The sequence below is a fragment of the Anabaena sp. CCY 9402-a genome (assembly GCF_963920945.1).
In the GTDB taxonomy this organism is placed as follows: Bacteria; Cyanobacteriota; Cyanobacteriia; order Cyanobacteriales; family Nostocaceae; genus Trichormus; species Trichormus minutissimus.
On the sequence record NZ_CAWUDL010000039.1, the window covers coordinates 1 to 57,671 of the forward strand.

A 57,671-nucleotide genomic window follows, 5' to 3' on the forward strand; every position below is an offset into this window, starting at 1 on the left:
TAGTCCTTATAATTCAGTTGATTTTAATAATCACCATAAAACTACCGGAAGAACCACTCTTGATAAATAATTGTTATCCAACCCAGCGAGAAACTGTTTATTTTTTATTCCCCGTTTGACACGCTTCTCTTTACCTAAAAGATTGACTGCAATATGTTTAATGAATCTGCCAAATATTCAACAAACTTTATGTCTCTATAGATGCCGATGGGGAATTGAACAATTCTTCAAGGATTGTAAAACTGGTGGTTATAATCTAGAAGATACTAAAGTAAATGAGACTCGTTTTTTAGCTTTAGTTTTATTGATTGTGATTGCTTATAGTTTAGCCACTATGCACGGTCAACGGATGAAACAATTAAGTATAGAAACTTATGCCGGACGTATTCAACAACATCAGGATAAGTACCCACGTCAGAGTAATTTTAGCTTTGCTCTCTACGGACAACTATGGATATATGCCAAGGAATTATGGGCTGATTTAGCTCTGAACTTAATCGCACTCAAGCCTCATAAACGCCTCTTTTTTCAACGCGGCTTTCAGGCTCTATCCCTTATGAAACAAGCTGTTTAGCCATCTTGTCACCCGTTAAGGACGATGACACTTGGCTTGTTTATCTAAGCTCATAATTTAACATCTATTGAGACTCTTCATTATAGGTTTAAAATTAGTAGCATTTTCTTAATAACTTCTTGAAATGAATATCATTAGATTTATCATAGTTATAACAGCTTAGATGATTGATATTAGAGAAGTATTTAAAAGTATAGGTTGCTACTTCATGAATAAGAAATGGGCTGTTAAACGATTGACAATCAATCTCACATCAGGTGAAGTAGAAAAATTGGAAAAATATTGCTCAACGACAGGACGACCATCAACAGATGTTATTCGAGAGTTGATTCGCTCTTTGACAACTGAACAAACACAAATGCAAATTGATTGAATAGCGAGATCATAACCACAAAAGCGTAGCCCATCAGCTACGCTTTTGCGGTGATGCCATCGCTCTTACCCGGACTGTTGTATTCCACCCAATTTTGCAGATTGAGATTGCTCTGATATTTCCTACCGCAGATTTAGGGTTAATCAACTTCGTTTTAAAGTGAGAAGCTGGGCTAAATACTCAGTAGTAAAAACGACAGGTTACTAAAATATGGATTTCATCAACCAAGCACAAAATTTAGCAGATACTCTTAGAGATAAAGCTACAGAAGCCACAATTAATACAGTAAAGGGAATAGAAGAGGTACTTGATGGAATCAAAAATACTACTGTAGAGATTACCACTTTAAGTATTAATGCAATTACTGATTTGCCTGCAACAGCACAGCAAGGGTTTCAATCTGTACAAAATGTGAGTAAAGGATTTGAAGGAACTGCTATTAGTGTGTCTACTACGAGTCTAGCCATAGCTGATGCTTTGCAAAACTTGCCCAGGACGGCTACGGAATTAGCATTAGAGATGCCAAAGATTGCGAATAGATTAAGGTATCGTGCTGGTCTGAGAGTAGACGATTTCCCCCGCTCTGATGCAGACGTAATTAAACTTTTTGAGAAAATCCCCGGCACATCAAAGCTGGGGGCTAACGAACGAACTATTCGTGAATTTCTTAGTGACAAACATGGTAGTCATATCATCCCACGCTCCCAAGGTGGGTCAAATGGTGCTGACAACATTGTATGGGAAGTAGGTATTGATAATCTTCGTCGCGGTGCCGAAGTTATGACGGTTGGGGAACAGTTTTATATTCGGGTTTACAATGCAGTAGATTCTATTATTAGCAACTCCGGCACAATTGCTAGATTGGGAATCACTGCCACAGGAACTGCTATTCTCACTCAAGTTACGGTAACAGCAATTTCATACTCCTTGGATCTTTATCGAGGCGATATTACTGTTGAAGAATATAAAAATTTAGTTTTAGAAGCTGTAAAGACAGCTGGCATTGCTACACCTATTGTTTTTCTGCTATTAGTGGCTGTGTTAGCTTTATTCCCAGAATTTACGGTTGTGTTGTCAGCACCAGTGGTTGTTGCAGGTTTCAATGCCTTATTCGGTATGAGTATTGCGATGCCAATCATTCAATCGCTACTCCGTCATGTCCAAGCAGGAGGTTTTGGGATGGAAACGGAAACTGCTGATGCCTACAGAAATCTATTCAGTGATTCTACGCCTGCTTGAGTAACAAATCAGTAGCAAAAATGGCAATTTGGAAAAGAGTTAAGTATACTACTTTCCTGAAAACAACCCTCGCGCGGCAAAATATCATTACTCACTTGCCTAAAAAGGAGTTTTTGCCAAATTGGCAACCATAATGTTGCAGATACTGGTAATATTTATTTAGTGCAAGGGGTGTAGCAAAAGTAGCCCCGACCGCGAGGTTGGGGTAGCTTCTGCAAACTCTTCAAAAATGGGGAATCACTACAATATTCCCACCTCAAGTAAGGCTTATCTCTCTTGGAGACCCTAAGCGAACCTGCTTCGTATCTTGAAATAAATGTTTTTCCCCTGAAAACCCCATGCAGGGAAAGCCAAAATTTTTCTCCTCTGCTCCCTTGCTCCTTTGGTTAGGCCTGACTATTTGCTAAACTCTGGATAAAAGGCAATCTAGTGACAATTGGATCTAGGATCGATTTAATAAAGCCAAAAAATAACATTTTGGAGCATGGGTTTGTAGTAGACTTTAGCACTACTACACATTAATTCCTTATCACCATTGTTAACTTACTAGGTATCACACGATGGAATTAACAGTTGAAAACGTTGAAACAGTCTTGGATGAAATGCGTCCTTATCTGATCTCCGATGGTGGCAACGTGGAACTTGTAGAGCTTGATGGGCCTATTGTCAAGCTGCGGCTGCAAGGTGCTTGTGGTTCTTGTCCTAGTTCCACCATGACCCTAAGAATGGGTATTGAACGTCGTCTGCGGGAAATGATTCCCGAAATTGCTGAAGTTGAGCAAATCATTTAGGCACTAGGGATGAGGGACTAGGGACTGGGGACTAGGGATTGGGGACAAGGAAGACAAGGAGGACAAGGAGAACAAGGAAGCGATTCTACCCTGTCTCCCCCCGCAACCTTGTCTATCTTGTCTCTTTCCAACGCCCAATATCCAATGCCCAATATCCAATACCCAATCCCTAATTAGATAATATGTCTCATCCACTCTATGTAGCCTTTGTTTGGCATCAACATCAGCCGTTGTACAAATCTCCTGGCAACGGCATTTCAACATCTTCAAGTCAACAATATCGTCTGCCTTGGGTACGGTTACACGGCACAAAAGATTATTTGGATTTGGTGTTAATTCTCGAAAAATACCCTAAATTACACCAAACAGTGAATTTAGTGCCATCTTTAATCTTGCAACTAGAAGATTATATTGCTGGGACTGCTTTTGACCCTTACCTGAAAGCCAGTTTGACACCCACGGAACAACTGACTCAGCAGCAAAAAGAATTTATCATTCAACACTTTTTTGATGCTAATCACCACACCTTAATTGATCCCCATCCCCGCTATGCCGAGTTGTATTATCAAAGGCAAGAACAAGGACAATCTTGGTGTTTAGCTAATTGGGGCTTGGCTGAGTATGGTGATTTGCTGGCATGGCATAATTTGGCATGGATAGATCCCCTGTTTTGGGATGACCCAGAAATTGCCGCTTGGTTAGAGCAAGGGCGTAATTTTAGATTAAGCGATCGCCAGCGCATTTACTCCAAACAGCGCGATATCCTCAGTCGCATCATCCCCCAACATCGTAAGATGCAAGCATCAGGGCAATTGGAAGTTACCACTACACCCTATACTCACCCAATTTTGCCCTTGCTAGCTGATACCAACTCTGGACGGGTTGCAGTGCCACATATGGCACTACCAGAGTCTCGCTTTCAGTGGGCTGAAGATATTCCTCGCCACTTGCGTAAAGCTTGGGAATTATATAAAGAAAGATTTGGACAAGAACCCAGGGGTTTATGGCCTTCAGAACAGTCAGTCAGCCCAGAAATCCTGCCGTATATTATTAAACAGGGATTTAACTGGATTTGTTCCGATGAAGCGGTTCTGGGGTGGACATTAAGACACTTTTTCCATCGGGATGGCGCGGGAAATGTCCTAGAACCCGAATTGATGTATAAGCCCTATCGCCTGACAACCCCAGCCGGCGATTTAGCCATTGTCTTTCGTGACCACAGATTATCAGATTTAATTGGTTTTACCTATGGGTCAATGCCAGCAAAACAAGCCGCAGCTGATCTTGTGGGACATCTAGAAGCGATCGCGAAAATGCAAAGAGAACGTCCCAGCGAACAACCTTGGTTAGTTACCATTGCTTTGGATGGAGAAAATTGTTGGGAGTTTTATCCCCAAGATGGCAAACCCTTCTTAGAAGCTTTATATCAACGATTAAGCAACGAACCCAACATCAAACTTGTTACCGTCTCCGAATTCCTCGAACAATTCCCCGCTACAGCCACCATCCCCGGAGAGCAGCTACATAGCGGTTCTTGGGTCGATGGCAGCTTTACTACATGGATTGGTGATCCTGCTAAAAACCGCGCTTGGGAATACCTCACCGAAGCTAGAGCGATGCTAGCCAGCCATCCCGAAGCGACAGAAGAAAACAACCCTGAAGCGTGGGAAGCTTTATATGCTGCCGAAGGTTCTGACTGGTTTTGGTGGTTTGGTGAAGGACATTCTTCTAATCAAGATGCCATTTTTGACCAATTATTTCGTGAACATCTGTGCGGTATCTACAAAGCATTAAATGAACCGATACCCCCATATCTCAGACACGCCGTTGAGGTTCACGAAGCCAGGACAGACCATTCGCCTGAAAGTTTTATTCATCCTGTGATTGACGGTAAAGGTGATGAACAAGACTGGGACAAAGCCGGACGCATAGAAATTGGCGGTGCGCGGGGAACAATGCACGTCAGTAGCACCATTCAGCGTCTTTGGTATGGAGTTGATCACCTCAATTTCTATTTACGGTTGGACTTTAAAAGTGGTGTTGCACCAGGCAAAGACTTACCAGCAGAGTTAAATTTGCTGTGGTTCTATCCCGATAGAACCATGCACAACAGCCCCATTCCTTTGGCAGATGTGCCGGATACAGCCCCCCTGAATTACCTTTATCACCACCATTTAGCAATTAATTTACTCACCCAATCAGTGCAATTTCGAGAAGCTGGAGATAATTATCAATGGCATTCCCGCAGCAGTCGCGCTCAAGTTGCTTTTGAAAACTGTTTAGAATTGGCAGTACCTTGGGCGGATTTACAAGTACCGCCAGATTATCCTTTACGCTTGGTTTTAGTGCTGGCGGATGAAGGATGTTACAAAAAATACTTACCAGAAAATGCTTTGATTACGATTGAAGTACCCTAAAAGGTGATTTTAAAGTAAATATTAAGTAGGGGAGGCAAAAAGCGGTGTGGATTTTCCTCCGGCTTTATTGCCGTTGTGTTACGGCTATGCAAGAACTTGAGGACTTGAGATAGGCTAAATTAGCCGTAACACACCTCTCTTTCATGCGTTACGCTCTGTTTTAACACACCCTACAATTTAATGTTTACTGTATAAATAATCTTTGGTAAGAATGAGGGCTTTAGCCCTCACTACAAACATTGGAATTAACCTTTTACACAAACAACTTGCTTGAGTGTGGCTACAACTTCCACTAAATCTGATTGATTTTCCATGACTTGCTCAATAGGTTTATAAGCACCAGGAATTTCATCTAAAACTTCAGTATCTTTGCGACATTCTACGCCTTTAGTTTGCTCAATTAAATCATCAAGAGTGTAGACATTTTTAGCTTTATTCCTCGACATTAAACGACCAGCACCATGAGAGCAAGAACAAAAACTATGTGCGTTACCTTTACCTTTGACAATGAAAGATTTTGCTCCCATTGAACCAGGAATAATGCCATAATCTTCTTTATCTGCGCGGACTGCACCTTTGCGAGTTACATAGACATCCTCGCCAAAATGTATTTCTTTCTCAGCGTAGTTATGATGACAATTTACCTGCAATAAAGGTTTAATTGCCTTTCCTCCTGCTAGATGCTTTTCCATAATGCGCTGGAAACGTGTCATCATCACATCACGATTTACTCGTGCATAATTTTGCGCCCATTGTAAATCATTCCAGTAAGCTTTAAATTCTGGTGTGCCAGCTATAAAATAGGCTAAATCTGGATCAGGTAAATGATTACCTGCCATCTTCGCTAATTCCTTAGCTGTACTAATATGACACTGGGCAAGTTTATTACCAATGTTGCGTGAACCGGAATGTAACATCAGCCAAACTTGGTTCTCTGTATCTAGGCAAACTTCAATGAAGTGATTCAATTTGTTACTGATTGCTTGCTTAATTTATTCAGTCTCCATAGTCTCATTTCTACACTATTTCGACTTCTACTAAGCACTTTCATAGAACACTCAATCGAATGGTTAGTTATAAACTGATCTTCTTCGAGTGTCCATAACTTTCTATGTTTCACTCTTGTCATATCAGCCGGACGACTCCAACTTAGCACTTCTCTAGCCTTGATTATTTTTCTAGATAAAGCTAGGCAATTATTATAGTACAACTGCCTTACTAATGTCTGAGCATCTTCCTTGTAAACCACTATGTTATAAACCCTATCTCTAGTATTTCTAGTAGATGTCTTTACTTGTCCTGTCATCTGGTTAATAAATTCTATGTATCCAATAGCAATATATGAGCTAGATGTAACCAGAGATAAAAAAGGAAAGCCTTTTGAAGTAAGTCCTAAAGAACCATCTCCATCTATCAGTCCTCGAAAGTAATCAACTTTAGAAAACCGACAACTAGGAAGTTTTATTAACTGTGATTTACTCCCATTCGGTAAACCCCATAATTCAAGATAATCTCGAAATCGCTTATCATAAACTCTCCAAATAACTGTTTTGTTATCGCTACTAAAGTTAGTTGTGCGTACACGTTCAGTAATTGAGGAGTTAAATGGTATGAGATTTTGGAAAGCCCAAAGTATGTGTTCATCTTGCTTGTTAATCTCTATACTTAAGCATCCGCGATCGCGAGTGTTATTATATAGATGACCATCAGTTTGAATGAAGCCAAACAAGTAGGCATAATAGGGGTTTTCGAGAGTGATATTAGTAGATTGCATGAAACTACAATATCATATCTTAAAATCGCAATCGATCAAGTCATTTCTGCTTGATTCTATACCTTCCTCTTCGGTATAGTTCGGAGCACACCTTCATCCTAAATTATTTAGGATGCCCAAGTCCCTCTGCTCTCTACAGGGCGTTTTACCGCTTCCCTCGGTATTAGCAATCTCAGCCTTCACCGATTTGGACGAGTTTTGATTACTGTATTACTACAGTAAGGGGCAATCTTTTACCCCCGCCAAGAGAACCCATTTGTTTCATCGCTTTGCTTTGTAAGTCTTGCACACCACGATGCAAGTCTTGAAAATCTCGCCAACGTTGCCAATTAGTAACAGATTTTTCGACATCTTTATTTTCGTTAAAACCTGTGGGAATTGCTGCTTCAATATCAAGGCGAATTTTCTTGAGTTTGCCTTCTAATTGTTCACCAGTAAATGATGTTTTAATAGCACTCATACCGCAACCAATATCCACGCCCACAGCAGCAGGAATAATGGCTTCTTCTGTAGCAATTACAGAACCAACTAAAGCACCTTTTCCTAAGTGAACATCTGGCATTAATGCTACGTGTTTAAATACAAAAGGTAGGGATGCCACATTTTTAGCCATCTTGGTTTCTTCAGACCCCAAGGGGTGATTTGCCCAAGATAAAACGGGTGATTTTGTATTAATTTCTAACTTTTCGTAGGGCATTTTTTTAAAGGGAATAGAGAATGGGGAATGTGAAATAGGAAAGAATAATTGTCATTTTTTGGATGAGTGAATTTTATCCATATGTTACAAATGTAGTATAAATGAATTTGAATGTCAACCTGCTTTCTGGCTAGTTAAGTCTGCCAAAAAAAAGCAGACTTTTGCCAGATATACTACAATTTGTAAAGTCCATGACCAAGCCTCACTCAAACCTATGGCGACACGTCAAAATACTATTTGGGAAAGCTTTTTATCGCCTGTAGTCCGTTTTCTGATTGATGAAGAGAAATTGCATCGGTATGCTAAAAGTATCGACTGGGAGAAAGAAAGCGATCGCTTCCGGCGTGCTGATGTGACAATTCCTACATACTACATAAGCCAAAACTTTCACGGCATTGAGGGGGGATATCTTAATCCTAGCGCAGCTGTCACCTACGATCCCATTACCGAATATGTACTACCACCCAATGAAACCTGGGTGCGTCAAGCTTTAATTGATGCAGTCCAAGTCAAACTCCGTCGCATACTTGACTTAGGCTGTGGTACAGGTTCGACAACTTTGATGTTAAAACAAGCTTTCCCTGAAGCTGAAGTCATCGGTTTGGACTTATCACCCTATATGCTGGTGAGAGCTGAAGATAAAGCCAAAGATGCGGGTTTAGATATGATTTGGCGACATGGAAACGCTGAGAAAACTAGCTTTCCAGATGCTTCCTTTGATTTAGTGACAGGTACTTTGCTATTTCATGAAACACCAGTTGTAGTATCCCAAACCATCCTCCAAGAATGTTTCCGGTTGTTGGTAGCCGGTGGACAAGTATTAATTCTCGATGGGAATCAGAAAACCCTGCGTCAATTAGATTGGCTCAATAATGTGTTTGAAGAGCCTTACATTCGTGAGTATGCGGCGGATAGTGTAGATGCGCGGATGGGTGCGGTGGGGTTTGAGGCGGTGCGAACCGAAGAAGTTTGGTGGATACATCAAGTAACTAGCGGTGTAAAACCAATTCCATTAACAGATGCAACTACTCAAGGAAAAGTGAGACAATATAGACCAGCAATAGATAATAATGATTTGGAGGGTCTAGAGTCTCCAGCTTTTGGCATATAACGGCATGAGTTTAAAGGCAATTCTGTTTGATTTCAATGGCGTAATCATTAACGATGAGCGCATCCACCTACAACTGATAGATGAAATTCTCGTTCAGGAAAATCTCCAACCCCAGAAAGTCCAAGAGCGTCAAGCTTCATTAGGACGGAGCGATCGCGCTTGTTTTCAAGAATTACTCGCCAATCGTGGTAGAGTCGCTAGTGAAGAATACTTAACCCAGCTACTTCACCGCAAAGCCGAAGCCTATGTGTTGGAACTAGAGAAACTAGAAAAACTCCCTATATATCCAGGTGTAGAAGACTTGATATATCAGGTGCGTTCCCAACATCTCAAGCTAGCTGTAGTCAGTGGTGCGCTACATCAGGAAATTGAACTGGTATTAGAACGAGCCAAACTAGCAGAATATTTTACAGTTGTTGTCGCCGGTGATGACATCACCACCAGTAAACCTCAGCCAGATGGGTATTTATTAGCAGTCAAACGCCTCAATCAAGAATATCCTGAATTAAATCTGCAACTCCCAGAATGTTTGGCGATTGAAGATACCCCCCCAGGTATCCAAGCTGCAAAACACGCGCAGATGCAAGTAGTGGGTGTAGCTAATACCTATCCCTTCCATATGCTCCAGCGTTGCTGTAACTGGACGGTAGATTACCTGAGTGAATTAGAACTAGAACGAATACAACAAGTATTTTCTGGTAAACAGCCCCAGACCAGCATAACTGAATGTTAAAATAGGGTAATGTATTAACAATACTGTTAGGGGAATTAGCTCAGTTGGTAGAGTGCTGCGATCGCACCGCAGAGGTCAGGGGTTCGAGTCTCCTATTCTCCATGTACATTAAATTATTATTGTCAGTTTTAAAGAATTTTTGTCCATTTTGATGTACTGAGGGGACATAAGTGACGTATTTTCGGGACTTTCAGCACTCAGAACCAGTTTTAAAGAATTATTGTCCAGAGTTGAAACCAGTTTTAAAGAATTATTGTCCAAAATGAGACTTAAAAATTTAGATGTATACTACAGACTCTAATTGAAGATATTACAACAAACCCAAATTCGTAAGTGCTTCTATACTAGCCGACAACTTTATCTTGCTAATAAATCTAGCTTTAAAGCAATTAGTGTGCAGTCTAATTAAGAACATATAACTACCCCTTAGCTTTGCTGTTTCCAATCAAGCAGAGGTTTAGTTACTCTACACTGGCTGCCTTACCTGTGCGATCGCAGCACTCCTTTTAAACCACCCTAATAAATAATTATACGATATGAAGAGGTAAAATTTAATTTTTCAACCCAGCACCTGCTGTGAGGGTTATTGAAACCCTGACTTGTCAAACGCTTATCCTTACTGCTTTCCAGAGGCGATTTTGACAAGTCTACTTAAAAACTAATTTTCTATCGCTAATAAATAAACTTGGATTCGTTCTGAAGTTGATAGAATGCCGTCAAGACAAGAGTTTGAGCAATTTGGCAGATCCCTGGGGATTTTGACCCCGCTTTGACTTGCCAAAAATAAAAATTAGGGGGTGGTAGTTCGGTAGCCACCATGACGGTATACCCGTATCCTTACTTTGTTATAAAGTAAGAGGTAGAAAGTCACTGTAAAATCAAAATCGAAGATTTAGATCATACAGGCCGCTCTGGCACCCAACACCAAGCTAAAAGAGTTTGATGTCAAGAGCTAAGGTTCTGGGCTGTTTGAAACCCTAACACCTTATACTTCCCATGCGTCTCGGTGCGAGTCCTTTCTCATCTAAAAGCAGCATTTACTTACCCAAGCAATTACTGCTAACAAACACTTAGATGATCGCACAGGTAGAGTTGGCAGCCACCAGGGCCAGAAAGAATACGCTTATCCAAGCGTTAAACTAACCCATTCCACAGTATCTACACACAGGGGCTGATACTGTTGCATCACACAGTTAAGGCTCAAAAGAGCATATATGATGGCACCGATTTAATATCAAAAATCGTACAATATTTAGGTTGAAATTTTATCTACCAATAGTATGAATTCTGCATTGATAGGCAGACAATGCTAAATCCCTCGCTTGTGCTTGCAGAGTGTCATAAGATAGCTGAATACCAAATTCAATACTAATTTTCAATTCGGCAGCTTTTGACTTTATGGATTCTTGAAGTCTGTTGTAACTCCAATTATGTACTTGGCGATTATATTCCTTGACATATAATTTTTGTGCATTGACATCACCTGGAAACTTGGTTTCAGCTTTTGCTTGAATTACACTGGTGCGAATTTCCCTCATATCTTTTAATTTGGGTAGTACAATGCAACCAGCCTGATATTCCTTAGCGACTTCCACTATTCTCTTTGCTAGTAATTTATCCACATATTCCCCTAGTTTTGATTCCCCTAGATTACAAGGCGAATCTTTTTTCTGAGCTTTTTTCCTCTCTTTACTGAAATGTACTTGTTGTCGTCGTCTACGACTTAATAGGTGAAAAGAATCATCTAGTAACTCTTTGATTGTCTTATAGGCTATGACTTTTTGGGTGCTTGTATCAACTACAGCAACTGTTGCTAATTCAACTGGATGAAAACTAACGCCAACAATTATGTTAGATAGACCTTGATAAATTGGCTTAATAGGACGATTGAAAGAATTATTCAGTCGAGACAATGAAGATTTATTTTTCTTCAATTGTTTTTGTTGCTGTTCATCTAGATTTTCAGTCTCTTCTGCTTGTCCAACTTGTTTTTGTGTTTTATCTATCTTTTCTTTTCTCGCCTCTTCAGTACCTTCTGCTGTCCATAAACGAGTATCATATGTACAATGTAAAGATAATTTGTTAACTTTCCAAGGTTCACCCTTGCCTTCACCTTGTTGCCATAACAACTGTACACAGCGTAGTGTCACTAGGCTCCCTGAGAGTTTTACTTCTCCTTTCTCGCTCTCTTTCCAAGCCTTATGGTCTTCTAGGAATCTTTCAAAAAAATGACGCTGGCGTTTATTACAACAAATTTGAAAGTGATACTTAGACCAACCATTAAAGTAAACAAAAATCTTTCCTTGTTGGTCTTTATACCAAGTTAAATCGCTGTATAAATAATCTATTGGATATGGCAAATTTGATATTTTCCTCGATGCGTCAGCTATCCAATTTGCAAACTCTTCATTATTTTCAGGCACTTGATTTATTAACTTATCAAATACCTCACGATATTTTGCTCCAGTGATATCTCTACCATTAGGTAATCGGCTATCTTGAATCTGCTTCTCCAAGCGTTTAATTTCTATTTCTTTCTCGGCACGACGCTCTTTTAATTTGTTTAAATCTTCCTCTGTATCACTGATTTTATTATGGTTCTTTATCAGGTAAGCAACAGCACAGCGTATTATTGTATCCTGTGTTGTTTTGTGAATTTCATATAAAATCTCTATTACGCTTTTTGAGATATTTTTTTCTGTAGTTTTTTCTTGAGAAGTTAAAATATTATTTTTTGCTGTATCAATACTTGAAGTATTACTGTTTTTCCTAACCCGTTTTTGAATAGATTTAGTAGGTTTATCATTGGAGTTATCAATAGTAATTTGCCTGAGAATATCTTGTGGATTAGAAATGATTTCCTGTGCTTTAGCCCGTAGCATTTGTAAATCACAATTACTCTCTTCTACAAGCTCGATGTCACTTTTGAGTATATTGTTGAGAAAATACTCTTTGCCTTCTTTCTGCTTTTTTCTTTTTTGGTATAAAGTCAGCCATGCTGAATAAACTTCTTGCACCAAGTTGTCTACCGATGAGTAAAGGCGACCTGAATCTTGAGTCAGAGATTTACGTAACTCTGTGATTTCTTTCTTCGTTATTTTTCCGTTTTCTTTATTAGCTTCAAATTCTGGTTGTTCGCTCACACTCTTCAGCAATTCAACAATTAAAGGAGTATTTTTTTGAGTCATTTCTTCCCATACTTTACGAAGTACATCTTCGTTGGTATGTAGATGACATCGTATAGTTCTTAGGCTTGGACTCTTGAAACCCTTTTTAAGATCGCGGCTCATAGTGACAATATCTCCAGCAAATACACCCTTTTCTATTTGTGTGATTAAAACCAATTACCTATTTACCTTCACCAGACAACGATCGCCATCTAAAAATTTCGGCGTTGTGGCACTATCGGCAAAATCTGCTGACAACTTTGCAGAGAAGAAAGCTGCTCAAAATTAATACAAGCTAAGTAGCAAATATTACTTAAGTGGCGCATAGCTTAGACTTTCAAGATATAGCCGAATGTAACATTTCTGAACCTTTATTTAATGTTCAACAATGTTTTAAGCTTATCATGGAACATTTGCAAACCTTGTAAAACATTGTTAAACATTATTTAGCCTTGTAACAAGGTAGTGGGGTTATGATGAACTGGCGATAAATGTTTTGAAAATTAATGAGCCAGAGCGATCGCGTGCAAACTTCGATATATTTCCCCAAAGATATCCACGATGCTTTGGTGAGATGGGCGCAGGAAGAAGACCGTCCCATCAGTAATCTTGTGGTGCGAATTGTCAGTAAGGCAGTTGAAGAAAGGGAAAAGAAGCAGAATCCGCCGCAATAATATGTAGCTGTAGCAGATAGGACAATTTGTAAATTCCTGGTATACGATATATCCTTAGCCACTACATGAACAAAGTCCTTGTGCGTGGTATGTTATTGGTTCTTTGCACGATGTAAAAACTTCAAGGCAAAGTGTCAGACGGGCTTGAGAGTATCTGGCGCAGTTAATCAGGGGAAGTCTGTTTAAGGCTACACGAAATGGCAATTAAGAAAAGTGAACTTTATAGTTCGTTATGGAAAAGCTGTGATGAACTGCGAGGTGGCATGGATGCCTCGCAGTATAAGGATTATGTACTGGTTTTATTGTTTGTTAAATATGTATCTGATAAATATGCTGGTGTCGCAGATGCGTTGATTGAAGTGCCTGAAGGTGGAGGCTTTCAGGATATTGTTGCCCTGAAGGGACAGAAAGATATCGGGGATGGTATCAACAAAATTATTACCAAGTTAGCCGAAGCCAATGATTTAAAGGGTGTTATTGATGTAGCTGATTTCAATGATGCTGACAAGTTGGGCAAGGGTAAGGAAATGCAGGATAGGCTTTCCAACTTGGTGGCGATTTTTGAAACCCCTGCTTTGAATTTTAGTAAGAACCGTGCCGATGGCGATGATATTTTAGGCGATGCCTATGAGTACCTGATGCGGAACTTTGCAACGCAATCGGGTAAAAGCAAGGGACAATTTTATACTCCGGCGGAAGTCTCCCGTGTCATCTCTCAAGTGATTGAGGTTAATTCAGCCGAAAGCCAGAGTCAGACGATTTACGATCCGACTTGTGGTAGTGGTTCTCTGTTGTTAAAGTCGGCGGATGAAGCGGAACGGGGCTTAACTATCTACGGGCAAGAGATGGATAACGCTACCCGCGCCTTGGCTCGGATGAACATGATCCTGCACGGACACCCTACTGCTGAGATTTGGCAGGATAATACTTTATCAAGTCCTTATTTCAAAGATGCGGATGGTAGCCTGAAAACTTTTGATTTTGCTGTGGCTAATCCTCCCTTTTCCTCTAAGGCTTGGAGTAATGGACTTAATCCAGCTAAGGATGAGTTTCAACGGTTTGATGGCTATGGTATCCCTCCGGCTAAAAATGGGGACTATGCTTTTTTGCTGCACATGGTTCGCTCTCTAAAAAGTAATGGCAAAGGGGCGATTATTCTGCCGCATGGGGTGCTGTTTCGTGGGAATGCGGAGGCGGATATTCGGAAAAATCTCATTTGCAAGGGCATTATCAAGGGGATTATTGGGCTACCTCCGAACCTGTTTTATGGGACGGGGATTCCTGCCTGCATTATTGTGTTAGACAAGGAAAATGCCGAGAATCGCCAAGGCATTTTTATGATTGATGCCAGCAAGGGGTTTGTTAAAGACGGCAATAAAAACCGTCTGCGGGAGCAGGACATTCATAAAATTGTTGATGTCTTCAACAAACAGCTTGAAGTGGCGAAATATTCGCGGATGGTTCCAGTTCAGGAAATTGAGGGGCATGAGTACAATCTGAATATCCCGCGCTATATCGACAGTCAGGAAGAGGAAGATATTCAGGATATTGAGGCGCATCTGTTGGGGGGGATACCCAAGCGAGATATTGAGGCTTTGAGCGATTACTGGCAGGTTTACCCGACGCTGCAACAGGAGTTATTTGAGGCGGCCGATCGCCCAGGATACCTGATGCTAAAAATTCCAGGATCAGAAGTAAAAGCTTGTATTTTTGCTCATCCTGAATTTATCAGCTATGGGAAAGACATTCAAGCGGTTTTTGAGACGTGGCAAGAAAAACACACGCCTTTGCTCAAAGCCATCCAACCGGGAGATAAGCCCAAGGCGATTATTTACGCGCTCTCGGAAGACTTGCTGCAAGGGTTTACAGGTAAAAGTCTGATTGATAAATACGATGTTTACCAACACCTGATGACCTATTGGGTGGAAAGTATGAAGGACGATGTTTATATTTTGGTTGAGGATGGCTGGAAGGCAGAACTGAAAGCAGTGACAAATAAGAAAGGTGTAGTAACAGATTATGTCTGCGAACTGATTCCCAAGGAGTTGATGATTAACCGCTATTTTCAAGCAGAACAGGCGGTGATCGCAACTTTGGAAACGAAAAAAGATGAAATTGTTCGCCAGCAAGAGGAACTGCAAGAAGAACATGGCGGTGAGGATGCTTTGCTGGAGGAAGTCACTAACGATAGTGGGAAAATCACTAAAGCGAACATCAATCTTCGCATTAAGGAAATTCAGAAAAATCCTCTTTTTGCGGATGCGGATGAGTTGAAAGTTCTAAAGTCTTATTTGAAATTGATTGAGTCAGAAGCGGAACTTAATAAAGAAATTAGAGAGGCTATCCAATCTTTACATAATCAGGTGTTAAAAAAATATCAGGAATTAACAGAGGATGAAATTAAAACTCTGGTAGTTGATGATAAGTGGATGCAGACGTTAAGACAGGCGATCGCTTCAGAGATGGATCGGATTTCACAACGGTTGACGCAGCGAATTAAGGAGTTGGCGGAACGGTATGATACGCCTTTGCCCCAGTTGACAAGTAAGGTTGATGAGTTGACGAGTAAGGTTGAGGGACATCTTCAGAAAATGGGGATGGTGTGGTGATGCAGATGAACATACCAGAAGGCTATAAACAAACTGAGATGGGAATGATTCCGAAAGATTGGGATTTCAAGCCAATAGGAGAAATTGCAAGAGTTAGTTCAGGCGGAACTCCAAATAGAAGTAATCCATCTTATTGGAATGGAAATATTCCTTGGATAACCACATCTCAAATTGACTTCAATACCATAATTTACTCAAATGAATTTATAACAAAACTCGGTTTGCAAAAATCTGCCGCAAAATTGTATGCCAAAAACACTTTGCTTATGGCAATGTATGGGCAGGGAAAGACAAGAGGGAAGGTGGCTATATTAGGAATTGACGCAACTATAAATCAGGCTTGTGCAGCAATCACTCTCAATAAAGATGTTTTTGATAATTATATATTTTTTTATTTAGCTCATAATTATGAGGAAATAAGAAAACTCAGCAATACTGGAAATCAAGAAAATCTAAACGGGAACATAATAAAATCTATCTTTGTTCCTATCCCCCCTCTTAACGAACAAAAAGCGATCGCCCAATCCCTCAGCGATGTCGATGCCCTGATTACAGAGTGTGATCGCATCATCACCAAAAAGCGCAACACCAAGCAAGGCACGATGCAGGAACTCCTCACGGGCAAAAAACGCCTGCCGGGTTTTAGTGGCGAATGGGAGGTGAGGCAATTGAGAGAGATTGTAGAGTTTTCAAATGGTAAAGCTCATGAAAATAGTATTGTAGAGAATGGAAAATTTATAGTAATAAATTCAAAATTTATATCAACTGAAGGAGAAGTAAAAAAATATTCTGATTTATGTTATTGTTCTGTTTCTATTGGGCAAATTGTTATGGTAATGAGTGATGTGCCTAATGGAAGGGCAATTGCCAAATGCTTTTATATCGATGATAACGATAAATATACACTCAATCAGCGAATTTGTTCGCTAAAGTCATTGAATGTTAGTTCACGGTTTCTTTTTTATTTATTAGACAGAAATCCTTATTATTTAACTTTTGATGATGGTGTTAAGCAAACAAATTTAAGAAAGGAGGATGTTTTAAGTTGTCCATTAACACTCCCTGGAACACTTGAAGAACAAAAAGCGATCGCGCAAATCCTCAGCGACATGGATACAGAAATCGCAGCCTTAGAACAAAAGCGCGATAAATACAAAGCTATCAAACAGGGCATGATGCAAGAACTTCTCACCGGAAAAACGAGACTAATTAGCCGTTCTTGATCAACGTTAGAGTTTTCAACCGCCAATCTCTAGAATAGAAGCAAGAACAAAAGCTAAACCTTACTATGGAACACATTGCTACCAGCGAACTACCTGAAACCCTGCAACAAATATTTGCAGAAATACAACGCACTAAAACACCCGTAACCGTCACCCATGACGGGGAACCCTTAGTCATTATCTATCCCGCCACCCCTCAACCCCAACGCCCAGCATTTGGCGCAATGAAGGGTAGCGGCGAAATATTGGGAGACGTGATTGCTCCAGTTATCCCTCAAACGTCTGAATCACGGATTAGACAGATTAAAGGATTACACGGAGTTAGAATCTGTGCCATCTTGTAATCCGTATCAATCCGTGATTCAGACAATGGGGGAAATTTGATGAACCAAGTCGGACAACCAGAACGCCAAACCCAAAACCGCATCGTGCAGATATTCCAGCAACAATTAAACTATCGCTATCTGGGTAATTGGCAAGACCGACTGAACAACAGCAACATCGAAACCGATATCCTCAGCACCTTCCTACGCGACAAACAAGGCTACAGCAACAGCCTCATCACCAAAGCCTTGTATGAACTCAACAAAGTCGCAGGCGACCAAACCAAAAGCCTTTATGACATCAACAAACAAGTTTATAGCCTTCTGCGCTATGGGGTTAATGTCAAAGAAGAAGTTGGCGAGAACACCCAAACCGTTTGGCTGATTGACTGGGAAGAACCCCTAGAAAATGATTTTGCGATCGCTGAAGAAGTCACAGTTAAAGGCGAAAACACCAAACGCCCAGATATCGTACTTTATGTTAATGGTATTGCGATCGGTGTCCTCGAACTGAAACGCAGCACCGTTTCCGTCTCTGAAGGTATCCGCCAAAACCTCGATAACCAAAAATCCATATTTATTAAATCCTTCTTCACCACCATGCAGTTTGTCATGGCAGGTAACGACACCGAAGGACTCCGCTACGCCACCATTGAAACCCCAGAAAAATACTTCCTCACCTGGAAAGAAGATACTAACACTGACATCGCCAACCCTTTAGATAAACACCTGCTGCAACTCTGCACCAAAGAACGCTTTTTAGAGTTAATTCACGACTTTATTGTTTTTGATCGGGGTATTAAAAAAGTTTGCCGCCACAATCAGTATTTTGGGGTTAATGCTGCCCAATCTTACCTTGGTCGCCGGGAAGGGGGTATTATCTGGCACACTCAAGGCAGTGGCAAAAGCTTGACAATGGTCTGGCTAACTAAATGGATTCGGGAAAATATTACCGATGCTCGTGTCTTGATAATTACCGATCGAGATGAACTAGACAAGCAAATTGAGAGTGTCTTTAAGGGAGTCAACGAAGCGATTTACCGTACCACAAGCGGGAAAGACCTGATTAACAAACTCAACAACACTACCCCCTGGTTACTCTGCTCCCTAATCCACAAATTTGGCAAGAAAGACAAACCAGACGACACAGACTATAACAGCTACATCGAAGAAATTAAGCGCAGCTTGCCCAGCGATTTCAGCGCGAAAGGTGATATTTATGTATTTGTGGATGAATGTCATCGCACCCAATCAGGTACGCTGCACGACGCGATGAAAGAAATCCTACCAAATGCTGTATTCATAGGCTTTACTGGCACACCCCTACTCAAAAAAGACAAGCAAAATAGCATCAACGTTTTTGGTGATTACATTCACACTTACACTTTCAAAACAGCTGTAATCGATAAAGTCGTCCTTGATTTGCGCTACGAAGCTCGCAATGTTGACCAAAATATCACTTCACAAACCAAAATTGACCAGTGGTTTGAAGCCAAAACCAGAGGCTTAACAGAACACGCCAAAACCCAACTCAAGAAACGCTGGGGAAATCTGCAAAAAGTTCTCAGTTCAAAATCTCGACTGGAAATAATTGTCAGCGATATTCTGCTAGATTTTGAAACTAAAGACCGCTTGCAAAGTGGTCATGGTAACGCCATGCTCGTCTCTGGTAGCATTTACCAAGCTTGTAAATATTACGATCTATTCCAAGATGCTGGTTTTACCAAATGTGCCATTGTCACCTCCTACAAACCTTCCCCCAAAGACATCAAAGGCGAAAGTACAGGAGAAGAAGAACTGACGGAAAAATTACGCCAGTACGAAATTTATCAAAAAATGCTCAACGGAAAAGCACCAGAAGTATTTGAAGACGACGTTAAAAAGAAATTTGTCGAAGAACCAGCCCAAATGAAGCTGCTGATTGTAGTCGATAAGTTGCTGACAGGATTCGATGCACCTTCTGCTACTTATCTGTACATCGACAAAACCATGCGCGACCACGGACTATTTCAAGCCATTTGTCGCGTTAACCGCTTGGATGGTGAAGATAAAGAATATGGCTACATCATCGACTACAAAGACCTATTTAAAAGCCTAGAAAAATCAATTAACGATTATACCTCTGAGGCATTTGAAGACTACGAACCAGACGACATCGATGGATTATTGAGTGACAGAATCGCCAAAGGCAGAGAACGCCTAGAAGATGTGAGAGAAAGCATCAAAGCCCTATGCGAACCTGTGGTAAGACCTTGTGATACTCATGCCTATATTCGCTATTTCTGCGGTGCCGATACTGAAAACCCAGACATCATCAAAGAAAATCAACAACAGCGCATTGCCCTTTACAAATACACTTCAGCTTTAGTTCGAGCCTATGCTAATCTATCCAATGACATGGCAGAAGCCGGATACAGCACGACAGAAACCGAAATTATTAAACAAGAAGTTAAGCATTACGAACAGGTACGCGCAGAGGTAAAGTTAGCCAGTGGCGATTACATCGACTTGAAAGCCTACGAACCCGCCATGCGTCACTTGATTGATACCTACATTGGTGCAGAAGACAGCGAAATAATTTCCGCCTTCGACGACATGACACTTATTCAGTTGATTGTCGAACGCGGTGCAAATGCAGTTGACGCATTACCCAAAGGCATCAAACAAAACCAAAAAGCTGTAGCAGAAACTATCGAAAACAACTTACGCAAAGTCATTATCGATCAACAACCAACCAACCCGAAATATTTTGATAAAATGTCCACACTGCTGGATGAGTTAATCCAAGCCCGGAAAGCAGCCAGCCAAGACTATAAAGCCTATTTGCAGAAAATTGTTGAGTTAAGTAAACAAGTTGCTCAACCTAGCAACTCATTGCAGTATCCTCAATCATTGAACTCTGCTGCTAAAAGGGCTTTATACGACAACCTTAATCAAGACGAAGCCTTAGCTCTAGCGATAGATGACGCTATTCGCAAAACCAAAAAAGATGGATGGCGGGGAAAGACAATAAAAGAGCGCGAAGTCAAAAATGCTATTAAGCAATATCTAGATTCTTCGGAAGATTGCGAGCGCATTTTTGAAATAGTCAAGAGCCAAAGCGAGTATTAGGATGCACCAAATAACTGTCGGTGAACTTGTCATAGACGTTGCCAGAAAAGACATTAAAAACTTACACTTGGCAGTCTACCCCCCCGATGGTCGAGTACGTATCGCCACACCCTTAAACATTGATGACGAAGCTGTGCGTCTATTCGCTATCTCCAAACTATCTTGGATTAAAAAGCATCAAGCTAACTTTGAAGCACAAGAACGCCAGTCACCAAGAGAATTTGTGTCTGGTGAAAGCCATTATTTTCAAGGCAAACGCTATTTACTAAATGTTATCTATTACCAGGGAACTCCCAAAGTAGAAATTAGAAATAACACATATATCGACCTTTATGTCAAGCCAGGAAGTGATGAAGCGCAACGCCAACAAGTGATGATGTCCTGGTATCGACAGCAGTTAAAACAAGATATTCCCTCATTAATCGCCAAGTGGCAAAATAACATGGGTGTTCAGGTTGAGGACTGGGGGATAAAACTAATGAAAACCAAATGGGGTACTTGCAACATTCAAGCCAAACGCATCTGGCTCAACCTGGAACTAGCCAAAAAAGACAAGCACTGCCTAGAATACGTTGTAGTTCACGAAATGGTGCATCTGTTAGAACGCAATCATGGCGATCGCTTCGTGGCTTTGATGAATAAGTTTTTACCTAATTGGAAATTTTATAAGGATGAGTTGAACCGTTCCCCGTTGGGAAGTTATTGAGTTCGACCTCTCTATAACCAATTTTCAGGTACTAATGCCCTTTCATCAGTCCAAGGTTCTTCTACTAAAGCATTTTGAAATCTTTCATTATTAACGAGGTTCGCGTGTTCCATAATGATGATTTGAAAATGTGGAGATAATTCTTCACATACATCAAAAAGAAAATCAAACATCCTTTCAACTGCTGCCATGTCAGCATTAGCACGAATCATTTCGTCTGATGATATTCCTTGTAAACTGAGATATGCTTCTTCCGATGGAAAATAAATTTGAGTAGGTTGATCCAAAAATAGAAAGTGTGGAACTGGACGATTACGATCAACAAAATGTTTGTGCAGAGCAAGAAGTGTAATTAGGTGACAACCAAGCTAGTTTTCTCCTCCTCCCATTCTTCCCATAGGGATTGGTCGCTCAGGTCTGTCTGCGATTACAGTTAATTTATCTAAATCGAATCGGTAGGGAGAATCACTGTGTTCTAGTTGTAATCGTTTAGCCCATTCAGTCATCTGTTGCCCAATTCTATTTAATATAGAAGCTAAAATTGCTTTTATTTCACGAGTATCTAGTTGTTTTTCATAATCGGCAATAAGTTTCTTCAACTTATCAATCTCTAAGTGTATTTGAGAATTTTCATCAGCAAATTCTACTGTTTCAAGATATAGACTAATACGACCAACTATACGAGCTATCTGAGCATTACTATCACGAATTTGTTGGGCTGCTTCTTGCTCATTTATCACAGCTTTAATAGCTAATTCTTTTTCTTGAAGCTGTCCTCTTATTTCTTCGCGTTGTTCTTTAAGTTGTTCAATGTAATCAAGTAGTCTAGGCTGTCTAACTTCTACGTTTTTGATATTATTTTGCAAATCTATCAAAGATTCTCTGATTGCAGACAGACTTGGAATAGGTGCGGAAAAACTAGAGTTACAGAAAGGACACTGATTGGAAGAATTATGCTCTGTTTTAAACAAATTTATAGATTCTAGTCTCAATAATTGTTGATTAGCTTCTTTAGAAAATCCTGTTTCCTTCTGTAAAAAAGCTTCTGTAGCAATAATTCTTTCATGTATTCGTTTCAACTCTTGGCGTATTTCTTCAACTTCAGCCTGCAATTCTGGAAACTTATCATTTCCAATCAGTATAATTTCAGAAACTTCCCATTCTGAAGTAGACTTTAATGCTTCAAAACATTAGTCTCATCTTCAGCCATAAAATTAGAATCGATTAGACCTATTTGTTGAGCTTCAATCAGAAGATTTCGACCAAGAACAAATCTTTCTTTTGTAATTAGTTCTGCTTCTCTAAGCCTACCTTGAGCTTTTGCTAATTTCTGACGAGCTTGACGCAGTTCTTTTTGTAATTTAAGTCTATCTTCTTGAATAGCACCTAAAAAATATGGAATTGTATCTTTGATTGTTTGTGGGAGAAACGGCTCTTGCTGACGATGAAATAAAATATCCTGATTCGCAACAATACCCTGTTTTTGAAAAAGGTAAAAAACTGCTTGCCTTATAGTGGCTTCAAACTGTCTTCTTGACTCTCCTTCCTCGACAATAGTAAAGCGTTTCTCGTTGAATTATGAAGCACAAGTGGTAAAAGCAGAAAAAGAAGAGGATATGGCATACCCTGCTTTTTTTCGTTCTGATAGCCCTTGATGGCATTGTGAAGAATAATCGAACAAAAAGCCGGATTTAGAAGATTGGCATATTCAAGTGGACGCTGCTCCCAAGACTGCACAAGCTTCTCTCCTACGTAGTAGCTAATAACTGAGTTAGTCTCTCTACAAATTTTGGATGCCAGTATACGCGGGGTCGTTTTTGATCTGCGAGTATGTGGTAGCTTCCGCGCATTACGTATGGTTCTGTAACTTGAGGACGAATGCGAATGTCAGCCTCTTGCTCCATCCATTTAAATACTCTTTTACCAAATTTTTGATGCTCAAGCTCATTATCATCACTATCTGACATCTCATCTTGGAGCGCAAGCATATAACGCTCCCACTCATCTATTAATCTTTTTTCATATTGTTCAATTTCCCCGCTAAAAAGTAGGTCTTCACGCACCCAGCGAGAACGTTGCTCGAATGCTTTGTAGTAATCTGATATGGCTTTTTCAATTCTCTTGTTATGAACAGCAATTTCCTTTAACTGAGCAACGAAACGTCTATTGTCTTGTGAAATATCAGGTTGCTCAGTAATTTCTAAATCAAAAAAGTCAATTGGCAAAGCGTCAGGTTTAAATTGGTCGTTAATTTCGCAAATTTTATCGCGTACTTCAAAACCAGATATGAAGTTAACAGAATCCTCACGAAGATGCTTTACAACTTTTGCGAACCACCAGCCTTCTAATCTTTCACAAACAGCATCTCGATGTTCTCTTCTAACTGCGATTAACTTCTCTTTAATTTTTGGTGTTATGTCAACAATATCTGGAGAACTATCAATAATTTGAATAGCGTCAATTAGGAGTTGTTGTTGTGTATGATCTAGAGCTTTGAATGCTTCAAAAGATGTAGTTAGATATTTGTTACTTGATTTATTAGCAACCTGAAGAAGCTTGTGCAAAGCACCTTTAGAGTCTCTTTCTTTAACAGGCCGCAAAAAAAATGCAGCAGAATTTTCTGGAGCCTCAGCAGTTGTGACTAAAGTTAGCAAGGTATCAGGTAAAGAAATTTCCTTTTCTTGCAGTTGGGTACTCCAGACACGAATTGTTTTCCAAAGGTCAGTACTACTGTCTGTTAACGAGGCTTGAGCATTTGTATGATGCTTCAACTGTAACAGTTCTAGAGGATTTTTTTCATCATCAAAAAACGTAATATCGTCTAAGCTCTCAACAGCAAGCTCTATTTCTTCTTTATTCGTTAAAATTAAATACAGGGCATAGCGTGCTTGGAAAAGATAACCAAGAGCCTGTGAACCTGCTGAAAACCCTGTACTCATATCTTCCACTCACATCGACTTAGTTCATTTACTAGCCAAAGCCCATTTGTTTATTTAGATACAATTTTTTTATACATTTAGAGTAAAATCTAACTTAATGTTAGTTGGCATTTCTCAAAGCACAGAAATACATCAATCAACAGAGTATGTTAGCTTGATGTATCCCTGACAGTACCTTATGAAAGCTTACAGATCATACTCGCATATTTCAAAAAACTATGCTACTAATCTTCAAGTTTAAATAATGTACTATTGTTTTTGCTCAAATTGAACTGATGCCAATACACTGAAGGCTTCTTTAATATTTAGTATATAGAACTTTTGTACTATAAAATATAACTTGCATAAAATTTCATAACTTTACAATTCCGACAGTCTCAACTGGGCGCGATCGCAAACACTCTTATCAGTTACTACCTATATATACTAGTAATAACAATATTTACTCTTAAGAAAACCAAACCCGTCATGTGTCTGACGGGTCTTTTGGAATCCTGGGTGCAGAATTAATAATTTCGTCTATCCATCGCCTGAGAGAATCATTTTCATCTCTCAGGCTGCGATTTTTCCCAAGAGTTCGTTCTGAATTACTGCAACTTGCTGCTTGAGATTCTCCAATTCATTGTGCATTTTGGTTAAATCTAGCGTTTCGTGACGTTCTTCCGCAAGGTAAGAACGAATCCATCCCATAATTAATTCCGAAGCTGTTTTCCCTTCAGACTGAACTTTATCCATAAAAGCTTCCTTCGTCTCATCATCCATTCTGACGATGATTTGATTGTTCAGCTTTGTTGTCTGACGCTTTGCCATGTTCGTTATCGCTTCAAACCTTAAATCTGTAATAACTCTATTTACCTCAATTTTGCAGGGTTTGGAAAATTTTGTAGTAACGCTCTTGTTTTGGTAGTAACTAGTAATTACAATAGAGTAACAAAACAAAGGCGGTAAGCGTAGCCATGCCGTCAGGCTTATCGCCCAGTCGCCAAACCATGCGATCGCCATTTTGGCGAGCATTTTACGCCATCGCCTTTTGTAAAACCCCATCAATGAGGTTATTCACATGATTACACAAGAGGGATTTGATGACCAAACTTTGAGCCAATCAGAGTTTGACGAATACGTTGACCAATTAACTGACCCAGCACCACCAGAAATAGAAATTGATTCCGTGACCGATGATTTTGGAGAACTTTATCGAGTTTGGAATGGTTGGCAACTACTAGGCACTTTTTACCAAAATCTTGAGGGCAAATGGATAGTGCAGCCTTGTAATAGTGATGACAGACCTTGTTGCGATACTTCTTGGCAAGCGGAGTTGATCATCATAGCTGTTAATGGCTTGCTAGTGGCAGATGCAGCCTAAAAGCTTTAATAAATAAATTTTTCATCACCTGGAGATGTGGTTCATTCCCGTCTCTTTTTTATTGGCTTTGCCTTCTAATCTGCTGGACTTGGGAATTGCTTAGTATGCTTTTTGTCGCTTTTTCATACTTCTAAAAGGCGCATGGCATTTATTACATTCTCCCTGTTCCCATAATGCTGGGATAGCAAAACGCTCTTTGCAAAAGGGACATTCCGAAAGCAAACGTAACTTGTGGAAATCGCACCCCACCGTTGATTGAAACTGCCATTCCAATCGATGATATGGTTGCTCTGCATAACAGGCAGCACATAAGCGGATTGGCTCAAGTTTCATTTTTTCACCCTTGGGTGGCAGCATTTGAGCAATTAGGTCTGCATCCAAGCCAATTAATTGACTAATTGCCTCTAATTCCTTTTGACTAGGAAACGGATTAAACCGAAATTTCTCCCACCTTGCTAATACTGGCCCAATTCCTGCTGCTTTACTTAAAGTTCCCGGCGACGATACGCAAACAGCTTCATTTCGCCTAAATCGACCAAAATAATGGCTGAGACTTTCCCCTTCCTGGGGTTCAATATACCAAGGTGGATGTTGAACAGCTTCTGGCTCCATAATTTACATTTCAAAACTTGTATTCAAAGCAAATAAGCTACTTCAGTTTTTCCGTTTAAATTTAACTTTTGGTTCTTTACGTCTGCCAAACCGTTTAGTCAAATTAGATTGATTCAGTTCAAAATGCGGCTCATCTATTTTTAGTATTGCAATCTTACGAAGCAAATCATACAAAGGCTCAATCAAACCTCCAGACCTGATTCGTAAAAAAGAAATTGCACTATCAATTTGCGTAAGATTTAATCGACGATGTTCTGGCAGAAATTTTATCTCCCAATCGTCTACGACTTCACTAATTTCTTCTTCAATTAAATTAGGAAACTCATAAGACTCTAAAAATGAGTCATGAACGCGCACGTATGGGAGACTTGCCCGTTCAAGAATATTGTCCCCTAAATAGTAAGTCCCAACTAAGATAACGGGGATTCGCATTTTGGTAAAAACATCAATTAGCTCATTAAAAGATTCCAACGTTAAGTAGTCGGCATTACCAATGATGAGTATTTTGACACCGTATCCTTTAAGAGTTCCCCATGCACGCGATCGCAAATCTCGCAGTGTTCCAATATAAGCAAGCGGATGACCAATTTCTTCCAAAATAGAGCAGTACAAATCAGTTGGGCCACCATGCTGCTCTATTTCGGCGTAGATAACAGTCGCCGGAACTTCCAACAACGTTCCTCTCCGCTTGACGTACTGTGTTCTGTACAGTTGACAAGCTTTTAATAAGCCGGAACCCGTAGCAGATGTAACATAACCACAGAGTTTTGCATCACGCTGGTCATCGAGCCAGTCAAACAATTTCGTATCGCGGTCTAGAGGAAGGTAAGTGTTAGCTTTACCAATCCGCTCAACCTCAGCTTGCGCTTGGGGCGATCGCCTCTGTTCCTCAGCAGTTTGAAAACCTGCATTAGACTGCTGCTGAAATTCCGGATTCGCTTGGGCTAAATTTGTTTCTGACATTGCACTTACCAATTATCCCTCATGAATTGATTCCAATCTTTGACATCTACTCTAGGTCGTCGTCTAGCTTTACTTATTTCATTAGCATCAGGTTTATTCTGTGTAAATTGCTTATCTATCGAATTTACAATGTTTGGTGAATCTGCGTCAAAACTGGTGGTTATTAAATTTTCTTCTGAAGTTGTAACTTCTTCTGGTATTTCATTTTCAGGAAATAATTCGACTACTTTAGACTTGTTAGTCTTAACCTCGTGTTTTTGTTGAGCTTTTTTCTGGCGTTGTCTGCGTCGCTCCTTACGAGTTTGTTCAACATCCTCAAATATAGATAGCCGCTCGTTCAAAATAGAAGAATTATCAATTTCTTTACCTTCATCACGCAATTTTTTCTTAATGTAATTCAATTCAGCCAGAGACATCCTTTCTCGTTCACAATCTCTAGCTTGTACAATGCCAAGAAACTCTCCTGGTTCACCGTTAATATGTCGAGTATAAGCAAGAACAGTTGTAATATTACGCTTGTCATATCTTAAAGAAACTTGCTTGCCTCCATAATTTAACAAGCAATCGCCCTGATATACCCAACCAAGAAAATTTACAGAACCATATTTCTCTACATTGCGAATCGCAATTTTCATTAAACAAATGTCTAATTCACGTTCATCGATAAGTTCAGGTTCTTCTAGCAGAAAATTTGATTTCCATCGCTCAATACGTTTTTGATTTTTGACCCTTGGATAATCATGACGATTATAGTGGTCTACAAAATATCTCACTAATCTTTTCTCTAGCTCATCCAGCGTCAGACAGGCAGTCCTTTCTGCTTCTGGTGGACGTTCCTCAATACTGGAACCAGTGTATCCACCATATAATGACAGGATTTCTTTATTAATCTTGTCAAATATCGATTCAATTAAACCACCTGCTTGAGGAAAAGCACGCAAACGTCGTATAAAATCCAATTGTAGTGAAATTTGTTTTAAATGTTCTGACTTAAATTCCTTGGCACGGTCTGTCACCACATATTCAGGAATTCCACAAATCTCCCATGTTTCTTGAAGCTCATATTCTGTTTCGTAGTGCTTTGGCAGAATTGCATGACGTAGAGCTAAACCAACTTCATGTGAGCCAGCAGCTTCAAACCCTAAATGAAAACCTGTAACGCAACCAGAATAACTATCCATTACCAACGTGATGTATGGACGACCAATAACTTGTTTGTCTTCTCCATCAATTAACAAAATATCTAATTTAGTATGGTCTATCTGCCAAATCTGGTTACTGTGGGTTATTTCTAAAATACCTTCAGTTGTTTGAATAATTTGTCCTTCTATCGGCGAACCCGGATGACGAACTGTACTATGTTTTTCTTCTAGATAGGAATTAATGACTTTATAAACAGTGACATGAGAAGGGTAATTTCCTATTATTAAATCTTCTCTTACCTGTGAGTATTCCTTAAATTTTTCATTATATTTCTGTTGTCGCAGCTTTTCTTCCTGAGAAGCTAAAGCTTTTAAATATCCAAAAATCTGATTGTGATTGATCCGAGAACCTTCTCTGTTACCCCATTTATGAAGGTTCACAATAAAATCATGCCACTGCTTGGAAATACGATACTGTCCCTTATCCTTGCGTCCAACAGCTAGAGTTGCCACTCCTACTTGTTCAACTTTCTCTATCATGCGCTTAATGGTTCGAGTGCTTTTACCCAGAGCTTTCGCTGCATCTGCGATCGCCTCCCTACGAGCTGCTTTGTTAGGTGCTTGACGAATAGCATCTATCAAGTCCACTTTTTTGAGATATTCTGGTGATTCTTCGTTAACTAGCAGATACGCTGTTTCTTTTTCCTCAGTTTGTGCTGTGTCTTCAGTCTCAAATACTGAAAAGGCTTGACTGGTAGACTTTCTGGGCATAAGCTACTCTTGAAAAATATGACATAATTCACTTTAAAATTTTACACTATTTATGACATCATTTGATTTAAAAATTTTTGATTGAGTGATTTGATGACAAAATAGCCAAAAGTCTTTATTAGTAAAGGCTTTTGGCTATTTTTATTCTTCAATGCAAAGATGACACAAATTCTTTAAAGTGGACAATAATTATGTAATGGACAGCATAGCCCAAGAAATCTTCTAAATTATCATTAGTTTCGCAACTGTAGATATATAAAGTCAGGATATGGTCTGGATCATATCTAAGTGTTACAAATTCACCTCTATATGCCTTGAGTGATTCTCCTCGATAAATCAGGTTCTCAAACTGTATAGATCCATGCGCTTGAACAACTCGTTGAGCTTCTTTCATCAAACAGATATCTAATTATCGCTCATCCAAAGGTTCAGGTAGTTTTCTTCCCATTCCTGTAAACCATCGCTCAAATCTTGTTTCGCGGGGGTCTTTGGGATATGGTTCGTGGTTATAAATATCATAAAAGAAACTAGCTAGGATCTTGTCTATATCTTGTATTGTCAAACACGCTTCTTTCTCTGCATTTTTGGGTCGTTCCTGAATATTTGCCCCTGTATAACCAGGTAAATCTTTGAGAACTTGAGTATTAATAGTTTTAAAAATGCGTTCTACAATACCGCCTTCAGGAGGGCGATCGCGTAGTTCACACTTAAATCCTAGTTTCTTTCCAATGGCTTTAAGATGTTTTGAGCGAAAATCTTTTCCACCATCAGTAAAAAAATATTGAAAAGGAGTCCCACATATCTCCCAAACTTTATTTAACTTATAATCATCAGGATAGTTTTTGGGCAAAATAGCGTGTCTTAAAGCTAAAGCCACCTCTGTAGAACCTGGTTGTTTGATCCATAAGCGGAAACCAACAATACAGCTTGAATAAGTATCCACAATAGTGGTTAGCCAAGGACGGTCAGACAATAAATTACCATCACTATCAACTATGAGAATATCCAGTTTGGTATGGTCGCATTGAATAATTTGGTTACTAAAGTCAGCCTTCAGTAGCTGTCCATCTCGTGTTACAACTATCATCCAAGATCCTGAACCCGGATTTCTGACTTTCGTCTTCTGTTTATGTTGTGCAATTAGAGGCTCTAAAATCCTATAAACAGTAGCTTGATGAGGATAATCTCCTGGTTCCAGCTTCAGGTCAACGATCGCGTGTCGCTTTACTTCGCGAACTATAGATGCTGGTGAAATTGGATGTTTGTTTTTAATACTTTCTTCATAAATTGCTTTGATAAATTCTTGCCAGTCTTCGCTGACTCGATGTTTTCCCTTATCTGAGCGTTGTACTCCTGATGATTCTGATAACTTGTCATCATGGTATTGCTTGAGGAGACGTTCTACCTGGCGAGTAGAAACACTAAGAGTATTTGCAATAGCCTGCTTTCTCTGAGACTTAATCGTGCGATTCGGTGATTCAGCAAGCCACTGGATTAGATTAAATGTCAGTTTATGCCTATCTGATGTTTCCAGAATAATTTGGGATGGATCTACAACAAAATTACTCTTGTCAAGAAAAATAGCATCTGGAGCCTGCGTTAATTCTTCCGTGAATTCAAATTGTTTGTCTGCCATTGGAGTGAAAAACACTCATGAATAATTAAGGTACTAATGTACCATTAATTGACTAATATTAAGAATGCGACATTTAATTTGAAAAACGCCTAAATATTAACAAACGACATTTAATGTGAGAATACAGAATTTACGACATAGAAAATGCGAATTAAACAAATTTATTTTCTGTTCTATTAGATAGCCTATAATTCTTGCAGGACAAACGTTTCAGTCATTTAGATGCTATTGCGACACTATATGCGAATTGCGACATTTAATTAGCGAATGTACAAGTGAATCTATTTGCGATGGGCAATGGCGGGGCGTAGCCCATCGCTGCCGTTGTTGTAATCGGACTGTATTCACTTGCTTTAGGTTTTCTGAGTCCGGCATGGATGGTTTTGGGCGATTTTAATCGTCGTTGTTATGAATGTTACCATCTATTCATTTTTTCATGTGCCTACCCTGCGAGTATCTATCTTTTTTTCGGAGATGAATAATATTCAGCAAAAGCAATTTTTTTAACCAAAGATATAGTGTCAGCTAAACCCATAGATTGATGAAGAGATGAGTAGCAACAGCGAGACTGGAAAGTAGAATTAATATCAATGTAGCAAAATGGTATCTCAACAATCTCGACAATATCAACGTGCAATTGGCACATTTAGAAACAAACAAGAAGCGGAACGAGCGTTACACGAATTAAAAAACTCTGGTTTTTCAATGGATCGGGTTTCAATCCTGGCAAAAGATACCGATCGCAATGAGCAAATAGCTGGTACTGAAGTCAGAGATCGTGGTGATACAGAGGCTCAAGAAGGTGCTGGTATTGGTGCAACTGCGGGTACTGTCTTGGGCGGACTTGGTGGCTTACTCGTTGGTTTAGAAGCTTTATTAATCCCAGGCGCAGGGCCGTTTCTCGCCGCCGGCACGATCGCCACTACCTTAGCTGGTGCTGGTATTGGTGCAGCCGCCGGTGGTATTGTGGGAGCATTGACTGGTATGGGTATCCCGGAAGAAGACGCAAGACATTATAGCGATCGCGTTTCTCAAGGTGAATACTTAGTCATTATCGAAGGTACAGAAGCAGAAGTTGAACACGCTGAGAGAATTTTAAGAGATCGCGGTATTCGCAATTGGCAAGTACACAACATCAGCGATACTCGTGGTTATAGCACCGAAGTAGCACCTACAGCTACTCAGCGAGATATAGACACATATCCTGGAACAGTACCCGACAGCGATGCAGTGGAAATTATTGATAAGCGCGATCGCTTAAGATAATTTCAATTGCCAAAAGTAGCTACAAACCCCGGTTTCTTGGAGAAACCGGGGTTTTAAAAATAAAATGACTTTCAACTTCCGCGTAGAAGTTCTAGCTACTATGATTTTTCCAATTATTTAGTATATCTTTCACTAAAACTTCCTGTATCCAAATTTGTAAAACAATCACCAACGGCACAGCCAAAAATACACCTAAAAAGCCGAAAAATGTCCCAAAAATAACTACAGATAATAAAGTAACTGCGGGTAGGAGTGATACTTGAGTTTTCATTACCCAAGGCACTATAATCAGACTTTCAACTTGCTGAATAATAAAATATAAAACTACTACTGCAACGGCTTTCCAAGGAGAATCAGCTAAAGCTAGCAAAGCAGGCGGAAACACACTCAATGTAGGGCCAACATTGGGGATAAACTCTAATAATCCTGCCAAAATAGCATTAATTAATGCTAGTGGTACACCCAAAATTGACAATCCAATATAGCTCAAAATACTAATTAGCAACATAGTCAATAATGTGCCTTTTATCCAACCAGTTAAAGATGTTGCACATTTATTTAAAATTATATTAATTCGCTGACGATAAAATGCAGGAAATAATAATATAAAACCTCTACGATAATGCTTAGGATGTGCCATTAGCATGACAGTTAATGCAAGTAACAGCAGCAATCCTAAAATAATAGTCAGGGAACTACTGATTAAAAAGAAAAAGTTATTAAATAGCCGATTTAACCAAAGCTGTAAATTTTGAGTCAGATATCTCAAATTACGAATATTCTCTAATACATCATTGGGAATGACTTTGATTAACCAATTATTCCACAACCTGATTCTATCTAATGCCATTGGTATCAGGTTGCTCAATTGTTGTAATTGCTCAATAATCTGAGGTACGATGATAATAAAAAAGCCAAATATGATAAATAATAAAAGACTAATTGTTATGAATATAGCAATACTCCTTTTTACCCGGAGTCTTTGTAAAAAGGTAACAAAATTATTTAAAATTGTTGCTAAAACTATAGAAGCAAATACTATTAAAAGTATTTGGCGAATTTGCCAAATGATATAAAAAGATATAATGAATAGAAATATTCCAATCCATTGACCAAAATGCACAATTACGTCTCCATAATCTAATGTAATAAACTAAGCGATTGTGCTGACTTGAGTAGTTAAATATTACTGTTTATTGCTTTATGAAAAAGCTTCACCAAGAGAGATTTTTAGGACAAAAGTATTCACCTTTAGGAATAATTGCGAAAGTAATTTTTTCTACTGTAACCATATAAAGTCAATTGAAATTCATTGGCTAATTTAATAAAAAATACTTCCCTAGCTAGAGAGCGATCGCACAAACAATGTGAGAGCGTTAGGTACAGGAGGATATATGCGACAACTAATTATCCAAGTGCCACGGGGATTTGGTGGTGATGTTCTGGACATTGCTCAATCTCTGGAGGGACAGAACCTCGCACAATTTGCAGGCAATAACAGTGAAGAACCCATTGATGTGGTGATGGTTCATGTTTCCAATCGCCGAGTAGATGAGCTGTTTGCTAAGTTGCAAGACCTCCCTAAAGTACATATTACGCTCCTTCCCTCTGGAGTGATGCCTCTGCGTCCACCTGCATCAGAAGCACCCCAACAAGTCAAAGATGTAGAAGCACGCAGCTCCATAGAAGTTTTTCTAGCCGGTTTACAAAGTGTTGGCTCTTGGCAAGGTTTTCTCGGTTATGCAGTAGTAGCCGGGATAGTAGTTTGGATTGGCTTGTATACCAATACAGTGTTCTTGCTGGTAGCAGCCATGCTGATTGCTCCGTTTGCAGGCCCCGCCATGAATACAGCTATTGCTACCGCACGAGGTGATTGGCAATTACTCTGGCGTAGTCTTGTGCGTTATTTTTCAGCTTTAGCTGTCACCATTTTGACTACTTGGTTACTCAGCCTGATTCTGCAACAGGAAATTGCGACTAGTCTGATGATTGAACGTAGTCAAATTTCAGCCGTGGCTGTATTTCTACCACTAGCAGCTGGTGCAGCCGGAGCGTTGAACTTGGTACAGTCTGAGCAAAATAGCTTGGTATCAGGAGCTGCAACAGGTATGTTAGTTGCTGCTTCCCTCGCCCCACCAACAGGAATTGTGGGTATGGCTAGTGCGATTGGTCGCTGGGACATGGTGACTGATTCCATGTTTTTGTTATTTCTGCAACTATGTGGCATTAATTTATCAGCTTCTTTGTTATTTAGAATGTTTGGTTTATCTACTCAAGGAAGCCGCTACCAACGTGGCAACAAAAATATATTTCGTAGTGGTTTAATAGTCACTATTATTGCACTTTGTGTTCTTTTGAGTGTACAGTTTATTAATTCTCCCAGTTTGCAACGCTCTACTATTGCTCAAAGAGCTAATTCTGAACTGCAAGAAGTAGTCAAGCAGATAAATGTAGCTCAATTAGTTGAATCTAATGTTCGCTTCACTCGCCCTAATATCAAAGGTCAAGATACATTACTTTGCGTTGTTTATGTGCAACGTAGACAAGGAGTTACAGAACCTGCTGCGGCTATTCGTTCTCGTCTTACCCAAGCTATTCAAAAAAGACTACTTCAGGAAGACTTTAACTTCACGCCTCTAGTAGATGTGATTGTTCTAGAACAACCAGAAAGTAATTCGTAATTACTTTTTGTAGCTATTATTCCATTCTGATACAAAATGGGTCTACGCTTCTCTAGATGAGGATTTAGAACTGATATCTATCTCTGTATATATTTAGTTTACCTATAAATATATACACGACTAGACCAAATTAATTTATCAAAAGGTAGAAGAAAAAATAAGTGTTTTTTTATTAAAATACTCAATAATATTGCATTATTTTTTATTTTTAATTAATTTTTTCTGCATTGTTCAAATAAGTTAGGAGACAATTCATAGTGAATTTTGAGATAAATAACACTAGATACTATGGTCAAATTACTCAACAGAAACACCAAAGGCGCATGGCGATCGCTTCAACAATTATGGCTGTATTACTTTCTGCTTGCACCTATGAAACACCACAAGTAACCGCTCCCATTCCACTAGGAAATGTTGTGAGTGAGGAAGTCAAAGAGAGAACTGACCAACTAATTGGTCAAACTGTGACTATTAGAAGTCAACCGCTTAGATTAATTAGTCCCACAAGCTTTACAGTTACAGATCACGAATTATTTGGCAGTCAAACTATTCTAGTTGTTAATGCCACAGGTGAAGCTTTTAATCTGCCAGAAGTGCAGAATATCCCAATTCAATTCACGGGACAAGTTCGCCGATTTGCTCTGTCAGATATTAATCGCGATTACAAATTAGACTTACAGTCAGATTTGTATGGAGATTACGAAAATCGACCTGTAATTATTGCCCAATCCTTAGCACTAGCACCCCAACCAGGTGATATAACTACTAACCCCACTCCGTACTATGGCAAAGAAATAGCAGTAACAGGGGAAGTGGAAAATATCAGAAATCAAACTTCATTTACCTTAGATGAAGATAAGTTGTTAGGTAGCCAAGATTTGTTGGTATTAAACGCAAAGCCAACACCAACGGTTAATGAAGGTGAAAAGGTAGCTGTCACAGGTGTGCTACGTCCCTTTATCGTTGCTGAATTAGAGAGGGAATATAACCTCACTTGGGACTTGGATTTACGCAAACAGCTAGAAGCCGAGTACCGTAACAAACCTGTATTAGTGGCGACGGAAGTTTATCCCTCCGCGATTCCACAATAAAGGTAAAAATCTTTCAAGAAACACGGGTGACAGGTGGCAAGAAAGATATGGAATTCTGGAAAAAACTTTTACTGAACTTCCGCCCGATTAAACTGCGCCGCTTTTTGGGGTCGCTATTCTATCCCATGAAACGGGACTTATTAGAGAGGCGGTTTCTCCTTTCCCAACAGGTGTTTGCAGAAATTGGTAATATCTTTAAGGCTGAAACTATACCGGGAGGGGCAAAATTTTATTTTGAAAAGGTAGAACTAGAAATCTGCTTTTTGGCTGCTGACTTTGTGCGTGTGAATTGGCAACCTGGAGTAGAACCAATTCCTTATGCTATGGCTGGTCAAGATTGGCCGGAAATCAAGGTAGAATTTCAGTCAATGCGCGATCGCTGGATTATAACTAGTCCAGCATTACGAGTCATTGTTAACATCGATGGTAGCCTTACCTGGCAAAATCACCAAAGCGAAATCATCCGCGAAGAACTACCTCCCCAACTTAAAACTGCTGGTTGGTTACATCAAGCCAAACTCCGTCCAGAAGAGCGCATCTATGGACTAGGTGAACGCGCTGCACCCCTCAACCTGCGTACACCCCAAAGCTACCTGATGTGGAACTATGATGCTGGGGGTAAATATGGAATAGGCACAGACCCCTTATATCTGTGCATTCCCCTCTACATGGGTTTACATGAGTCTGGTAGTTACTTGATTTTCTACGAAAATAGTTATAAAGCGACATTTAGCTTCAACGGTTTCGCCGCCGCCGACTTTGAAGGGGGAGCATTGCGGTATTACTTTAGTATCGGTTCACCTGCGCAACTATTAGATCGCTACACACAATTAACTGGTCGTCCGGCTTTACCACCCCGTTGGGTATTGGGCTATCATCAATCACGCTGGGGTTACGAAACAGAACAAGCAGTCCGAGAAGTTGCGGAGGGATTCAAGACACATAATTTACCCCTTAGTGCTATTCATTTAGATATTGACTGCCAAGAAGGATTTCGCGCCTTTACCATTGATCCTGATCGCTTTCCCAAGTTAACTGATTTTAACCAAGAATTGGTAGAGCGGGGAGTGCATTTAATTGCGATCGTTAATCCCGGCGTGAAAGCTGACCGCAGAAGTGAATTATTTGAAGAAGGGCGATCGCAAGAAGTATTTTGTAAATCAACCAATGGTAAACTAATCATTGCCCCTGTCTGGCCTGGATTGTGTGCTTTTCCCGATTTTACCAACCCCCAAGCGCGTCACTGGTGGAGTCGTCAGTATGAATATCTCCTCGATTTAGGCTTTACTGGTTTTTGGCATGACATGAATGAACCGGGGATATTTGTCCTCTGGGGAGACCCTTCCTTACCGCCACATTCTACCCGGCATTTTCTCGAAGGCAGAGGCGGCAATCATTTGGAGGCGCATAACGTCTATGGGTTGCTGCAAGCTGAGGCTGCCTATGAGGCTTTAAAAGAGTACAAACCAGAACATCGTCCTTTCATTGTCTCCCGTGCAGGTTGGGCAGGTCTACAACGTTACGCCTGGACTTGGACAGGAGATATAGAAACGAGTTGGTCAGGATTACGTGTAACCATTACCACAGTTTTAAATTTAGGACTATCAGGTATTCCTTACAGTGGTGCTGATATAGGAGGGTTTAAGGGCGATCCTAGTGCAGAACTATACTTGCGTTGGTTTCAGATGTCATGTTTTTTACCATTTTTTCGCACCCATAGTGCCAACAACGTCAAACCTCGTACACCTTGGAGTTTTGGCGAACCAACGCTGAGTATAGCCAGAGAATTTTTATGGTTGCGCGATCGCCTCATACCCTATCTTTATACCTTGACTTGGGAAACAAACCAAACTGGTCATCCCCTGGTGCGTCCCTTATTTTGGGCTGACAGCAATAACCCCCAACTTTGGGATGTGGAAGATGCTTTTTACTTGGGTGATGCGCTGTTAGTTGCTCCCATTGTCGAGGAAGGTGCAACTTCACGCTCAATCATTTTACCTCAAGGACATTGGTATCATTTTTGGGATAATGCCTTATTAGCAGGGGGAAATCAAATTGACATTGCCGCACCCATAGAACAAATCCCTGTATTTATCAAGGCGGGTAGTGTGTTACCAATGACAGAAAATCAACAACTCGTCCTGCATATTTATCCGCCTGTAACTGGAGTTGGTGGGGGTAGAGTATATAGTGACGCTGGTGATGGCTATGGTGCTTGGCGATTAGATGAATTTTATCTGCAACGGCACGATAATAGTTTACAACTTACCTGGCGAAAACAAGGAAATTACCCTTTCCCTGATCAAAAAGTTCAACTCTACTTTCACGGTTTAAACGTGCAGAAAGTTTGGGTAGATACTCAAGAAGTTCCTTGTCAAAACAATCACTTGGAACTTGAACAATTTCATCAAATTAGCTACCAACTTCTTGCAGAGGATTAATCACTTGGCATCACCACCCTACACATACTGAGATTTTTAAGCGCAAGCGCAGACTACGCCAACAAAAATAAAATCGGCTTCCTATAAAAATGTAACTTTTGACTTTTAATACAAACTTTATCTGTGAAGTACGTCATAAAAGCTAAACTAATCAGATAAAAACGTTACCTGCCGAAGCCATGAGCCTCTGCATAAACCCCCGATGCACCAATCCACAAAATCCTGACAATATCCTATTTTGTCAAGCTTGTGGTTCAGAATTGCTCCTAGAAGGATATTATCGAGTAGTTAGTGTTCTAGGCTGGGGTGGCTTTGGTAAAACTTTTGCAGTCTATGACGCACGCACTCAAACAAATAAAGTCCTCAAGATTTTAACCAATAATCACCCGAAAGCGATCGAGCTATTTCAAAGGGAAGCACAGGTTTTAACTCACCTCAATCATCCTGGTATTCCTAAAGTCGAGGCGAATGGTTACTTTATCTATTTTTCTAGGAATAGCCAAGAGCCATTACACTGCCTAGTAATGGAGAAAATCGAAGGATTAGATTTAGGCGCGTACTTAACCCAAAGAGAATATCGACCCGTTGACCAGAAATTAGCCCTCCAATGGCTCAAAGAAGCAGTCACAATTCTTCAGCAAGTTCATCAACAGGGTTTATTTCACCGGGATATTAAACCATCTAACATTATGCTACGGGCTGATGGTCGTCTAGCATTAATTGACTTTGGTACAGCTAGGTCAATTACCCAAACCTACATCGCCAAGCAATCTATCGGACAAGTTACAGGCGTAGTTTCCGCAGGTTACACCCCATCAGAGCAAATTAATGGTCAGGCTGTGCAGCAGTCGGATTTTTTCGCTTTAGGTCGGACTTTTGTTTATTTGCTAACTGGAAAAGAACCAACTGACTCACTAATTTATGACGGTTACAGCGATGAATTACGCTGGCGTGAGCATACAACTATCTTGCCGCAGTTTGCAGATTTACTAGACCAAATGATGGCGCGGTTACCCAATCAACGCCCTCAAAATACTCAGCTAATTTTGCAAAAGTTGGCAGAAATTGAAAAATCTTTACACCCACCTGTGATTTTTGAACCCCCAAAAATCCCTAGGCGGCGTTTAGTAAAGGTGTTTGGCTTTGGTGGAATTGGATTAGTAGGTTCAGCACTTTTATATACAGTATTTCCTAAAAATAAATCAACTATTACTGTTTCTAAGTTAGCAGGCAGTGACTATAAAACTATTGCTGAAGCCATTGAAAATGCTCAACCAAACACGCGTATTATTGTACAACCAGGATTATATTTAGAAGGTTTGGTGATTAACAAACCACTAGAAATTATTGGTGATGGGACTACCGCAGATATTGTGATTGAAAGTCAAAATGCAGATTGCATTATCATGAAATCTGACCATGCTAAGGTTAGTGGTTTGACGCTGCGCTGTACGGCTGGTAAGAATAACAAAAAATTCTACGCTGTGGATATTCCTCAAGGAGAACTAGTTTTAGAAAATTGCAATATTAGTTCTGATTCTTTGGCTTGTGTAGCCATTCATAATTCCACTGCTAACCCTATTATTCGTAACTGTGAAATTCATGACAGTAAAGCTAGTGGTGTGTTTGTTTATGATAGCGGTCAAGGAACAATAGAAGATTGTTATATTTTTAATTCTACTTTATCAGGTGTCACTATCCAAGAAGGTGGAAATCCTACAGTTCAGCGTTGCAGAATCCGCGATGGTGGTATTCTCATCGATAAAGATGGTCGAGGAAATATCAGCAATTGCGAAATTTTTAGCACTACACTAGGTGCAGGTATAGAAATTCGTAAAAATGGCAATCCTTCTGTCGAAAAATGTGAAATTCGGGATGGTAAAGGTGGCGGTGTCTTAGTAGATAATCAGGGTCGAGGAACAATTAAAGAATGTAATATATTCAACAATACTTTATCTGGTGTAGAAATTAGAAATGGTAGCAATATTGTAATTAGAGATTGCAAAATTAATCGGAATCAAGAATATGCTATATATATCCATAATCAAGGTGTAGGTACAGTTGAAAACTCTGATTTAACAGGTAATGTGCGAGGGACATTTGAAATTGATGAAACTTCTCAAGCACAACGCAGTGGTAATCAGGAATAATATTAATTCGTAATGGACTAACGTCCCGCTCCGCTCTAAGCGTAGCTATGCCGCAGGCTTTACGTAACGATGCTCCCCCCCGCTACGCTCTAAGTGCAGCTATACCGCAGGCAATAGTAATTCTTAGTTATAATTACTATTGCCGTATTACAGTAGTATTTTTGTGAGCGACATTCCTCAAATTGGACAACCAGCACCTGATTTTTCTAGCCCAGACCACAATGGCAATCTTGTCAGTCTTAATGATTTAAATAGTCAGTGGATTGTGATTTATTTCTACCCCAAAGATGATACTCCTGGATGCACTACAGAAGCCACCGATTTCACAGCATTGCATCAGGAATTTAGCAAACTTGGAGCAAAAGTTTTAGGAGTAAGCCCAGATTCAGGTAAAGCTCATTGCAAATTTATTGATAAACATAACTTGTCTATTACCCTATTAAGTGATCCAGAACATCAATTAATAGAAGCTTATGGTGGTTGGCGTTTAAAGAAGTTTATGGGCAAAGAATATATGGGTGTAGCACGTTCCACTTTCCTAATTTCACCTGATCACATAATTGCCTATACTTGGCCAAATGTTAAAGCCAAAGGTCACGCCCAAGCAGTGTTAAATAAGTTGCAAGAATTAGCGGCTAATTGAATGTAGTAATTAAAAGTAAGAAATAAAAATTGCTGAGTAAAATGAAGATTACTCAGCATTCAGCACTCAGTAAGATGAATTGTAGAAAGTTCTAGTTATATTTAAAAAAATAAGTCAAATATTAAGCTAACTATGTCTAATCGTCCTATATATCTCGATTGTCAGGCTACCACACCTGTAGACGAACGGGTGTTAGTAGCAATGCTACCCTACTTTACAGAAAAATTTGGCAATCCAGCTAGTATTAATCATATTTATGGCTGGGAAACAGAAGCGGCTGTCAAACAAGCGCGGGAAATATTAGCCGCAGCAATTAACGCTACACCAGAAGAAATTGTGTTTACTAGCGGTGCAACGGAAGCAAATAATTTAGCCATTAAAGGTGTAGCAGAAGCTTATTTTCAAAAAGGTCAGCATATTATTACTTTGGCAACTGAACATAACGCAGTCCTTGACCCTTGTGAATATTTAAAAACCCTTGGTTTTGATATTACTATCCTACCAGTGCAAGCCAATGGATTAATTGATTTAGCTGACTTAGAAAAAGCGTTGCGTCCTGAGACAATTTTAGTATCGGTGATGGCGGCTAATAACGAAATTGGTGTGTTGCAACCATTAGCTAAAATTGGGGAAATGTGTCATGAACGCCAGATTATTTTCCATACAGATGCAGCCCAAGCTATTGGTAAAATTCCCTTAGATGTGCATGGATTGCACATAGATTTGATGTCTCTGACAGCCCATAAAGTCTACGGGCCAAAGGGTATCGGTGCATTATATGTTCGCCGACGTAACCCCAGAGTCCAACTCGCACCCCAACAGCACGGGGGAGGACATGAACGAGGAATGCGTTCTGGGACTTTATACACACCGCAAATTGTCGGTTTTGGCAAAGCTGTAGAAATAGCCTTAGCCGAACAAGAGACAGAAAGTCAACGCCTCACACAGTTAAGACAAAGCTTGTGGAATCAGCTTTCACAGTTAGAAGGGATTCATCTGAACGGACATCCCACCCAGCGATTACCAGGAAACTTAAATATTAGCGTTGAGGGAGTCGATGGTGCAGCACTTTCCCTAGGGTTACAGCCAGTCATGGCCGTATCCTCTGGTTCAGCTTGTTCATCGACGAAAACTACACCTTCCCATGTTCTCACCGCTTTGGGACACACCGAACAATTAGCTTATGCTTCCATCCGCTTTGGGATAGGCAGGTTCAACACGCCAGCAGAAATTGATATAGTAGCGAAGCACGCGATCGCTACCATTGAAAGTTTACGTAAGCAAAGAACTCTAGTATAAAATGCCGTCCAAACCTGTTGCAGATGATTGGTATCCCGCAAATCACCGTTACTTGATGGGAGTAATTGCCCAAACCCGTCAAGTTTTAGAGCGGCTAATTGAACAGCAGGAACAGGGAAATGAGGACTGGAAGACTGGCATATTCGTAGATATAGAAAAAGAGCCTGCCTTTGCTCAAGCACCTCCCGCCTTAGAACAACTGTGTCAAATCTTTAACCTCTCCCCACTTGAGCGGCAGATTGTGATGTTGTGTGCGGGGATGGAATTTGACCGCAACTGGGGTAGACTATGTGCCAAAGCCCAGGGACAGCCACAGTGGGAGTATCCCACATTGAGTTTGGCTTTATCCATCACATCCTCCCCCTATTGGGGCGCACTTACCCAGGATGCACCTTTGCGACGCTGGCGATTAATTGAAATGGGATCAGCCCCAGCCTTGACTATTTCGCCTTTACGATTAGACGAGCAGATTACCCATTACTTGGCAGGATTGCGCCCCTTGGATGAGCGATTGGCGCAATTGGGAGCATCCCCATTACAGATGGAAAACTTAGTCCCATCCCATACAGCCTTGGCAGAACAGATGGCAAACTCTTGGGTGCAAGCTTCTCAAGAACAGCGAGTGTTACCGATATTGCAACTATGTGGCACAGATGCAACCAGCAAAAAAGCGATCGCAGCTAATACCTGTCAGATTTTAGGATTAACAGGGTATGCTGTAACTGCCCAGAACTTGCCCCGTGAAAATCAGCAACTACATCTTGTCCAGTGTTTGTGGGAGAGGGAATGGCGACTGTATCGGCGAGTGATGGTACTGGATGGCGATCGCCTAGAATCTTCTGAAGGGGAAAGAGAAAATAACATAATTCAGCTACTCGACACCCTAGATGCCCCCTTAATCATTTCCAGTCTAGAACGTCGTCGTGCCATCCAGCGTCCTTTGCTCACCTTGGATGTGCATCAACCCAGCCCAGCCGAACAGCGTCAAGTCTGGCAAAAGACCCTAAGTGAAATATCCCCCGATTGGAATGGACAGATTGATCGTCTCGTTTCCCACTTCAACCTCAGTACAGCGACAATTACAGCCACTAGTTGGCAATTTAAATCTCAACACAACCCTGCTGACGACACCGCCCAAGCCTTTCGTTCCCTCTGGGATGCCTGTCGTAGCCAAGCCCGTCCCCGCTTAGATGAATTGTCACAACGCATAGAAGCAACAGCCCAGTGGGAGGATTTGGTATTACCGCCCAATGAGTTGGGAGTGTTAAAAGATATTGCCGCCCATCTGCGCCAGCGTTCTAAAGTGTATGAACAGTGGGGGTTTGCTGCTAAGGGAGGGCGGGGTTTGGGAATCAGTGCCATGTTTGCGGGTGCGAGTGGTACAGGTAAAACCCTGGCGGCGGAGGTGTTAGCCAATACCCTACATCTGGATGTCTACCGGATTGATTTGAGTGCGGTGGTGAGTAAGTATATTGGCGAGACAGAAAAGAATTTGCGGCGGGTATTCGATGCTGCCGAAGGGGGAGGGGTAATTTTACTATTTGATGAAGCCGATGCCCTATTTGGCAAACGCACAGAGGTGAAAGATTCCCACGATCGCCATGCCAATATTGAAGTAAGCTATCTCCTGCAACGCATGGAATCCTACCGAGGTTTAGCAATTCTCACCACCAATTTAAAAGCCTCCTTAGATCAAGCATTTCTCCGCCGCATTCGCTTTATTGTGCAGTTTCCCTTTCCCGATGCCAAACAGCGAGCCGAGATTTGGCGGCGGGTATTTCCCAGCCAAACCCCAACCGCAGATTTAGATTTTGAGAAATTAGCCAAGCTAAGTGTCGCTGGTGGTAATATTCGTAATATTGCCCTCAATGCCGCATTTGTGGCAGCCGATGCCGATGAACCTGTGAGGATGAAGCATATCCTCCAAGCGGCGAAAAGTGAGTATATCAAGATGGAACGACCCCTGACTGATGTAGAAGTCAAGGGGTGGATATCATGATTTTTGCTAAATAACAATTATCTAAAAGTCTAATTGATGTTACTGAGAAAAGTGAGAAGATAGAGTATTATTTGGCTGCGATTTGGAGTGTGGCTATGCGAACTCATAAAGCATCACAAAAGCAATCTTTGGCTTCTAATTCCTTGGTATCTCGCCCCTTTGCTGTGCAGGCAAAACCAGAGGAAAGTACGGAGTTGCCAGGAATGCAGGGATACGCCAGCCAGATTCCAGAGTTCGCTATTTTTAATCCAGCAGGCGATCAAGCACCTGTGCAACCAAAATTAGCGATCGGCTCACCGGGAGATAAGTATGAGCAGGAAGCTGATCGCATGGCCAAACAAGTAGTGCAACAGATGAATGCTCCCCAGTCTCTTGCACTTCAACCACAAGAGATGCCAGAAGAAGAAAAAGAACTCCAAAAAAAACCAAGACTGCAAATGCAACCCACGCTTCAGTTGCATTTAAGCCAAGGAGGTATGACCGCCAGTCCAAAACTTGAATCTGCAATTCAAAAGTCACGCGGTACTGGACAACCACTAGCAGAACACATCCAACAGCCAATGGAACAGGCATTTGGCACAGATTTTAGTTTGGTGAAAGTTCACACAGATTCACAATCTGATCAATTAAACCAGTCCCTTCAGGCAAAAGCATTTACAACTGGGCAGGATATCTTTTTTCGGCAAGGAGCATATCAGCCAAGCACTCAAGGAGGACAAGAGTTGATTGCTCATGAATTAACTCATGTGGTGCAGCAGAATCATCACACTGTGAATCGGCAGTTAATTCAACGGGCTGTTGGATTTGAATTTGAATTTGGAGAATGGAAATCCTATAAAAACGATGACAAAAAAAGTCGCTTAAACAAAGGTGAGGAAATCATTTCGGGAAACGGATACAAAATTGAAGGAGAAGATACATACGATGCTCAAGTATCTGCCGTTGAAGTAGTCACAAAGCCATATACAACACAACAAGAAGCCTTAGAATCCGTCACCGAAGCTCAAGGCAAAATGCAGTCAATGTTTAAAGACGGAGAGAAAGCAGGCCATTTAGCAAACAAATATGGTGGCAAGGCAGATGTTTTTGTTGAGCCGCATGGTACATCTGGTAAAATCCAAGCCTCGGCTGCTATTGCCCTTGATAAGTTGGCAAACTTGTATTCAATTCAGTCTGCCAAAGGTGGTGGTGGGAAAGGTCTAGGAGCAACAGTGACAACCAAGCTACAAAATAAGGATTTAAAAGATAAATACTTGGATGGTCAAGATGCCAGCCCAGAATTAATTGGTTTTGCAACACTAATCTTAGACTATATCGAACAAGGATCAAGTAAAGGAACGCTTAGTTATCCAAAATCCGCGTTCAAACTTATGGCCAGAACTTCTTTTGATAAAATGTTTAGTCTTGTTCCAGAGTATTCATTCTTTAGTCAAGAGAGCAACATCAATAAATGGGCGGGTTTAATCTTAGAAATTGCCGCTAGCCTTGGTTTTAGCAAGAAAAAAGAACAAGAAACGTTTACAGTCAACGTAGAGGAAAATGTTGAAGTTGAAGAAGACAGAATGTTTGAATTGATGACTTCAGTATTTGGCAAGAAAAAAGTTACCAAGAAAGTCATAAAAGAACTGGTACTGAAAAAAGATGTGTATGTGAATAAAACCGCAGAAGAATTAGCAGAAGAACCAATTATCAATCAAGTGCTGATGGGCATGGAATTATTGCCAGAAGACTCAGATGACGATCAGCAATCTTACAAGCTTAAAATCAAGCGAATCGAATGGCTCAAGGGTATGTTAAAGGGAGATTTAATTAGTAAAGCAACAGATAAACGTTTTGAAGGGATGGGATCATATGGAGATTCAACAGATATCCAAGTGATGCCAGAAGAAATCGAAGATGTAACAGAAAAAGCAGTTTCTAAAGCAGTGGACAAGTTGGATCTGGATAAAGAAGTTAACGAAGATGAGGAAGTGTCTAAACCGATTTCTCAGTCACCTAAAGAAGCACCGATTTTTGAGTTGCGTGGTATGAAAGATATGTTCGCCATTCAACAAGATGTTAATTTAACTGATTGGACTGAAAAAGTCAAAGAAGTCTTTAAAGTAATTGAGGAAGCCAATCAAGGAGAATCCTTTGCACCTGGTGGGAAACCAAATATTCCAGAGGATGTAGACAATCCCGATATTTGGGACAAAGTGTAATCATCCATTGTATTGTTGTACATTAGGTGATGCCTGAATGGTTTTGCCTAAGCTCTGTTCATCCTCACTATAGTTTCCTCTTGGGATAGACTTCTAGCCTATCGGGTGTAGGCTATAAGCCCACACCATAAGGATTATAGGAATCTGCTTTGATTTTTGAAATTATCTGCGTAGGCTGACAGTAGGGAGTAGGAAAAATACTTCTAAAGTCTCCGAAGTTTTTTTCAGAAATCAAATATGAGTCCTATATAATTTATGCACTATTTCAGGTTCGCCGCGCTACTACCCTCCTATCTCTTTCTAAAAAACGTTCTGATTTAATACGGATCTGAATCAAACCTACCCCGTTTCACACTCCGAAAATAATAACCCCTACTAGGTGGATTATTTAAATCAAAGGTATCACCATTAGAAACACGCCAAATTTTGTAGTCGTAATATGTCAATGGTGTTCGGGGTTTGCATATCTCTGGGGGGTGATCTCCTAAAACAAAATACGCCGCATTCCTCCCCATTACTTTCGCCTTACCATATTTATCTACAACTACCGATGTCTCCTCACTTACAGCGATACCTAATGCACTACTAGACACACCATCTTGAATTTGTCGCGCAATAAACGCCATAATGCGCCCCATGCGTTTACGACTATTGAAGTGAGTCTCAATGATTGTTCCCTGCAAATGATGCCATCGGAAAAAGTTGTAGGTAAAGGTAATATTCTCGTAAGGATCTTCGAGAGCATCCTTAGTTTCAATCGGGTCTTCGCAAGCACAAGCATCGTAAATGAAATCACTTAAAATCATTGACCCGGCACTAGTACCACCAATACCACCACCTCTTTGATAAACTGAACGAACGGCAGCTTCAAGCTTGGTATTTTTCCAGCTGCGGATGTATTGGCATTGATCACCGCCAGCAAAGAAAATTACCCCAGCATTTCTGATTTTTTGGACAATGTCACCTCTATTTGCATCTTGACGATTGCTCACTATTAGTGTGTCCACAGAGTTCACGCCTTTCATGGCAGAAATTAGGCGATTGTAGTCATGACTACCATAGGTGCGGATAACAACAACATTAATTTTCTGGACAGAGTTAGCACCACCTCTAACTTGGTTGATCATCCACTGGATAGCTGCTTCTACATCAGGCCCACCGCCACCCAAGTTAAACACAGGGCCAGCTAATGGGGGCAGAATCTCAGCTGTGTTGCTATCAAAATCGAATCTCAGGTATGCTGTAAGACGGGTTATCACCCTCAACAACATAGTTCCTACGGCTTTCAAGAACCTTGCTATACTTGGGAATGCCCTTGTCATACTAAACCTTCTAGAGCAAAGTGCAACTATTGCTTAATTTCGCACTTCCAAGGGCAAAATTCCCACCGTACAGGGCTGGTGTTGTTTTTTAGCTCAAAATAGTTGAAAATAAACATTAATGCTTTGGCTGATGCTGCATTTTGTTACCAATCAATTTGCGATCGCTCCTCTACTACTCGGCGATAAACAGCATCAGTTTGTTGGGCTAATTTCGGCCAGCTAAAACGGCGTTCTAAATCCTCATAGGCATTATCGACTAGCCATTGGCTATAACCGGGATTTCGCAACACTTCCAAAATTCCCCACGCTAGAGAATCGGGATCATTCACCCAGGTAACAACCCCAGTTTTGGTATGTTGCACTACCTCTGGGAAGCCACCTGTATCAGAAACCACTACAGGAACTCTTGAGGCAAAGCTTTCTAAAGCTACAATGCCAAAGGGTTCGTAAAAGCTGGGAAAAACAGCACAATCAGCTACCGTTTGGAATTTATCTAAATATTCATCGGAAAGAAAGCCAGTAAAATAGAATTTGTCCCAAATTCCCAAGTCCCAAGCTTGGCGTTTGAGATTGTCGGTGTTACCTCCCCCAACAATGACAAACTTGACGTAACCCCCCATTTCCCACAACACCTTGGGGGCTGCATTGATTAAAACTGATACGCCTTTTTCGTAGGTCATGCGTCCTACGTAGTAGACAATTTTTTCATGGTCTTCAGCAAATTGGCGACGAAAATCTTGGGCGTGAAAATCTTCGTGATGTTTTTTCTTTTCTGGGCGGATACCGTTATAAATCACATCGACTTTATCGCCAGGACTGGCTAAGGCTCGCGTTACCTCTTGGCGCATATAATCGGTACAGACGATAATTCGCCAAGCATTGTAAGCTAGTAGGTTCTCTTTGCTGTGAATATAGTTTTGGACATCATTATGAATGCCGTTGTAGCGTCCGTATTCAGTGGCGTGAATGGTAGCAATCAGGGGAATTTTAAAGGTATGCTTGAGAGCGATCGCGGCATCTCCAACTAGCCAATCATGAGCATGGATTAAATCAAAGTTACCTTCCTCTAAAATTAACTTTCCACCGTGATGTCCCATACTTTGATTGAGGTTGACCACCCAGTGAAAAAAGTCATTACTATGGGAAACTGGGACTCGATGTACATGAATGCCCTCTATTACCTCATACATCGAAGCATGACCGATCTCTACTGTGATTAAGTGGATTTCATGGCCTAGTTTGACTAGTTCGGGGTACAACTCAGCCACATGACGCGCAATACCGCCAACTATCCTCGGTGGAAACTCCCAACTTAGTACCAGTATCTTCATGAACGAGACTCCCCAATGCTTTATAAAGATTTAAAAGTATGAGAGTGGCAACTGTAGTAAGTAAATGTACTAAAATTTTCTGATTTTTTCCCAGTTATGTGGGCAAAAGCGATCAAAAATTATCAATCCTGATGAAACTTCTTAGATTAGCTGATCCCTGTGCAAGTGAAATGAAGTATCTTACCCCTCACTATAGGGAACAGAGAACAGGAGACAGGGAACAGAATATGTCCTGTTTCCTATCTCCTGTTCCCTATCTAAAACTAAACTGTCACCTGTAACCTGTAACCTGTCCCCTTCTTCAAGTTTGATCTAAACGCAGCACAGCCATAAAAGCTTCCTGGGGTACATCTACTGTTCCCACAGATTTCATCCGCTTTTTACCTTTAGCCTGTTTCTGGAGGAGTTTCTTCTTCCGGCTGATATCACCGCCGTAGCATTTGGCGAGGACATCTTTCCGCAAGGCGGGGATGTGTTCACTGGCAATTACTTTACTACCAATGGAGGCTTGAATGGGTACTTTGAATTGGTGGCGGGGAATCAGTTCTTTGAGTTTTTCCGCCATTGATCGTCCCATGTTATAGGCTTTGTCGCGGTGGACAATCATGGCCAAGGAATCCACAGGATCACCGTTGATCATGATATCCAACTTCACCAAGGGATTTTCACGGTAGCCAATCACATGATATTCCATGCTGGCATAACCGCGCGATCGCGATTTCATTTGATCAAAAAAGTCGGTGACGACTTCCGCCAAAGGTAACTCATACGTCAGGGTGGTACGTCCTTGGGTGAGATATTTCATATCTTTGAACACACCCCGGCGATTTTGCGACAACTCCATCAAAGTGCCAACGTAGGTTTCTGGTGTAATCATTTCTACTTTGACATAGGGTTCTTCAATGCGTTCGCGATCGTTGGGAGCAGGTAAATGGCTAGGGTTATCAATGTACAGTTCTTCACCCTTGATAGTGATCACCTTATAAACAACAGAGGGGGCTGTAATAATTAAATCCAGGTTGTATTCTCTTTCTAGGCGTTCTTGAACGATTTCCATGTGCAGCAAACCCAAGAAACCGCATCGGAAACCAAACCCCATCGCACTGGAAGTTTCTGGTTCGTACTTTAACGCCGCATCATTCAGCCGCAGCTTTTCTAAAGCCTCCCGTAAATCTTCAAATTGGTCAGCATCAATGGGGAACATCCCACAAAAAACCATTGGGTTGGCTTCTGTGTATCCAGGTAAAGCTTCTGCGGCTTTGGCATTAGCGAGGGTAATGGTATCACCCACCCGTGCATCAGCTACAGCTTTAATGGCGGCGGCGAAGTAACCCACTTCCCCGGCGTGGAGTTCATCGACTTGTTTCTGGGTGGGACAGAGAATACCTAACTCGTCGATTTCGTATTCTTTCTCGGAGGCCATTAGATAGACGCGATCGCCTTTTTTCACTCTCCCATCCATCACACGGAAGTATACTATGACACCTCTATAGGCATCATAGTAGCTATCAAAAATTAACGCCCGTAAGCGTTCATTGACGTTATCAGGTGCTGGTGGCACACGTTCTACAATGGTTTCGAGAATTTCATCAATCCCAATTCCCTCTTTGGCTGAGGCTAAAATTGCCCCACTGCAATCTAGACCAATAATTTCCTCAATTTCACCGATTACCCGGTTTGGATCTGCCCCAGGTAAGTCAATTTTATTGAGAACGGGGATAATCTCTAGATTATGTTCCAGGGCTAAATAAACATTGGCGAGAGTTTGCGCCTCTACACCTTGGGACGCATCCACCACCAACAACGCCCCCTCACACGCCGCCAAACTGCGTGACACTTCATAAGAGAAATCCACATGGCCTGGAGTATCAATTAAGTTCAGCACATACTGCTGACCATCCTTAGCTTGATAGTTCATCCGGGCAGCTTGCAGCTTAATTGTAATGCCGCGCTCCCGTTCCAGATCCATGTTGTCGAGAAACTGTTCCTTCATCTGCCGATTCTCAACTGTGCCAGTGGCTTGCAGAAGGCGATCGGCAAGGGTTGATTTCCCGTGGTCAATGTGGGCAATAATACAGAAATTGCGAATGCGAACTGCGGGAACGTCAGTCATATACTAATCTTTGCTGAAGCAGCAACCAAGGTTAAAAAGCTATTTACTTCATGTATTTTAATGCTTTCTTCGCCAAGACGCTGCTAGTTATATAGTCAATAATCATTGGGCATTGGGCATAAAGTAAATTATTTTTACTTTTTATTCCCCAGTCCCCATTTTTAAAGATTCCCAACAGACTTTTTAAGAATCTCTATAAAGTCCATTTTTCGCTGCTAGTATTCATCAACCTGAAGCGTACAATAAATATATGTAAGTACATAGTGTAGAGATGATGGTCAATTGCTGCCTGTAATTGCCCTGATATTCTAAGTTACTGACAAAACTTCCGCCGATTGTCTGGAAGCCGCTATGAAAATAGCAACTTGCTACCTGATGCTGTTAGTTTGATTAAATTTCGGGGAACTATGTAACTATAAACTTTTAACATTTTGTCAGTAAACAACCCGAACAGTAGATACAACTGCTTTACAAAGCTGGTGAGAAGACCGTTCCTGAGTATATAAACCTATGAATATGAAAGAAAGAGCTACCGATGCGGAGTCCATCTCAGCCGATAAGGTAGAAATCGCTGTCCGCCTGGACTCGGATTTACTGGAGCAAATCCAGCATCTCACTGATGATCCGAGTAAGGTGATTGAAGTAGCGATTCGCCAATGGTTGCGGGGTGAGATTCTTAGAGATGATGAACTGACACGCACCCCTCATCGCATCCCCGTTCCACCGAGGGGGGAATGGAATGATTGAGATTTCATAAATAGCCTGTAAAGAATCAAGCCGAAAAATGTAAAGTTGGTCAATCTAGATTCCAGAACAGCTAAAATACGCAATACTCAGTGTGTAAAAGCTGTAAATTTTTATGCCAAGCTTTGCCTAGTTTAAGTAAAACTGTTTTGAGTTGCCATTCTTCTATCCAACTCGATGTAATGACTATTACTGCCAACTCCCAATTGCCAAACATATTTCCCCAAAATCTGGAATCGATCAACTCTAAAGCTGATCGCTTGTTACCAACCCTTGGTGCTGAGTTGGTATATACGCAGGATGGAACAGGGCGTTACCTGTCTTTTTATTGGCAGAAGACTGACCTTTTGGGTTTTAACCCGGAACGTATAGCTACTGAATGCAATGCGGAGGAAGTCTTTATCCCAGTAGATCAGGCTGCCTATTTGGAAAGAGTGCATCGAATTTTAACTAGTTTAGTTCCCGAAAGGTGTCAATGCTGGTTTAAGTGCGATCGCAATTTATTCGAGTTGGAGTTGGCAATTTGTCCGATGATTCCGCCCCTGGGAACTAACGCGACTACAGTCTTAGTAACGGGTAGGTTATTACAAGTTAAAGTTAATACTCAAGAAGTAAATGTAGCAATTAATCCACAGCACCAGATAGATTTAGAATTGCGATCGCAAAAACACCAAAAACTAGTCAACAAAATTACCAGAAATATCCGACGGACATTAGATTTAGATGTAATCTGGCAGCAAACAGTTGATAGTTTAGGCAAGGCATTGCAGCTAGAACGGTGTATTATTTGCCCTTATCAACCCACCAGTTCCAAAGTGCGGGTGATAGCAGAGTATCATCAACCAGAACGGCCTTCCATGCTGGGGTTAGAAATTGATGTCAATACTGAACCAGCCTTTGCTCAAGCCTTGGCAACCTTAGAACCCGTAGTCATGGAAGTTCCAGGGTATAATCTCTGCCCACAACAAAAAATTTTAGTAGTGGCTACCTGCTATCAAGACCAAGCCAATGCTTTAATTGCGATTAATCTGCCAGATCAATGTCACCCATTAACAGATGGGGAATTAGAACTAGCTACAGAAGTAGCAGATCAGTTAGGAACTGCGATCGCTCACGCTACCTTATATAAAGAACTAGAAGCAGCCAGACAAAAAGCTGAAGAAGCCTCCCGCCTCAAAAGTGAGTTTCTCGCTAACGTCTCCCATGAAATTCGTACCCCCCTCAACGGGATGATTGGTTTCTTAAAGCTGATTTTAGACGGTATGGTAGATGATGTAGATGAAACCAATCAGTTTTTAGAAGAAGCCCACGAACTATCTTTACATCTGCTAACTGTCATTAACGACATCTTAGATATAGCAAAAATCGAAGCAGGTAAAATGGAGTTAGTTTGCGCTCCTGTCAAGCTAGATGAGCTATTTGCTGATGTTGAAAACTTCATGTGTCCCCAAGCAGCAGTAAAAAACCTCAGCTTCAGGATGCAATTACCTCCCACTTCAGATGACATCATTGTCCAAGGTAATTACCAAAGGTTGTTGCAAGTCATGCTGAATTTAACAGGTAATGCCATCAAATTCACCCACGAAGGTGGTATTACTGTTAGTGCTGATATTGTAGTTCACAAAGGGAAATTTCCAGAACAGCAGTTTCCTGGCATGGTGAGAGTCAGGGTAGCAGACACAGGTATTGGTGTTTCCCTAGACCAACAAGACAAGCTATTTCAACTATTCTCACAGGTAGATGGTTCGCGTACCCGCCAGTACGGTGGGACAGGTTTGGGATTGGCAATATCTCAGAAACTAGTAGAGGCTATGGGTGGGGAAGTACATTTTTACAGTCTCGGTGAAGGACTTGGTTCTACTGTCACCTTCACTGTCCCCCTGTATCAACAACCAGTCATGCTGTCTTCCACTGACAATGTGAGTGGGGAGTGCTGTTAGCGGAGCGGGGCGTTAGCCCGTGCTGAGTGCTGAGTGCTGAGTGCTGAGTTGTGAGTGGGGAGGCGATCGCAATATTTGCAACACTTATATACAGACCTAACGTGAAACTTACGCTACTATAGTTTCCTATTGCCTTCGTGCAATTTAAGTGTGGGGAGTAGGAAAAACGAATATGACAACAGTTATCAGGACGCATGGCGTAGAAAATCTGGTGGCAATTGCTGAACGATTCACGCTTCAGGGACAAATTGTGGATGTTCAAGCGTTTGGCAGTGGCAATATTAATGATACTTTCTTAGTAAATATTGATTCTCCTGGGGACAAGCATTTTATCTTGCAACGCATCAATACGCAGGTGTTTCGCCAACCCCAACTGATTATGCAAAATCTGCGTACTTTTACTGATCATATTTGCCAAAAACTACAACATACCCCTTTAGATCGTCGATGGGAAATGCCGCGCGTACTATCAACTAAAGAAGCTCAAGACTATTATATTGATGCCGAAGGTTCATTCTGGCGAGCGATTAGCTTTATCGAACAGTCGCAATCTTTCGACACAATGCAAAATCTCGAACAGGCTCAAGAAATTGGCTATGCTTTAGGGATGTTTCACAACCTGATCAGCGACTTACCACCACAAAGACTAGCTGACACCCTCGAAGGTTTTCATATTACGCCGCTTTATCTGCGCCATTATCAAGAAGTGCTGGCGAGGACTACGCCGCAAATATCCCCAGAAGTAAATTATTGCTTACAATTTGTGAGCGATCGCACTACCTTTGCATATATCCTAGAAAATGCCAAAGCTGAGGGTAAGTTACCTCTGCGCCTGATGCACGGCGATCCTAAAATTAACAATGTCATGTTTGATACTGCTACTCAAAAAGCAGTGAGTGTGATTGACCTGGATACCGTAAAGCCGGGATTAGTACATTATGACATTGGTGACTGCTTGCGTTCTGGTTGCAATCCCGTTGGTGAAGAAACCGCAGATTGGGAAAGCGTTTATTTTGATACAGATTTATGTCAGGGAATATTACAGGGTTATCTCTCCGTTGCTAAAGCATTTTTGACTGAAAACGATTACGCGTATATATACGATGCTATTCGCCTCATCGCCTTTGAGTTGGGACTGCGATTTTTTGCTGATTATTTAGCTGGGAATGTCTACTTTAAAGTGAAGCATTCAGAACATAACTTAGCAAGAGCGATCGTCCAGTTTAAGCTAACTGAAAGTATTGAATCTCAAGCAACCCAGATTCGCCAAATAATTCAAGACTTGAAATGAACCATCAAACATTTTCTTTACAACCATTTCTCACTGATGACTCTTTACCTCATCTAAAAATTACAGGTAATATTAGCCATCATAGTAATCATCTCGACATTAATTACCAACTAACAGGCGACTTAGAAGAAGTTGTTATTCCCACACCTGTAGACACACCAACCCGCCAGCATAAACTATGGGAAAATACCTGCTTTGAGTTCTTTATTGGTGTCAAGAATTCTCAACATTATTGGGAATTCAATCTTTCCCCTGCTGGACATTGGAATATATATCGCTTTGATAACTATCGCCAAGGTATGCAAGAGGAAACAGCTTTTGCTGAACTTCCTTTTAGTGTCCAGCATCAATCAGATAGTTTATTGCTTTCATTGAAGTTCAATTTAGCTAAAATTATTTTAGAAAACCAAGCTATTGATGTTGCAATAACTACTGTAATTAAACAACAAAATGGTTATGTAACTTACTGGGCATTAGCACATACAGGCGCAGAGGCTGACTTTCACCTCCGGGAAAGTTTTGTTATTGAGTTGTGATTTAGAAGTTTAAATAGATATGACTACACAAAATAGACCCCAAAGAATTCAAATCAATTTAGATTTATCGCCAGAATTATATGAAACAATAAACAATCTAGTACAACAAATTAATGGAGATAACACTGAAGTATTTCTCAAAGCGATTGCACTCTTGGAAGTAGCAGTAGAAGCCAAGCTAAAAGGCAAACATCTCTGGATTACAGACGATCAACAAAATCTGGAAACTGAAATTATTGGCATCTAACAGCATGACAGATGTAAAAGATTTATCTCAAGTAATTGCCTCCAAAGGTGAAAATCCACTAATTATATTAACAGTAAACAAACAGCCAGAAGACGATGCAAAACTTGAGCGCAAGCTGCGAGAACTCAAGTTTAGACAAGAACTCAGAAAAGATTGGATTTTATTTATAATCAGAGATATAGTAATATTTACTGCAACCATCTTATTCATTTTGGCAGCTAGCGGTTATTCCTTATTTATGCACATTTATAGGTGAATAGTGCTGAATACTGAGTAAAGACAGCGATTGATTAATGAGGGTCTCATCGCTTGTTCATACACAAATTGGTTTGTAGAGACGTACCATGGCCACGCCTCTACATCTGGTGGAATGACTAACTATTTCTGCAAGTTACCCGCGTGCAAACCACACTCCTTAGCAGTAGACTCTTCCCACCACCAGCGTCCTTCACGTTCATGCTGACTCGGTAACACTGCTCTAGTGCAGGGTTCGCAACCAATACTCACAAAACCGCGTTCGTGCAATTTGTTGTAAGGCACATCTAAAGCGCGGATATATTCCCACACTTCAGTAGAAGACCAATTTGCCAAGGGGTTGAACTTAATCAATTGATGGTCTTCAGTGGAAAAGGCACTATCAACTTCAATTACAGGGATATGGTTGCGAGTGCTGGGACTTTGGTCTTTGCGCTGTCCTGTCACCCAAGCATCCAGAGTGTTGAGTTTGCGCCGCAGTGGTCTGACTTTGCGAACTCCACAGCATTCTTTGTGACCATCTTGATAGAAACTATACAATCCCTTCTCTTCTACCAAAGCTTGAACTTCCGCAGCATCAGGGAACATTACTTCTAATTTGATCCCATAATGTTCTCTAACTTTATCTAAGAATTGATATGTTTCTGGGTGTAACCTGCCGGTATCAAGTGTAAACACGCGGAAGTTTTTGGTAATCTTGGAAGCAATATCAATTAGCACAACATCCTCAGCACCACTGAAAGAAATTGCTAGGTTGTTAAAGGTTTCTAGGGCAAATTTGAGAATTTCCCTTGGTGATTTTTGACTATATTCTGCTTCTAAGGCAGCTATATTTAAATCCGTATGGGTGGCTAGCATATCTAAATGTTCTCCTCTGTCGCACCCTGAATTTTACCAAGTTTAAGATGCCGTTATGACAACCCTGGCAAAATAGACTTACATAGTGCCAAGAAAATCACAGGAAAAATTTAGTTAAAGAGCTTCCGGTGGTGCGATATCATTGCCCACACTGATACTACCATCCGCACTAGATTTGATTCCTGGTTTAGTAGTGACATCAGCTTGGTGCTGTAGTGACTGGGAAACCGATGGAACTGGTGAATTCACTAAATTGTTAGTGGTTGATGGCTGAGATAGATGAGATAATCCTCCGACTGCGCCAGCAACAAGGGC

Annotated in this window: 46 protein-coding genes, 1 tRNA gene and 4 pseudogenes (1 of these 51 running past the window's edge); 31 read left to right on the forward strand and 20 right to left on the reverse strand. The window is 40.7% G+C overall.

Annotated features, from left to right (window positions below; all coding sequences use genetic code 11):
* Positions 1 to 187: 187 nt before the first annotated feature.
* The 5 genes and pseudogenes from ACM0OR_RS15530 to ACM0OR_RS15550 form a co-directional block, all read left to right on the forward strand.
* Positions 188 to 574 (forward strand): annotated as a pseudogene (locus tag ACM0OR_RS15530) (transposase); the annotation flags it as partial.
* 208 nt (positions 575 to 782) lie between these two features.
* The gene (locus ACM0OR_RS15535) at positions 783 to 947 is read left to right on the forward strand and encodes a ribbon-helix-helix protein, CopG family (protein WP_190706050.1); all 165 of its coding nucleotides are present in this window, start codon (positions 783 to 785) and stop codon (positions 945 to 947) included.
* 210 nt (positions 948 to 1,157) lie between these two features.
* Positions 1,158 to 2,186: an HNH endonuclease gene (locus tag ACM0OR_RS15540; protein WP_414577212.1), complete on the forward strand. Its 1,029-nt coding sequence runs from the start codon at positions 1,158 to 1,160 to the stop codon at positions 2,184 to 2,186.
* 560 nt (positions 2,187 to 2,746) lie between these two features.
* A complete protein-coding gene (locus tag ACM0OR_RS15545; protein ID WP_190706057.1) occupies positions 2,747 to 2,977 on the forward strand; it encodes a NifU family protein in 231 nt (76 codons plus the stop codon).
* A 182-nt stretch (positions 2,978 to 3,159) separates the two neighbouring features.
* Entirely contained in the window at positions 3,160 to 5,394 is a 2,235-nt protein-coding gene (locus tag ACM0OR_RS15550) for a glycoside hydrolase (protein WP_414577215.1), read from the forward strand.
* 245 nt (positions 5,395 to 5,639) lie between these two features.
* On the opposite strand, the pseudogene ACM0OR_RS15555 reads toward ACM0OR_RS15550, so the two are convergent.
* The 3 genes and pseudogenes from ACM0OR_RS15555 to ACM0OR_RS15565 form a co-directional block, all read right to left on the reverse strand.
* A pseudogene (locus tag ACM0OR_RS15555) lies at positions 5,640 to 6,359 on the reverse strand (RtcB family protein); the annotation flags it as partial.
* Positions 6,359 to 7,168: a hypothetical protein gene (locus ACM0OR_RS15560; protein ID WP_414577217.1), complete on the reverse strand. Its 810-nt coding sequence runs from the start codon at positions 7,166 to 7,168 to the stop codon at positions 6,359 to 6,361. The pseudogene ACM0OR_RS15555 and the gene ACM0OR_RS15560, both read right to left, overlap by 1 nt.
* A gap of 235 nt (positions 7,169 to 7,403) precedes the next feature.
* Positions 7,404 to 7,865, reverse strand: a pseudogene (locus ACM0OR_RS15565) (RtcB family protein); the annotation flags it as partial.
* 214 nt (positions 7,866 to 8,079) lie between these two features.
* Here ACM0OR_RS15565 and ACM0OR_RS15570 point away from each other — a divergent pair.
* The 3 genes from ACM0OR_RS15570 (at position 8,080) to ACM0OR_RS15580 (ending at position 9,811) form a co-directional block, all read left to right on the forward strand.
* Entirely contained in the window at positions 8,080 to 8,976 is an 897-nt protein-coding gene (locus ACM0OR_RS15570) for a methyltransferase domain-containing protein (RefSeq protein ID WP_414577219.1), read from the forward strand.
* Between the two features lie 4 nt (positions 8,977 to 8,980).
* Positions 8,981 to 9,709, forward strand: coding sequence for an HAD family hydrolase (locus ACM0OR_RS15575; RefSeq protein WP_414577221.1), 729 nt, complete (start codon positions 8,981 to 8,983; stop codon positions 9,707 to 9,709).
* A gap of 29 nt (positions 9,710 to 9,738) precedes the next feature.
* A tRNA-Ala gene (locus ACM0OR_RS15580) sits at positions 9,739 to 9,811 on the forward strand.
* Between the two features lie 570 nt (positions 9,812 to 10,381).
* On the opposite strand, the gene ACM0OR_RS15585 is transcribed toward ACM0OR_RS15580, so the two are convergent.
* Together ACM0OR_RS15585 and cas12k are read right to left on the reverse strand one after the other, a co-directional pair.
* Positions 10,382 to 10,528, reverse strand: coding sequence for a hypothetical protein (locus ACM0OR_RS15585; RefSeq protein ID WP_414577223.1), 147 nt, complete (start codon positions 10,526 to 10,528; stop codon positions 10,382 to 10,384).
* A 446-nt stretch (positions 10,529 to 10,974) separates the two neighbouring features.
* Positions 10,975 to 12,999, reverse strand: a complete 2,025-nt coding sequence (cas12k, locus tag ACM0OR_RS15590; protein WP_414577225.1) for a type V CRISPR-associated protein Cas12k — start codon at positions 12,997 to 12,999, stop codon at positions 10,975 to 10,977.
* Between the two features lies 1 nt (position 13,000).
* Here cas12k and ACM0OR_RS15595 point away from each other — a divergent pair, with 1 nt between their 5' ends.
* The 7 genes from ACM0OR_RS15595 to ACM0OR_RS15625 all read left to right on the forward strand — a co-directional run bounded on the left by ACM0OR_RS15595 (position 13,001) and on the right by ACM0OR_RS15625 (position 21,522).
* Entirely contained in the window at positions 13,001 to 13,165 is a 165-nt protein-coding gene (locus ACM0OR_RS15595) for a hypothetical protein (RefSeq protein WP_414577227.1), read from the forward strand.
* A gap of 217 nt (positions 13,166 to 13,382) precedes the next feature.
* Positions 13,383 to 13,550, forward strand: a complete 168-nt coding sequence (locus ACM0OR_RS15600; RefSeq protein ID WP_414577229.1) for a ribbon-helix-helix domain-containing protein — start codon at positions 13,383 to 13,385, stop codon at positions 13,548 to 13,550.
* Positions 13,551 to 13,747: 197 nt separating this feature from the next.
* Entirely contained in the window at positions 13,748 to 16,159 is a 2,412-nt protein-coding gene (locus tag ACM0OR_RS15605; RefSeq protein WP_414577231.1) for a type I restriction-modification system subunit M, read from the forward strand.
* A gap of 5 nt (positions 16,160 to 16,164) precedes the next feature.
* A complete protein-coding gene (locus tag ACM0OR_RS15610; protein ID WP_414577232.1) occupies positions 16,165 to 17,382 on the forward strand; it encodes a restriction endonuclease subunit S in 1,218 nt (405 codons plus the stop codon).
* 65 nt (positions 17,383 to 17,447) lie between these two features.
* Complete coding sequence (locus ACM0OR_RS15615) at positions 17,448 to 17,726, forward strand: type II toxin-antitoxin system Phd/YefM family antitoxin (RefSeq protein ID WP_414577233.1); 279 nt, start codon at positions 17,448 to 17,450, stop codon at positions 17,724 to 17,726.
* A 39-nt stretch (positions 17,727 to 17,765) separates the two neighbouring features.
* Positions 17,766 to 20,816 carry a type I restriction endonuclease subunit R gene (locus ACM0OR_RS15620; RefSeq protein WP_414577235.1) on the forward strand — a complete coding sequence of 1,017 codons (3,051 nt, stop codon included), beginning with the start codon at positions 17,766 to 17,768 and terminating at the stop codon, positions 20,814 to 20,816.
* 1 nt (position 20,817) lies between these two features.
* Positions 20,818 to 21,522 (forward strand): M48 family metallopeptidase, encoded by a 705-nt coding sequence (locus tag ACM0OR_RS15625; protein WP_414577237.1) that lies wholly within the window; start codon positions 20,818 to 20,820, stop codon positions 21,520 to 21,522.
* An 11-nt stretch (positions 21,523 to 21,533) separates the two neighbouring features.
* Here ACM0OR_RS15625 and ACM0OR_RS15630 read toward each other — a convergent pair.
* The 4 genes and pseudogenes from ACM0OR_RS15630 to ACM0OR_RS15645 form a co-directional block, all read right to left on the reverse strand.
* Positions 21,534 to 22,262, reverse strand: a pseudogene (locus ACM0OR_RS15630) (DUF3732 domain-containing protein).
* A 769-nt stretch (positions 22,263 to 23,031) separates the two neighbouring features.
* Positions 23,032 to 23,259, reverse strand: a complete 228-nt coding sequence (locus ACM0OR_RS15635; RefSeq protein ID WP_414577239.1) for a three component ABC system middle component — start codon at positions 23,257 to 23,259, stop codon at positions 23,032 to 23,034.
* Between the two features lie 11 nt (positions 23,260 to 23,270).
* Complete coding sequence (locus tag ACM0OR_RS15640) at positions 23,271 to 24,461, reverse strand: ABC-three component system protein (RefSeq protein ID WP_414577240.1); 1,191 nt, start codon at positions 24,459 to 24,461, stop codon at positions 23,271 to 23,273.
* Positions 24,462 to 25,013: 552 nt separating this feature from the next.
* A complete protein-coding gene (locus tag ACM0OR_RS15645) occupies positions 25,014 to 25,475 on the reverse strand; it encodes a hypothetical protein (protein WP_414577242.1) in 462 nt (153 codons plus the stop codon).
* Positions 25,476 to 25,521: 46 nt separating this feature from the next.
* Here ACM0OR_RS15645 and ACM0OR_RS15650 point away from each other — a divergent pair, with 46 nt between their 5' ends.
* A complete protein-coding gene (locus ACM0OR_RS15650; RefSeq protein ID WP_414577244.1) occupies positions 25,522 to 25,824 on the forward strand; it encodes a hypothetical protein in 303 nt (100 codons plus the stop codon).
* Between the two features lie 99 nt (positions 25,825 to 25,923).
* On the opposite strand, the gene ACM0OR_RS15655 is transcribed toward ACM0OR_RS15650, so the two are convergent.
* The 5 genes from ACM0OR_RS15655 to ACM0OR_RS15675 form a co-directional block, all read right to left on the reverse strand.
* Positions 25,924 to 26,436 (reverse strand): TniQ family protein, encoded by a 513-nt coding sequence (locus ACM0OR_RS15655; RefSeq protein ID WP_414577245.1) that lies wholly within the window; start codon positions 26,434 to 26,436, stop codon positions 25,924 to 25,926.
* Positions 26,437 to 26,478: 42 nt separating this feature from the next.
* The gene (locus tag ACM0OR_RS15660; RefSeq protein ID WP_414577246.1) at positions 26,479 to 27,399 is read right to left on the reverse strand and encodes an AAA family ATPase; all 921 of its coding nucleotides are present in this window, start codon (positions 27,397 to 27,399) and stop codon (positions 26,479 to 26,481) included.
* A gap of 5 nt (positions 27,400 to 27,404) precedes the next feature.
* Positions 27,405 to 29,312, reverse strand: coding sequence for a Mu transposase C-terminal domain-containing protein (locus ACM0OR_RS15665; RefSeq protein WP_414577248.1), 1,908 nt, complete (start codon positions 29,310 to 29,312; stop codon positions 27,405 to 27,407).
* 148 nt (positions 29,313 to 29,460) lie between these two features.
* The gene (locus ACM0OR_RS15670) at positions 29,461 to 29,706 is read right to left on the reverse strand and encodes a Mu transposase C-terminal domain-containing protein (protein WP_414577249.1); all 246 of its coding nucleotides are present in this window, start codon (positions 29,704 to 29,706) and stop codon (positions 29,461 to 29,463) included.
* Between the two features lie 15 nt (positions 29,707 to 29,721).
* Positions 29,722 to 30,948, reverse strand: a complete 1,227-nt coding sequence (locus ACM0OR_RS15675) for a transposase (protein ID WP_414577251.1) — start codon at positions 30,946 to 30,948, stop codon at positions 29,722 to 29,724.
* A gap of 600 nt (positions 30,949 to 31,548) precedes the next feature.
* On the opposite strand from ACM0OR_RS15675, the gene ACM0OR_RS15680 reads away from it, so the two are divergent.
* The gene (locus ACM0OR_RS15680) at positions 31,549 to 32,214 is read left to right on the forward strand and encodes a general stress protein (protein WP_414577253.1); all 666 of its coding nucleotides are present in this window, start codon (positions 31,549 to 31,551) and stop codon (positions 32,212 to 32,214) included.
* Between the two features lie 91 nt (positions 32,215 to 32,305).
* On the opposite strand, the gene ACM0OR_RS15685 is transcribed toward ACM0OR_RS15680, so the two are convergent.
* Entirely contained in the window at positions 32,306 to 33,337 is a 1,032-nt protein-coding gene (locus ACM0OR_RS15685; RefSeq protein ID WP_323265721.1) for an AI-2E family transporter, read from the reverse strand.
* Between the two features lie 271 nt (positions 33,338 to 33,608).
* Between ACM0OR_RS15685 and ACM0OR_RS15690 the strand changes: the two genes are divergently transcribed.
* The 8 genes from ACM0OR_RS15690 to ACM0OR_RS15725 all read left to right on the forward strand — a co-directional run bounded on the left by ACM0OR_RS15690 (position 33,609) and on the right by ACM0OR_RS15725 (position 46,719).
* On the forward strand, positions 33,609 to 34,895 hold the full coding sequence (locus tag ACM0OR_RS15690; protein WP_414577255.1) for a DUF389 domain-containing protein: 1,287 nt from the start codon (positions 33,609 to 33,611) through the stop codon (positions 34,893 to 34,895).
* Positions 34,896 to 35,152: 257 nt separating this feature from the next.
* Positions 35,153 to 35,986, forward strand: a complete 834-nt coding sequence (locus ACM0OR_RS15695) for a hypothetical protein (protein ID WP_414577257.1) — start codon at positions 35,153 to 35,155, stop codon at positions 35,984 to 35,986.
* A gap of 47 nt (positions 35,987 to 36,033) precedes the next feature.
* Positions 36,034 to 38,427: a TIM-barrel domain-containing protein gene (locus ACM0OR_RS15700; RefSeq protein WP_414577258.1), complete on the forward strand. Its 2,394-nt coding sequence runs from the start codon at positions 36,034 to 36,036 to the stop codon at positions 38,425 to 38,427.
* A 179-nt stretch (positions 38,428 to 38,606) separates the two neighbouring features.
* Complete coding sequence (locus tag ACM0OR_RS15705) at positions 38,607 to 40,577, forward strand: right-handed parallel beta-helix repeat-containing protein (protein ID WP_414577260.1); 1,971 nt, start codon at positions 38,607 to 38,609, stop codon at positions 40,575 to 40,577.
* 163 nt (positions 40,578 to 40,740) lie between these two features.
* Positions 40,741 to 41,220 carry a thioredoxin-dependent thiol peroxidase gene (gene bcp / locus ACM0OR_RS15710; protein ID WP_414577261.1) on the forward strand — a complete coding sequence of 160 codons (480 nt, stop codon included), beginning with the start codon at positions 40,741 to 40,743 and terminating at the stop codon, positions 41,218 to 41,220.
* Positions 41,221 to 41,352: 132 nt separating this feature from the next.
* Positions 41,353 to 42,519, forward strand: coding sequence for a cysteine desulfurase family protein (locus tag ACM0OR_RS15715; RefSeq protein ID WP_414577263.1), 1,167 nt, complete (start codon positions 41,353 to 41,355; stop codon positions 42,517 to 42,519).
* A 1-nt stretch (position 42,520) separates the two neighbouring features.
* A complete protein-coding gene (locus ACM0OR_RS15720) occupies positions 42,521 to 44,518 on the forward strand; it encodes an ATP-binding protein (RefSeq protein ID WP_414577265.1) in 1,998 nt (665 codons plus the stop codon).
* A 95-nt stretch (positions 44,519 to 44,613) separates the two neighbouring features.
* Positions 44,614 to 46,719 (forward strand): DUF4157 domain-containing protein, encoded by a 2,106-nt coding sequence (locus tag ACM0OR_RS15725; RefSeq protein ID WP_414577266.1) that lies wholly within the window; start codon positions 44,614 to 44,616, stop codon positions 46,717 to 46,719.
* Positions 46,720 to 47,036: 317 nt separating this feature from the next.
* Here ACM0OR_RS15725 and ACM0OR_RS15730 read toward each other — a convergent pair whose 3' ends face one another.
* The 3 genes from ACM0OR_RS15730 to lepA form a co-directional block, all read right to left on the reverse strand.
* The gene (locus tag ACM0OR_RS15730) at positions 47,037 to 48,041 is read right to left on the reverse strand and encodes a cyanophycinase (protein ID WP_414577268.1); all 1,005 of its coding nucleotides are present in this window, start codon (positions 48,039 to 48,041) and stop codon (positions 47,037 to 47,039) included.
* A 143-nt stretch (positions 48,042 to 48,184) separates the two neighbouring features.
* Positions 48,185 to 49,372: a glycosyltransferase family 4 protein gene (locus tag ACM0OR_RS15735; RefSeq protein ID WP_414577270.1), complete on the reverse strand. Its 1,188-nt coding sequence runs from the start codon at positions 49,370 to 49,372 to the stop codon at positions 48,185 to 48,187.
* 301 nt (positions 49,373 to 49,673) lie between these two features.
* Positions 49,674 to 51,485, reverse strand: coding sequence for a translation elongation factor 4 (gene lepA, locus ACM0OR_RS15740; protein ID WP_323265730.1), 1,812 nt, complete (start codon positions 51,483 to 51,485; stop codon positions 49,674 to 49,676).
* A 510-nt stretch (positions 51,486 to 51,995) separates the two neighbouring features.
* Between lepA and ACM0OR_RS15745 the strand changes: the two genes are divergently transcribed.
* The 6 genes from ACM0OR_RS15745 to ACM0OR_RS15770 all read left to right on the forward strand — a co-directional run bounded on the left by ACM0OR_RS15745 (position 51,996) and on the right by ACM0OR_RS15770 (position 56,499).
* Positions 51,996 to 52,232, forward strand: a complete 237-nt coding sequence (locus ACM0OR_RS15745) for a hypothetical protein (protein ID WP_190704826.1) — start codon at positions 51,996 to 51,998, stop codon at positions 52,230 to 52,232.
* Positions 52,233 to 52,411: 179 nt separating this feature from the next.
* Positions 52,412 to 54,169, forward strand: a complete 1,758-nt coding sequence (locus ACM0OR_RS15750) for an ATP-binding protein (RefSeq protein WP_414577271.1) — start codon at positions 52,412 to 52,414, stop codon at positions 54,167 to 54,169.
* Positions 54,170 to 54,341: 172 nt separating this feature from the next.
* Positions 54,342 to 55,460 carry a phosphotransferase enzyme family protein gene (locus ACM0OR_RS15755; protein ID WP_414577273.1) on the forward strand — a complete coding sequence of 373 codons (1,119 nt, stop codon included), beginning with the start codon at positions 54,342 to 54,344 and terminating at the stop codon, positions 55,458 to 55,460.
* Positions 55,457 to 55,996, forward strand: coding sequence for a DOMON-like domain-containing protein (locus ACM0OR_RS15760; RefSeq protein ID WP_414577275.1), 540 nt, complete (start codon positions 55,457 to 55,459; stop codon positions 55,994 to 55,996). The genes ACM0OR_RS15755 and ACM0OR_RS15760 overlap by 4 nt, the downstream gene beginning before the upstream one ends.
* Positions 55,997 to 56,015: 19 nt before the next feature.
* Entirely contained in the window at positions 56,016 to 56,243 is a 228-nt protein-coding gene (locus ACM0OR_RS15765; RefSeq protein ID WP_414577277.1) for a DNA-binding protein, read from the forward strand.
* Between the two features lie 4 nt (positions 56,244 to 56,247).
* Positions 56,248 to 56,499, forward strand: a complete 252-nt coding sequence (locus ACM0OR_RS15770) for a hypothetical protein (RefSeq protein WP_414577279.1) — start codon at positions 56,248 to 56,250, stop codon at positions 56,497 to 56,499.
* Positions 56,500 to 56,621: 122 nt separating this feature from the next.
* Here the strand turns inward: ACM0OR_RS15770 and ACM0OR_RS15775 are convergent, their stop codons facing one another.
* Together ACM0OR_RS15775 and ACM0OR_RS15780 are read right to left on the reverse strand one after the other, a co-directional pair.
* The gene (locus tag ACM0OR_RS15775) at positions 56,622 to 57,356 is read right to left on the reverse strand and encodes a phosphoadenylyl-sulfate reductase (RefSeq protein ID WP_414577281.1); all 735 of its coding nucleotides are present in this window, start codon (positions 57,354 to 57,356) and stop codon (positions 56,622 to 56,624) included.
* A gap of 114 nt (positions 57,357 to 57,470) precedes the next feature.
* Positions 57,471 to 57,671 carry the final stretch of a helix-turn-helix domain-containing protein gene (locus ACM0OR_RS15780; RefSeq protein ID WP_414577282.1) on the reverse strand. 834 nt of this gene lie beyond the right edge of the window, so only the last 201 of its 1,035 coding nucleotides appear in the window; its start codon lies beyond the right edge, outside the window; it ends in the stop codon at positions 57,471 to 57,473.

Coding starts and splice junctions, on each gene's coding strand:
- ACM0OR_RS15585 (WP_414577223.1), bottom strand. CDS start 10,528: ATGGTGGCTACCGAACTACCACCCCCTAATTTTTATTTTTGGCAAGTC.
- ACM0OR_RS15640 (WP_414577240.1), bottom strand. CDS start 24,461: ATGAGTACAGGGTTTTCAGCAGGTTCACAGGCTCTTGGTTATCTTTTC.
- ACM0OR_RS15655 (WP_414577245.1), bottom strand. CDS start 26,436: ATGGAGCCAGAAGCTGTTCAACATCCACCTTGGTATATTGAACCCCAG.
- ACM0OR_RS15690 (WP_414577255.1), top strand. CDS start 33,609: ATGCGACAACTAATTATCCAAGTGCCACGGGGATTTGGTGGTGATGTT.
- ACM0OR_RS15700 (WP_414577258.1), top strand. CDS start 36,034: ATGGAATTCTGGAAAAAACTTTTACTGAACTTCCGCCCGATTAAACTG.
- ACM0OR_RS15770 (WP_414577279.1), top strand. CDS start 56,248: ATGACAGATGTAAAAGATTTATCTCAAGTAATTGCCTCCAAAGGTGAA.
- ACM0OR_RS15755 (WP_414577273.1), top strand. CDS start 54,342: ATGACAACAGTTATCAGGACGCATGGCGTAGAAAATCTGGTGGCAATT.
- ACM0OR_RS15675 (WP_414577251.1), bottom strand. CDS start 30,948: ATGGCAGACAAACAATTTGAATTCACGGAAGAATTAACGCAGGCTCCA.
- ACM0OR_RS15650 (WP_414577244.1), top strand. CDS start 25,522: ATGATTACACAAGAGGGATTTGATGACCAAACTTTGAGCCAATCAGAG.
- ACM0OR_RS15620 (WP_414577235.1), top strand. CDS start 17,766: ATGAACCAAGTCGGACAACCAGAACGCCAAACCCAAAACCGCATCGTG.
- ACM0OR_RS15680 (WP_414577253.1), top strand. CDS start 31,549: ATGGTATCTCAACAATCTCGACAATATCAACGTGCAATTGGCACATTT.
- ACM0OR_RS15760 (WP_414577275.1), top strand. CDS start 55,457: ATGAACCATCAAACATTTTCTTTACAACCATTTCTCACTGATGACTCT.
- ACM0OR_RS15705 (WP_414577260.1), top strand. CDS start 38,607: ATGAGCCTCTGCATAAACCCCCGATGCACCAATCCACAAAATCCTGAC.
- lepA (WP_323265730.1), bottom strand. CDS start 51,485: ATGACTGACGTTCCCGCAGTTCGCATTCGCAATTTCTGTATTATTGCC.
- ACM0OR_RS15645 (WP_414577242.1), bottom strand. CDS start 25,475: ATGCTCGCCAAAATGGCGATCGCATGGTTTGGCGACTGGGCGATAAGC.
- ACM0OR_RS15665 (WP_414577248.1), bottom strand. CDS start 29,312: ATGCCCAGAAAGTCTACCAGTCAAGCCTTTTCAGTATTTGAGACTGAA.
- ACM0OR_RS15765 (WP_414577277.1), top strand. CDS start 56,016: ATGACTACACAAAATAGACCCCAAAGAATTCAAATCAATTTAGATTTA.
- ACM0OR_RS15745 (WP_190704826.1), top strand. CDS start 51,996: ATGAATATGAAAGAAAGAGCTACCGATGCGGAGTCCATCTCAGCCGAT.
- ACM0OR_RS15660 (WP_414577246.1), bottom strand. CDS start 27,399: ATGTCAGAAACAAATTTAGCCCAAGCGAATCCGGAATTTCAGCAGCAG.
- ACM0OR_RS15625 (WP_414577237.1), top strand. CDS start 20,818: ATGCACCAAATAACTGTCGGTGAACTTGTCATAGACGTTGCCAGAAAA.
- ACM0OR_RS15725 (WP_414577266.1), top strand. CDS start 44,614: ATGCGAACTCATAAAGCATCACAAAAGCAATCTTTGGCTTCTAATTCC.
- ACM0OR_RS15715 (WP_414577263.1), top strand. CDS start 41,353: ATGTCTAATCGTCCTATATATCTCGATTGTCAGGCTACCACACCTGTA.
- ACM0OR_RS15575 (WP_414577221.1), top strand. CDS start 8,981: ATGAGTTTAAAGGCAATTCTGTTTGATTTCAATGGCGTAATCATTAAC.
- ACM0OR_RS15560 (WP_414577217.1), bottom strand. CDS start 7,168: ATGCAATCTACTAATATCACTCTCGAAAACCCCTATTATGCCTACTTG.
- ACM0OR_RS15720 (WP_414577265.1), top strand. CDS start 42,521: ATGCCGTCCAAACCTGTTGCAGATGATTGGTATCCCGCAAATCACCGT.
- cas12k (WP_414577225.1), bottom strand. CDS start 12,999: ATGAGCCGCGATCTTAAAAAGGGTTTCAAGAGTCCAAGCCTAAGAACT.
- ACM0OR_RS15600 (WP_414577229.1), top strand. CDS start 13,383: ATGAGCCAGAGCGATCGCGTGCAAACTTCGATATATTTCCCCAAAGAT.
- ACM0OR_RS15730 (WP_414577268.1), bottom strand. CDS start 48,041: ATGACAAGGGCATTCCCAAGTATAGCAAGGTTCTTGAAAGCCGTAGGA.
- ACM0OR_RS15535 (WP_190706050.1), top strand. CDS start 783: ATGAATAAGAAATGGGCTGTTAAACGATTGACAATCAATCTCACATCA.
- ACM0OR_RS15670 (WP_414577249.1), bottom strand. CDS start 29,706: ATGAAAGAAGCTCAACGAGTTGTTCAAGCGCATGGATCTATACAGTTT.
- ACM0OR_RS15775 (WP_414577281.1), bottom strand. CDS start 57,356: ATGCTAGCCACCCATACGGATTTAAATATAGCTGCCTTAGAAGCAGAA.
- ACM0OR_RS15735 (WP_414577270.1), bottom strand. CDS start 49,372: ATGAAGATACTGGTACTAAGTTGGGAGTTTCCACCGAGGATAGTTGGC.
- ACM0OR_RS15540 (WP_414577212.1), top strand. CDS start 1,158: ATGGATTTCATCAACCAAGCACAAAATTTAGCAGATACTCTTAGAGAT.
- ACM0OR_RS15545 (WP_190706057.1), top strand. CDS start 2,747: ATGGAATTAACAGTTGAAAACGTTGAAACAGTCTTGGATGAAATGCGT.
- ACM0OR_RS15750 (WP_414577271.1), top strand. CDS start 52,412: ATGACTATTACTGCCAACTCCCAATTGCCAAACATATTTCCCCAAAAT.
- ACM0OR_RS15550 (WP_414577215.1), top strand. CDS start 3,160: ATGTCTCATCCACTCTATGTAGCCTTTGTTTGGCATCAACATCAGCCG.
- ACM0OR_RS15605 (WP_414577231.1), top strand. CDS start 13,748: ATGGCAATTAAGAAAAGTGAACTTTATAGTTCGTTATGGAAAAGCTGT.
- ACM0OR_RS15570 (WP_414577219.1), top strand. CDS start 8,080: ATGGCGACACGTCAAAATACTATTTGGGAAAGCTTTTTATCGCCTGTA.
- ACM0OR_RS15610 (WP_414577232.1), top strand. CDS start 16,165: ATGAACATACCAGAAGGCTATAAACAAACTGAGATGGGAATGATTCCG.
- ACM0OR_RS15615 (WP_414577233.1), top strand. CDS start 17,448: ATGGAACACATTGCTACCAGCGAACTACCTGAAACCCTGCAACAAATA.